At 32.8% G+C, this 57671-nt stretch carries 36 protein-coding genes, 2 tRNA genes and 3 rRNA genes (1 of these 41 cut by a window edge); 19 read left to right on the top strand and 22 right to left on the bottom strand.

The genetic code is table 11. From position 1 onward, the window contains the following. The 8 genes from QWY99_RS14930 to QWY99_RS14895 all read right to left on the bottom strand — a co-directional run. Positions 1-499: the 5' portion of a hypothetical protein gene (locus QWY99_RS14930; protein WP_290266398.1), read on the bottom strand. Its footprint begins 200 nt before the window's first position; 499 of the gene's 699 nt are visible here — the first part of the coding sequence; its start codon is at positions 497-499; the stop codon falls past the left edge of the window. Positions 500-841: 342 nt separating this feature from the next. Next, entirely contained in the window at positions 842-1153 is a 312-nt protein-coding gene (locus QWY99_RS14925) for a hypothetical protein (protein ID WP_290266396.1), read from the bottom strand. A 299-nt stretch (positions 1154-1452) separates the two neighbouring features. Continuing rightward, complete coding sequence (locus tag QWY99_RS14920) at positions 1453-3918, bottom strand: ATP-binding protein (RefSeq protein WP_290266395.1); 2466 nt, start codon at positions 3916-3918, stop codon at positions 1453-1455. A gap of 367 nt (positions 3919-4285) precedes the next feature. After that, positions 4286-4417, bottom strand: a complete 132-nt coding sequence (locus QWY99_RS14915; protein ID WP_290266394.1) for a hypothetical protein — start codon at positions 4415-4417, stop codon at positions 4286-4288. Between the two features lie 56 nt (positions 4418-4473). Next, positions 4474-5574 (bottom strand): Fic family protein, encoded by a 1101-nt coding sequence (locus QWY99_RS14910; protein ID WP_290266393.1) that lies wholly within the window; start codon positions 5572-5574, stop codon positions 4474-4476. A gap of 316 nt (positions 5575-5890) precedes the next feature. Next, complete coding sequence (locus QWY99_RS14905; RefSeq protein ID WP_290266392.1) at positions 5891-6484, bottom strand: hypothetical protein; 594 nt, start codon at positions 6482-6484, stop codon at positions 5891-5893. A 170-nt stretch (positions 6485-6654) separates the two neighbouring features. Next, complete coding sequence (locus QWY99_RS14900) at positions 6655-7242, bottom strand: super-infection exclusion protein B (RefSeq protein WP_290266391.1); 588 nt, start codon at positions 7240-7242, stop codon at positions 6655-6657. A 184-nt stretch (positions 7243-7426) separates the two neighbouring features. Beyond that, positions 7427-8530 carry an RES family NAD+ phosphorylase gene (locus QWY99_RS14895; RefSeq protein ID WP_290266390.1) on the bottom strand — a complete coding sequence of 368 codons (1104 nt, stop codon included), beginning with the start codon at positions 8528-8530 and terminating at the stop codon, positions 7427-7429. 544 nt (positions 8531-9074) lie between these two features. Here QWY99_RS14895 and QWY99_RS14890 point away from each other — a divergent pair. Continuing rightward, on the top strand, positions 9075-9545 hold the full coding sequence (locus QWY99_RS14890; RefSeq protein WP_290266389.1) for a hypothetical protein: 471 nt from the start codon (positions 9075-9077) through the stop codon (positions 9543-9545). 86 nt (positions 9546-9631) lie between these two features. On the opposite strand, the gene mnmE is transcribed toward QWY99_RS14890, so the two are convergent. Next, entirely contained in the window at positions 9632-11032 is a 1401-nt protein-coding gene (gene mnmE, locus QWY99_RS14885) for a tRNA uridine-5-carboxymethylaminomethyl(34) synthesis GTPase MnmE (protein WP_290266388.1), read from the bottom strand. Positions 11033-11584: 552 nt separating this feature from the next. On the opposite strand from mnmE, the gene QWY99_RS14880 reads away from it, so the two are divergent. Beyond that, positions 11585-12418: a universal stress protein gene (locus QWY99_RS14880; protein ID WP_290266387.1), complete on the top strand. Its 834-nt coding sequence runs from the start codon at positions 11585-11587 to the stop codon at positions 12416-12418. A 132-nt stretch (positions 12419-12550) separates the two neighbouring features. Beyond that, complete coding sequence (locus QWY99_RS14875) at positions 12551-14323, top strand: MutS-related protein (protein ID WP_290266386.1); 1773 nt, start codon at positions 12551-12553, stop codon at positions 14321-14323. A gap of 268 nt (positions 14324-14591) precedes the next feature. Here the strand turns inward: QWY99_RS14875 and dnaN are convergent, their stop codons facing one another. From dnaN to QWY99_RS14850, 5 genes are all read right to left on the bottom strand, one after another. Continuing rightward, a complete protein-coding gene (dnaN, locus tag QWY99_RS14870) occupies positions 14592-15710 on the bottom strand; it encodes a DNA polymerase III subunit beta (RefSeq protein ID WP_035627362.1) in 1119 nt (372 codons plus the stop codon). Between the two features lie 104 nt (positions 15711-15814). Continuing rightward, a complete protein-coding gene (gene gldG, locus QWY99_RS14865; RefSeq protein WP_290266383.1) occupies positions 15815-17500 on the bottom strand; it encodes a gliding motility-associated ABC transporter substrate-binding protein GldG in 1686 nt (561 codons plus the stop codon). Further along, complete coding sequence (gene gldF, locus QWY99_RS14860; RefSeq protein WP_290266382.1) at positions 17500-18225, bottom strand: gliding motility-associated ABC transporter permease subunit GldF; 726 nt, start codon at positions 18223-18225, stop codon at positions 17500-17502. The genes gldG and gldF overlap by 1 nt, the downstream gene beginning before the upstream one ends. A gap of 86 nt (positions 18226-18311) precedes the next feature. Continuing rightward, complete coding sequence (locus QWY99_RS14855) at positions 18312-18608, bottom strand: putative quinol monooxygenase (protein WP_290266381.1); 297 nt, start codon at positions 18606-18608, stop codon at positions 18312-18314. Positions 18609-18788: 180 nt separating this feature from the next. Further along, complete coding sequence (locus QWY99_RS14850) at positions 18789-19616, bottom strand: SAM hydrolase/SAM-dependent halogenase family protein (RefSeq protein WP_290268233.1); 828 nt, start codon at positions 19614-19616, stop codon at positions 18789-18791. Between the two features lie 534 nt (positions 19617-20150). Here QWY99_RS14850 and QWY99_RS14845 point away from each other — a divergent pair. The 4 genes from QWY99_RS14845 to QWY99_RS14830 all read left to right on the top strand — a co-directional run bounded on the left by QWY99_RS14845 (position 20151) and on the right by QWY99_RS14830 (position 26222). Beyond that, positions 20151-21101: a PhoH family protein gene (locus QWY99_RS14845; RefSeq protein ID WP_290266379.1), complete on the top strand. Its 951-nt coding sequence runs from the start codon at positions 20151-20153 to the stop codon at positions 21099-21101. Positions 21102-21342: 241 nt separating this feature from the next. Then, positions 21343-22176: a Cof-type HAD-IIB family hydrolase gene (locus tag QWY99_RS14840; RefSeq protein ID WP_290266378.1), complete on the top strand. Its 834-nt coding sequence runs from the start codon at positions 21343-21345 to the stop codon at positions 22174-22176. Positions 22177-22769: 593 nt separating this feature from the next. Then, positions 22770-25121 carry a S9 family peptidase gene (locus QWY99_RS14835; protein ID WP_290266377.1) on the top strand — a complete coding sequence of 784 codons (2352 nt, stop codon included), beginning with the start codon at positions 22770-22772 and terminating at the stop codon, positions 25119-25121. Between the two features lie 150 nt (positions 25122-25271). Further along, complete coding sequence (locus QWY99_RS14830) at positions 25272-26222, top strand: phosphoribosylaminoimidazolesuccinocarboxamide synthase (RefSeq protein ID WP_290266375.1); 951 nt, start codon at positions 25272-25274, stop codon at positions 26220-26222. A 63-nt stretch (positions 26223-26285) separates the two neighbouring features. Here QWY99_RS14830 and QWY99_RS14825 read toward each other — a convergent pair whose 3' ends face one another. Continuing rightward, positions 26286-26831 carry an SRPBCC family protein gene (locus QWY99_RS14825; RefSeq protein WP_290266373.1) on the bottom strand — a complete coding sequence of 182 codons (546 nt, stop codon included), beginning with the start codon at positions 26829-26831 and terminating at the stop codon, positions 26286-26288. Positions 26832-26856: 25 nt separating this feature from the next. After that, the gene (locus tag QWY99_RS14820) at positions 26857-27312 is read right to left on the bottom strand and encodes a DUF1801 domain-containing protein (protein WP_290266372.1); all 456 of its coding nucleotides are present in this window, start codon (positions 27310-27312) and stop codon (positions 26857-26859) included. Between the two features lie 218 nt (positions 27313-27530). Here QWY99_RS14820 and QWY99_RS14815 point away from each other — a divergent pair, with 218 nt between their 5' ends. The 3 genes from QWY99_RS14815 to QWY99_RS14805 all read left to right on the top strand — a co-directional run bounded on the left by QWY99_RS14815 (position 27531) and on the right by QWY99_RS14805 (position 29250). After that, complete coding sequence (locus tag QWY99_RS14815) at positions 27531-27923, top strand: ankyrin repeat domain-containing protein (protein WP_290266371.1); 393 nt, start codon at positions 27531-27533, stop codon at positions 27921-27923. A gap of 225 nt (positions 27924-28148) precedes the next feature. Continuing rightward, positions 28149-28520, top strand: a complete 372-nt coding sequence (locus QWY99_RS14810) for an ankyrin repeat domain-containing protein (RefSeq protein ID WP_290266370.1) — start codon at positions 28149-28151, stop codon at positions 28518-28520. A 346-nt stretch (positions 28521-28866) separates the two neighbouring features. After that, positions 28867-29250: an ankyrin repeat domain-containing protein gene (locus QWY99_RS14805; protein ID WP_290266369.1), complete on the top strand. Its 384-nt coding sequence runs from the start codon at positions 28867-28869 to the stop codon at positions 29248-29250. A 78-nt stretch (positions 29251-29328) separates the two neighbouring features. Here QWY99_RS14805 and QWY99_RS14800 read toward each other — a convergent pair whose 3' ends face one another. The 5 genes from QWY99_RS14800 to QWY99_RS14780 all read right to left on the bottom strand — a co-directional run bounded on the left by QWY99_RS14800 (position 29329) and on the right by QWY99_RS14780 (position 36439). Continuing rightward, entirely contained in the window at positions 29329-30417 is a 1089-nt protein-coding gene (locus QWY99_RS14800; RefSeq protein WP_290266368.1) for a M42 family metallopeptidase, read from the bottom strand. Positions 30418-31143: 726 nt separating this feature from the next. Continuing rightward, positions 31144-32157 carry an FAD:protein FMN transferase gene (locus tag QWY99_RS14795; RefSeq protein ID WP_290266367.1) on the bottom strand — a complete coding sequence of 338 codons (1014 nt, stop codon included), beginning with the start codon at positions 32155-32157 and terminating at the stop codon, positions 31144-31146. Between the two features lie 22 nt (positions 32158-32179). Beyond that, complete coding sequence (locus QWY99_RS14790; protein WP_290266366.1) at positions 32180-34369, bottom strand: PepSY domain-containing protein; 2190 nt, start codon at positions 34367-34369, stop codon at positions 32180-32182. A gap of 9 nt (positions 34370-34378) precedes the next feature. Continuing rightward, positions 34379-34864: a DUF2271 domain-containing protein gene (locus QWY99_RS14785; RefSeq protein WP_290266365.1), complete on the bottom strand. Its 486-nt coding sequence runs from the start codon at positions 34862-34864 to the stop codon at positions 34379-34381. A gap of 78 nt (positions 34865-34942) precedes the next feature. Beyond that, entirely contained in the window at positions 34943-36439 is a 1497-nt protein-coding gene (locus QWY99_RS14780; RefSeq protein ID WP_290266364.1) for an ankyrin repeat domain-containing protein, read from the bottom strand. 519 nt (positions 36440-36958) lie between these two features. Here QWY99_RS14780 and QWY99_RS14775 point away from each other — a divergent pair. The 9 genes from QWY99_RS14775 to QWY99_RS14735 all read left to right on the top strand — a co-directional run bounded on the left by QWY99_RS14775 (position 36959) and on the right by QWY99_RS14735 (position 55248). After that, the gene (locus tag QWY99_RS14775; protein WP_290266363.1) at positions 36959-37642 is read left to right on the top strand and encodes a DUF4294 domain-containing protein; all 684 of its coding nucleotides are present in this window, start codon (positions 36959-36961) and stop codon (positions 37640-37642) included. 189 nt (positions 37643-37831) lie between these two features. Then, positions 37832-40114, top strand: a complete 2283-nt coding sequence (locus QWY99_RS14770; protein ID WP_290266362.1) for a LamG-like jellyroll fold domain-containing protein — start codon at positions 37832-37834, stop codon at positions 40112-40114. A gap of 364 nt (positions 40115-40478) precedes the next feature. Beyond that, positions 40479-47363 (top strand): S8 family serine peptidase, encoded by a 6885-nt coding sequence (locus tag QWY99_RS14765; protein WP_290266361.1) that lies wholly within the window; start codon positions 40479-40481, stop codon positions 47361-47363. An 855-nt stretch (positions 47364-48218) separates the two neighbouring features. Continuing rightward, positions 48219-49732, top strand: a 16S ribosomal RNA gene (locus QWY99_RS14760). A 120-nt stretch (positions 49733-49852) separates the two neighbouring features. Then, positions 49853-49926: transfer RNA gene (locus QWY99_RS14755), tRNA-Ile, on the top strand. A gap of 88 nt (positions 49927-50014) precedes the next feature. Further along, positions 50015-50088: transfer RNA gene (locus QWY99_RS14750), tRNA-Ala, on the top strand. A gap of 201 nt (positions 50089-50289) precedes the next feature. Beyond that, positions 50290-53175 (top strand): 23S ribosomal RNA (locus tag QWY99_RS14745). 153 nt (positions 53176-53328) lie between these two features. After that, positions 53329-53438, top strand: a 5S ribosomal RNA gene (gene rrf / locus QWY99_RS14740). The 16S, 23S and 5S rRNA genes sit together here with 2 tRNA genes alongside, the layout of an rRNA operon. A gap of 205 nt (positions 53439-53643) precedes the next feature. Continuing rightward, positions 53644-55248 (top strand): Na+/H+ antiporter, encoded by a 1605-nt coding sequence (locus tag QWY99_RS14735; RefSeq protein WP_290266360.1) that lies wholly within the window; start codon positions 53644-53646, stop codon positions 55246-55248. A 190-nt stretch (positions 55249-55438) separates the two neighbouring features. On the opposite strand, the gene QWY99_RS14730 is transcribed toward QWY99_RS14735, so the two are convergent. Continuing rightward, positions 55439-57028: a peptide chain release factor 3 gene (locus tag QWY99_RS14730; RefSeq protein ID WP_290266359.1), complete on the bottom strand. Its 1590-nt coding sequence runs from the start codon at positions 57026-57028 to the stop codon at positions 55439-55441. Positions 57029-57671 lie beyond the last annotated feature (643 nt).

Below are 57671 nucleotides of genomic sequence, written 5' to 3'. Positions count from 1 at the left end.
GTAAAACGCTATATCCAATTGTGTCATTATCTGTATTTTCCGCTATCAATGCAAATGGTTCTGTTTTTGAAGAATGAGCTATTTCAGAAAACATTCCATACATGTTTTTTAAGTTCTCACTTACATTTCCATTTCCAATATTTGGTGTTTTACCTTTTAATTTATGTAGACCTTCTTTGTTGTTAGTCTTCTTATCGATTTCGGATAATCTCGCAATCAATTCTATTTGTTTTCTTTCTAAAATAGTAACTTCAATTAACTCACTATTGAGAATATGTTCACTAATAATTAATTGCGTTCTAATGAATGAGACAATCAAAGCTAATTTGTAATTGTCAATTTCTCCCATTCCACTTACACTTTCAAAACGGTTTATTAATGATACGATATATTCATCCATTAATTTTAATAGTTCCAAAACATTAGGATATTCTTTTTCAATCGCTTGCTGTGAAATTTGTCTTGCCTTTAGAACTTCTTCTGTGTAGTTTTCAACCATTAATTAAAATTGTGTTAGTTTTTTTTGAGTGTCGCGCGATGCTTGCCACTAACGTTCCCTTGCTACAAGAGGTTTGGGGATTAAAAATGACTAATCTTTCGGATTTGCCTAAACATCCCAAATACAAGACCATTTTTAAATTAAGCCAAATGCCCAAATCTCTTGTAGCAAGTGTTAGCGGTTCGGTTGTGTATTTAATCTGTATTTATATTCCAATTTTTAAATCTATTTTTCTTTTCATTAATTTAATTGATAACTTTATATATAGATTTTTTAGTACAATTCTAAATTACAAGAAATGAAAATACATACAAAATTAAAATTAATTAGGGTTAATCTTTTTTAGTTTTCCTCCATTAATCTTTTTATAGTTTCTGGAGTTTCTTTGACATAAATATTTCTCCCTCCTACTATTTCTAAATAAGTGATAGGTTCTAAATTTATATTTATTGGATTTTCAGGGTAGCTAATACTATTAAAAAAACCTACTTCTTCGTTTTTTGGGTTGATTCTAGAAAAACTGCTAATTTTTTTTACATCCACAAAAATTTCAATTTCTCCAACTTTATACCTTGTAGGAGGATTAAAAAATGCCCACCCTAGATCTACTTTTAATAAAATTTCAGTTAATTTAATTATTCTATCTTTTTTCATTTGTTATTAATTAAATTTTATATTAGCACCCACCTGGACATTTACAAAACTTCGCAACTTCTCCACATTTAGGACATATAAATTTATCCCACCAAGATTTTATTTTTCTTACTATTTTCATCGTATTTCATTGTTTTTTATCCCGTTCTGCTGTCAACTGACCGCTAACGTTCCCTTGCTAGAAGAGGTTTGGGATTAAATTAAGCCTTATTTTCGGATTTGCCTAAACTTCCCAAATACAAGACCATTTTTAAATTCAGCCTAATGCCCAAATCACTTTTAGCAAGTGTTAGGCGTTGTTATTTTTCTCTGACAATTACTTTCTGAATTTTTTCAATATCTTTTTTTAATGAATTGAATATTTTTCCAGAAACATTAAACATTATTTCTTTGTCTTCAAAATTCGCTAAAAACTTCTTATCATTTAATTCTTGTGAAGATAAATAATCTACAAATTTTTCTACTGATAATTTTCTTTGACTTAAATTTCGATTCCCATTTTCTTCAGAATCTGGAAATACTTTTGCTAAATCATTATAAAAGTCATCATCATATATTGGTGTATCTTGAAGTATCAAATCTATATAATGAAACCTTCCAATTAGAGATTTGAGGTAATAAACGCCAGTTGATGTTATTGAAATCATTGAATTTAAGTCAATTGTTGTTTCCTCTTCAATATCTTCTGAATATTCAGATGTGGAAATAAGCTTATAATCAAATAATTCTTGTAATTCTTCTTCAATGATGTCAATAGTATAACCAGCTTTTATAAATTCATTTGTTATTTCAGAAATTAAAAAATATTCTTTTCGTTTAGAAGAATTTTTTAGTTTTAAATGCAATAAATTTAAAATTCTAATTTTTGTAAAATGATTTCGATTAGACTTACTTGGATAAAATAAATTTACTATTTTACTTTTATTTGTTTCGTAATAGAAATTAGAATCTAAGGCGATAGATTTGAAAAATTCCCAAATTGGAATTCCTTCTCCTATACCGTATGCAAAAGACATATATTCTGTAATTTTTGAGTGACCTGATAATAAAAAACTTTTAAAAATTTCTAATCCTAATCTGGTATTTGGATATGATGTTTCTTCTAAAAATTCCATTACATCAGAATTTTTAGAATTAAAAAGAGTTTCATATAGATTTTTGAATAAATGTTCTAAACTACCATTTTGAAAAGTTACCAATTTGTTTTCTGCTCTCAAACTTAACTCTTGAAAATTAAATTGTGTCATTACATACTTAATTCTTTTCTCAATAACATCGCTATACGGCGGAGCCGTAATGTGATAAACTATCGATTGATAAGCATTGAAAGGGGGTTTGTTTTTCCATTTATAAAAATAACCTTCTCTTAATGATATTATTACAATGGATTTTAAACTTCTGTTTATACTATTACCTAATAAAAAAACTTCTTTTTGGTCGGCATCATCAAGTTGGTCAGCATTATCGAATACAATACACATTCTTTTTCTACAAGTATGTAAAAGGTATTCAGAAATTTTCATTAAATGTTTTAGAGAATCACTTTGGTTTTCATCTATTAGTTTTGAAATGGCTTCATTTAGTTTATCTTCGTCGTTAAGTAAATATGACCAAGTTCCTTGTTTTTTTTTATCAATTTCATTCTTATATATAATTTTGAGTATATTATATTTTGTAAGATTTAATTCAGGATATTCGTTTTCAATTTGTTCAATTATTGAATTATAAATAAATTTGGTATCTCTAACTATTTGACTTGTAAAAAGTCTAAAATCTATATAAATAAACGGACGATTTGATTTATTTTTATTGTTCAGTAAAACTTCTGTAAAATATTTTATAAAAGTAGTCTTTCCTGCTCCAGCAGTGCCAATCAAAATAATTGGGTCAGGTAAAAAACCAACATCATTGAAAATTTGTTCTTTAATTTGATTCTGCGTGTTTTCTGTATTTTGAACAGGAACAATTCTACTATCAAAAGTTGGAGGCTCATCTGAAAAGATATAGCCTAATTCTGAATTGTATTTTTTAACATCTTTATTTTGAACATAGCATTTAGTTAGAATTTTTTTTCCTTCTAAAGATTCTGTATTATAAATTTCCACAAAAACTTGATTAATAATAGGAACTAATTGTTTACTAATTTGATTCCTTACTAATTCAACTTTTTTCCTTTTTAAAGGAAAATCTTTGACAATTGTTTTACCAATATTTGATGTTTTATTTATTTTAATTTTTCCATATCTACAAATAGATTGTCTATGTAGTAAATCATAAAATTTATCAAAATTTCTTTTTATATCATCTAAATCTTTAAAGAAAATACATTTTTGATTTTTCCAATCTATTCCTAATGTGTTCGCAAATTGACCAACAATGAATTGTGTGCCATTTGTAATAACACCAAAACTTAAACTTCTTTCTACAACATATGAGCGAATTTGGTCTATAACTTCTTTATTTCCTGCGTAAATTGATTTGATATTTACTTCATTTCCTTTTTCTGGAAGTTTAAATTCTACAAAATTCTTTTTTGCTTCAATTACGTATTGAAAAGAGGATGTATTAATTTCATAATCAAAATAACCAACCCTAATCCAACCTTCTCTTTCAATATCATATTCAGTCCAACCAAGTACATCAATTAACATTTTATCAAGAATCTTACTTCTTGTGTCTGTTTCTGATAAATCCATTTTTTTAAATTCATCATATGATTTCTCGAACTCTAATAAATTTTGAAAGGATTTGTCGTATTCATTCATTTTAATTAATTTTTGGGTGTTGGTTTTACTGTCATTTCGGCATAATATCGCCTAACTTATTTATTAGAGCTATACAATGACTCAAGTAACACCATTTTTAAATGGCTTTATGCTATAAGTTAGTATTTCTTTTAGACGAATATAGAAAATATCTTTATCAATTTATTACTGTTGTTAATATAAATTATACTAATTATTTATATACTATATTTTTAAATTAAACTGCATTTTTTTAGATGGGATATAGGTAGAATCAAGGAGGAAATGGAAAACCAAATATTTATAAAAAAGTCTGAAAAAGAGTTGCTTTAAAAATTAGACAACAAAAAATCCTACCATAGTAGGATTTAAAATATAGTTACTTAAATTATAACCCTATAATCATTAATGCTAGCGCAAAAAATAACCCAAAAAGCCATTTAATCATATCTGTTTTTGCATCTGATAAACCTTTTGCTAAGTGTTCTTTTGATGCTAAAAGTTTAGTATTGTTTTTCAATTTCTATTCATTTTAGAGTTGATTTAGATATTTCAAATTGTAGTTTTTTTTATTATTTAAAATTTATCTTTCAAAATATAATGCGTACTTCTTCCACCAGAATCTGCTTTAATCAAAATGCCTTTATTGACTAAATCTGTTATATCTCTAAGAGCTGTGTCTGGAGAAGTTTTAGCTATTTTAGCCCATTTGCTAGTATTTAAATTCCCTTCAAAATTATCCATTAATAGATTTAGCATTTTTTGCTGACGCTCATTACTTATTTTGCCTACATTGTTAATCCAAAAGTGATGTTTTTTAACTACTTTATCAACTATTGTATTAGAGTGAAGGATGCTGTTTTTTAAGCACTCTAAAAACCAAATGATCCATTCGGTAATATCTAAATCACCTCTCTGAGTTCGTTCTAAAATTGTGTAGTAACTTTTCTTCTGTTTGTTTATCTCCGTTGACATACTGTAAAACCTTTGATTTACACCATCAGATTTCGAAAGTTGCATATCTGTTATTGCTCTGGCTATTCTTCCATTACCATCATCAAATGGGTGTATGGTTATAAACCAAAGATGAGCAACAGCAGCTTTAAGCAATGATTCTAGATTTAGGTCGTTATTGTACCAATGTATGAAATCTTTCATTTCCGACGCTAGCTGTTCTGCTTTTGGAGCTTCATAATGTATAATTTCGCGCCCCATACCACCTGAAACTACTTGCATAGCACCTGAACGCCAATTGGCTACTTCAATTTTATGCATACCGCTTCTTCCCGTTGGGAATAGTGCTGCATGCCAACCAAACAAACGCTCATTTGTTAATGTTTTGTTGTCATTTTGTGTGGCATCTAACATTAATTCTACGATTCCATCAACGTGTCTATCTGAGTGTTCTAAGCCTGAATATTCTAGTCCAAGTCTTGTTGCTATTGAAGAACGAACCAGTTCGGGATTTAATATTTCGCCTTCTATTTCTGATGTTTGTAATACATCTTGTATAAGAGTTTCTAAGTTGGCTTCGTCTTTTAACTCAAAACCAAGCAACTCCACTTTTCCCATGAGCTTACCTTGCAAGTTTCTAACATCGCTTAATAACGAAATAAATTCTTGCTCATTCCACTCTAAATTAGGCCAATTTTTAAGTTGATGGATATAGATTGCCATTTGTTTTTAGTTTATGCGGTAAATATAGTAATTATTCTCCGCAAAAAACGCGGTGATTAAGTTGTTTTTTCACCGTATTATGAGGTTAAAGTTTTTATTATCATGTGAATAGATTTATTTTATCCGATGCAATATTTAACTTCTCTTTGTTTGTAGGAGCTTAGCAAGGTAAAGATGTAGTTGTTTGATAAAGAAAACGTAATTGATGATAGTAAAAATAATTCGTTACTTATTTAATTTTAAAAAAACCAAAATAATCATAACCCAAATCTTGTGAAACTAAAGTTGGCGGTAATACTTTTTTCTGTTTATTAGTTTATTCGCCATTTGGGTCAAAATCGTCTGCCCATTTTACAATGTCAGTGTTATGAGTTGAAAAAATTATAGTAGCACTGTCTCCAACACTATAATTTTTGGGATTTAAGTTGTTGGTTAATTTTTTGCCATTCAAATAAAAATCAAAAAAAGCGTATGGAGTTCCTTTGCCTTTGTAATGAATATCATTAATTCTCACTTTTTGTATTTGACCAAAATTTTTCAGTTGGTCTTTCTCATACTTGTTTAGAGATGTTACCAAGTAATACGCTGTTCCTCCAAATATAATTACAGTTAATGAACAGTAAATTGTATTTATAACTTTTACTTTAGAAGAACCAATTGTTTCTTTTAGAATGTCATATTTAATTTTGTTTGAAAGCGTTGTGAAATCAAAGTCCGTTTTAGTAGAAATAAAAATTCTTGTCAATGAAATGCTTAAAAGAAGAGAACCAAAACCAATTAAAAAATATCCAATTAGACCTAAAAATTTTGCGCCATCATTTGTCCACCAAACTTTATAAAGAATAAAAGCACCAACTAAAATTAGTATGGTATTAAGTAGTGAATATTTTATTGCTTGTTTTTTATTCATTATCTTGTTTCTGTCTGTTTTGGTAGGGTTACCGCTAACGTTCCCGCGCTTGGCGTCAGTTGCCAACTACGGAACTGATTATTTTCCACTAAGATAATATTTCTTGCGAAACGTTAACGTCAACTCACCACAAAATTCGCAATTGCGCCAAACGTGTGTTGTGCGACGTTTTAATAATGCCAAGATCGTTTTTCGCTCCAAGATGGTCTATTTGATTTTATAAAGTTAATTTCTTCTTCTGTTGGATTATCTGATATATCAATATCGCTAGCCTTCAAATTTTTGTCTACAAATTTACTTAGGGAAACCGAGGCATCCATTCCGTTTAGTATGAAAGCATTCCCAAATTGTTTATTTATGAATAAGATTTTCTTTCTGATTAAACCAGAAATTGTCGGATCGTCAATTGGGACATCAAGTGAAGTTTTTTGATTGATTAAAAACTCTCTTAAAACAGATTTTTCATGATAATCTAAGTTTCTTAAACTGTCAATATATTCCTTTTTTAGTTTAAAAAATTTTATCTTATAGGTAATTTTATTGAACATCCAAATTGTTAGATTAACAACCATCAATCCCGATGTTGATATAAAGACTAATCCGATAATCCATCCATAGTTTTCATTCATTTTTTCTAAATGAATTCTTTTTAGTAAAGTTTGGTCGGCAAACAAAATAAAACCTGATAAGACTGCAAATAAAAAGAAGAATTTTGCAGGTAATTTTGTTAAGTCAAATAATGCTTTGAAATTTTCCATTTATAAAGTGTTTTCTATTGTAAACTGATTCTCAAAAATGTCGCATAAGGTTCCCTTGCTACAAGAGGTTTGTGGTTAAATTAAGCCTTGTTTTCGGATTTGTCAAAACTTCCCAAATACAAAACCATTTTTAAATTAAGCCAATTGCCCAAATCTATTGTAGCAAGTGTTAGCCGTAGTAATTTTATACGTTAATATTTTCTTCTTCACTAAATGCTTTATGATAAGCTGGTCCAAATGAAGTTTCGTAAATTACTTTATTAATTAAAACTTTGTTTACACATTCTACTTCTACTTTATTCTCTTCTATAGGTCGACCGAATAATGCTAAATTCGGTATAATTTGAGAAGCAACATAATTTCTATATTGTGGAATTCTGCGAATAGAAATGCCATAAACTGTATCAAATGGAATTGTCCCTGTTCTCAAATAACTAAAATATGAAGGATAAATAATTCCATCAAAACCTTTTTTATGAGCTTGTTTAGCTATATTTCTACAAATTTCATAAGAATGCTTTCCAGCTAAAAACAAGAAATGTATTGCCATATCTAAACTTTCAAATTCAGTTACATTTTCTTCTTCAATATGTTCAGTTAAGTCTAAAAGTTTTAAATTTTGTTTTGGCTTTAACTTACCCACAAAAATATTATCTTCAACTGTTGTTCTACATTCGTGAATACAAATTTCTAAATCTTGAGAGCCATATAAAATTGGAAAATTAGGAATATCAAACCGACCATCACCAATAAATTGTTCTGGTGGTGTGTCGTATTCAGAAAAATTGTGTGGTACTTTAGGGTCTTTTCTTAATCTATAAAAATACTTATCAGGGTTTAAATATTTTACGGGATATTTATTTAATATTGTTTCAATTATTTCATCTCTTTCCTCTTTATTTTGGAGTGATTTTAGCGGTTCAATTTCCCCAAACATCCAAAATCTAGGGCCATAGTAAAACAAGCCTATTTCTCCTGCTTTTTCAATTACTTTAACATCATCAATCAACCAAGGCGAAACATCAATATCTGACCGGTTATAATGTTGTTCATTCATCTCAATCAGTGGAAAGCCACCATATTCACATTTTTCAATAGTCCCTCTAACGAAAAAACGATAACATAAATCTCTGGTTAAATCTTTAGTTAGTTTAGCGCCTTCTTCAGATTTACATTTTTTACAAGGTTCATCATTTTCGATTCCAATTTGTTTTGCGTCAATTTTAAGTCCTTCATCTTTAAAACAATTTGAGCAGATTAGAAATTCTTCTTTTCTATTGTCGTCCATTTTTCGTTTTTTTTTTTTGAATTATTATCGCTAACTTATTTATTAGGGCTATACAATTACTCAAGTAACACCATTTTTAACTGGCTTTATGTCATAACTTAGCATTTATTTCAAGCGAATATAGGAAATATCTTTATTAATTTATTACTGTAGAAAATATAAATTATACTAATTATTTATACAGTATATTTTTAAATTAAGCTTCATTTCTTAGATGGGGTATAGGTTGAACTAACAAGTAGGCGGTAAAGAAAATATTTATAAAAGAGTCCGAAAAAGAGTTGCTTTAATAATCAGAAAGTATATAAAAGAACAGCCTATACGATACGTTATAATTGAGAAAAGTGAGATTTGTAATGGGATATAGTTCTAATCTTCTCTGCTTAGATTTGTATCAAATATTTTTATTATAATATTTGAGTTATTTGCTCTTAATCTTGGTTACAATAGAAAAAACACTGATCTTTATTCACTTAAATTTACAAGTGTAGAATATTGGCATCAATTTCACTAAAATAAAGCGTACAACACCTAAATTCACCAAATGAATATTAAAACAAAATTTGCTTTTCTTCCAATTATTATTTGCTTTATTGTGACAATGTCAGCATTTGGAATATTCTTTCTAACTTTAAGTTCTTCTAAACCTGATATTCTTGGACCTATGTTTTTTTTGATAGTAGCAATTTATCTTTGGCTTACTGAATTTAGGACAAGAGCTCATAAAATAGAAATTCTAAACGATAAGGTTATTGTTAGAGAATATTTTGGGTTAGGAAAACAGAAAATTTTTGAATTGAAGAATTTGGAAGGGTTCAATTTATCAATTCAACCAAGTAAAAGTGGTCCTTATGAATACATTTTTATAATTCAACAAGGAAAAAGAATCGGATCAATTTCAGAATTCTATCATAGGAATTATGGAGAAATGAAAACTGCAATTGAGGAAAGAGTTAAAAATCTGGGACTTATAGAATACCGATTCAAAAGCGAACTCAGAGAAATGTTTAAATAACAAAAACAGATAACTACATCTGTTTTTGTTATTTCTTTACTTAATTTTTGTAACAACTACTAATAAAAACAGGTAGTTATAATATGTTATTTTCCGATGCAGAAATTAGCGAAGATATTACCTAATAATTCATCATTAGAAACCTGCCCTGTAATCAACCCGAATTGGTATAAAGCCTCACGAATATCGAGCGCCATTAAATCACTCGAAAGATTAGTTTCTAGTCCGTATTTGACTTTTTGTATTTCGTCTAGTGCTTTTAGTAAAGAGTCGTAATGTCTTGTATTGGTTACAATAGTTTCATTATTTCGTAAAGCACCCGTATTTACAAAAGATAATAATTCATTCTTTAAATCTTCAACCCCAATTTTCTGTTTTGCAGAAATCAATAGGAGTTTGGCATTTAAATTTTCAAGCTGATTTGTAATATTTGAAACTTCATCTTCAGATAATATATCTCTTTTATTAACTACAATCAATAAAGGTTTTAACGGGTATTTATTTTTGATTTGTTCAATTTCAGTGATGAATTCGGTACCAGATACTTGAAACTTTAAACCATCAAACAAATAAACGACAACCTGAGCTTGTTCTATTTTTTCGAAAGTTTTCTTGATTCCAATGCTCTCAACGTAATCAACAGTTTCGCGAATACCAGCAGTATCTATAAATCTAAAACCGATTCCGCCAATAACCAATTCGTCTTCGATAGTATCACGCGTAGTTCCAGCAATTTCAGATACGATAGCGCGTTCTTCGTTTAATAAAGCATTTAGTAACGTAGATTTTCCAACATTTGGTTCTCCAACAATGGCTACTGGAATTCCGTTTTTGATTACATTTCCAACAGCAAAAGAATCGATTAAACGTTTTAATACAAATTCAATACGATTCAATAATTCATGAAACTGAGTTCTGTCGGCAAATTCAACATCTTCTTCAGCAAAGTCCAATTCGAGTTCGATAAGCGAAGCGAAATTTAGTAATTCTTCACGTAGTTTAGCAATTTCGTTACTAAAACCACCGCGCATTTGTTGCATGGCAATTTGGTGGGAAGCCTCATTATCAGATGAGATTAAATCGGCTACAGCTTCAGCTTGCGATAAGTCAAGTTTTCCGTTTAAGAAAGCACGGAGTGTAAATTCACCAGGGTCAGCCATTCTACAGCCTTTTCGAAGCAATAATTGAATGATTTGTTGTTGAATATAAGTAGAACCATGACAAGAAATTTCGATAGTATTTTCGCCAGTATATGAGTTTGGACCTTTAAAAACAGAAACTAAAACTTCGTCTAGTGTTTTAGAATCATCTACAATATGTCCTAAGTGTAAAGTATGCGTTTTTTGCTTAGTTAAATCTTTGTTTTTAATAGAACGAAAAACACCATTACCAATAGTAATGGCTTCGCTACCCGAAATTCGGATTATGGCAATCGCTCCAGCTCCCGAAGGTGTAGCTAATGCTACTATAGAATCTTGATTTATCATTTGGCAAAGGTATAAAAAAAGCCTAGAATTTCCGATTGAATGTGAATTAGTGAATTAGTGAGATGTGAAATGTGAGAAGAAAGAAGAAAGAAGTAAAATGTGAGAAGAAAGATGTGAGATTTGAAATGTGAGATGTGAAAAGTGAGAAGAAAGAAAAAAGAAGAAAGATATGAGATGTGACTGCAAACTGAATACTAAGAGTAAACCCAATCTTGTCTTCCTGACGAAGGAAGGAACTCATTAAGTGGCTCCACAACAATGAGCAAAGGTTTAAGAAAGTGAGTACTGACAACTACGACTGAGCACTGCGACTGAACACTGCGACTGAATACTGAGACTGAACACTGCGACTGAACACTGCGACTGAATACTGCGACTGAATACTGCGACTGAATACCGAGACTGAATACCGAGACTGAACATTGCGACTGTAAACTAAAGCTAAACATTACTTTAAGAAATTGTAAAATGTTAAATAACTGATAATTGTCATGTCGAACAGATTGATTTATGGCTAAATTTGAGAAACTAACATTTAATCTAAACAATGCGATGAAAAGAATATTATTCCCCACCGATTTCTCTGAAGTAGCTACAAATGCATTTGTGCATGCTTTAGAATTTGCAAAACAGGTTAAAGGCGAACTCATTTTACTACATACATTTGAGATTCCGGTTTATGACAGCCAATTTTTTCCAGAGAATTTTGCAATCATATATAATTCATTAGAGTTAGCTAAATTCGAAATGTTCAAGGATGAAATTCCTAAACTTCGTGAGATAGCAGCTGAACGCAAACTCGATGATATTGTAATGAACCACCGATTGATGGATGGTGATTTGGTTTACAATATGAAAAAAGCCATCAAAGAAGACAAAATAGATTTTGTAGTCATGGGAACTTCAGGAGTTGCGGGTTGGAACACATTTTTCTTAGGAACCAATACCGATGCCGTAATCTCAGGAGTTGAAGTGCCAATTTTATGTGTTCCTGTAGAATCTAAATTTAAAAAAGTAAAAACCATCGGATTCACAACTCGTTACCGCGAGAAAGACAAAAATGAGCTTCGTAAAGTTTTGGCTATTGCCAAAAAAATGAATGCTAAAATTAAATGTTTGTATGTGAAAACCCAGAATTCAGATGTAACAGATTCAACAATAAAAGAATGGGAAAATGAATTCAAAGGAGAACCAATTCAGTTTTTAGTGCTTCCGTGTGAAGAAGTAAAAGAAACGATTCTTGATTTTGTATTGTTTAAAGACATTGATATATTGGCTATGATTGCTTATAAACGAAGCTTCTTTGAAAGTTTGTTTAGCCCAAGTTTTACAAAGAAACTTACAAAGGATATAGCAATTCCAGTTTTGATAATGCATGAGCAATAATTTTAGTATTGAATTTCTATATTCACTTTACTAAATAGTAATATTCCTAGTATTTAAAGTAGTTATTTCGTTACTGTAAACTTATATTTGTATTTCAATATAATTTCTAAAAGGAATAATTACTTTAAATCAATGGAGCAATATCAAAAAAACACCAGCAGTTATTCAGATGCTTTAAATACAATCAATAAAAAATACAATAGCATTAGTTTATTGCGACTTTTGAGTGTTGTTCTATGCTTTGTTTTTGGGTATTATTATATAAAAACAGCAGATTCTGTGTATAGTATTACTGCGGTTTTATCCTTCCTTGGTTTTGTAGTTTTAATGCGTATTCATTCGCGCTTGTCTTTCCAAAAGAAACTTACAGAGGCGCTTTTGAAAATAAATAAAAACGAGATTACTTTCTTAAAAAGAGAAAAACTACCTTTTGAAAACGGACAAGAGTTTATTGATTTTCACCACCCATATGCATACGACTTAGATATTTTTGGAGACCATTCTTTATTCCAAAGTCTTAATAGAACTGGAACCTTTGTTGGGAAAAAGACATTAGCAAATCAGTTGCTATATACATTAGAAACTAATGAGATCAACAAAAATCAAGAGGCAATTCGAGAATTAGCACCTAAGTTAGATTGGCGACAAGAATTTCTTGCACTTGCAATAGTTGGTCAGGATACTAAAGAAGCCTATGAGGCATTGTTAAAGTGGAAGGATAGCAAAAGTGCTCCATTCTCAAAAGTAATGTCTATATTGATGTATGCTTTACCAGCCCTTTTTGGTGGATTGTTAATCGCTTATTTAATAACATCGAATATAGTGTTTTTATCTTACCTGTCTTTTACTTTTGTTTTGAATACAGTTGTTTTAGGAATGTTTTTTAAAAGAATTCAAACTGAAATTGCTAAAGCAGAAAATATAGATAAAATTATAAAGCAATATAGCTTGTTGGTGAAAGAGATTGAAAACGAATCGTTTAAATCGGAAAAATTAATAGCATTGCAAAATAAATTAATTTATAAAAACGCTAAAGCCAGTACGCACCTAAAGCAATTGTCTGAATTGTTCTCTAACATGGATACAATCAATAATTTCGTAACCGCTTTATTGTTTAATGGTGTTTTTTTATTCAATATTCATGTTTTGAAAAATCTTTTAAATTGGAAAACTAATCATGCCGCAGTTTTAGGAGAATGGCTAGATGTTATAGGTGAATTTGAAATGCTAAATAGCTTAGCTAATTTTTCATATAATAATGAAGATTTTGTTTTCCCGGAGCTAAATACCGAATTTAAAATTGGCTTTTCAAATTTAAGTCATCCTTTATTAAATCCTGCAACTAGGGTAGGGAATGAAGTGAAATTTTTTCCAGAATCATTTATGATATTAACGGGATCAAATATGTCAGGGAAAAGCACCTTTTTACGCAGTTTAGGAATCAATATGGTTTTAGGGGGAATAGGTTCTGTTGTATGTGCAAACAAGGCTACAATACATCCGTTACCTGTTTTAGTTTCTATGCGACTATCGGATTCCTTATCAGATAGTGAATCTTACTTTTTTGCTGAAATAAAGCGTTTAAAACAAATTATGGATGCACTAGAGGAGAAACCTGCTTTTGTGCTCTTAGATGAGATATTAAGAGGGACAAATTCTGATGATAAACGTAACGGAACTATCGAAGTAGTAAAAAAGATAATTGCTAAAAAAGCTATTGGAGCAATCGCAACCCACGATATTGAAGTATGCTTGACTACAAACGAATATCCTGATGTTTTAACCAATCAGTGTTTTGAAGTTGAAATTAAAAATAATGAATTGCATTTCGATTATACTCTTCGTGAAGGAATTTGTAAAAATAAAAGTGCTACTTTCTTAATGCAAAAAATGGGAGTGATTTAGAATAAAGAATAAAGAATAAAGAATAAAGAATAAAGAAGATAGAATATAGATGCTAACTGTGACTGAACACTGAGACTGAGCACTGAGACTGTGACTGAAGACTGATACTGCAAACTAGTCGAGACAAAACATAAAAAAACCGCAATTTCGAAATGAAGTTACGGTTTTTTAAGTATAAAAATGGTTGGTTAATAGCGTAATTGTTATGCAATAATAAGTATTATATTTGAAAATCAAAAATCTTATATAACAAAAACATAATTAAATGTTAACTGTTTAGCATTACTGGCATAACCAACATGGTTACTGTTTCTCCATCTTCTAAACCATCTACAGGAGTCAGGATTCCAGCTCTGTTTGGTAAAGACATTTCAAGCATGATCATATCAGATTGTAGGTTAGTCAACATTTCAGTAAGGAAACGTGAGTTAAACCCAATTTGCAAGTCATCACCTTGGTAATCACAAGTCAATCTTTCTTCGGCTTTGTTTGAGTAATCGATATCTTCGGCAGAAACGTTTAATTCGGCTCCAGCAATTTTCAAACGAATTTGGTGTGTAGTTTTATTAGAGAAAATCGCAACACGACGTACTGAACTTAAAAATAAAGAACGGTCAATCATTAATTTGTTTGGATTCTCTTTTGGAATTACTGCTTCGTAATTTGGATATTTCCCATCGATTAAACGACACATTAAAATGTAGTTATCGAATGAAAAAGTGGCATTAGAATCGTTGTATTCGATTTTTACTTCAGCATCAGAAGATCCTAAGATACTTTTTAAAATATTCAAAGGTTTCTTTGGCATAATAAAATCAGCAACCTGAGATGCTTTTACATCTGTACGAGCATATTTTACTAATTTGTGAGCATCTGTAGCTACAAATATTAATCCTTCTGGTGAGAACTGAAAAAACACTCCTGACATTACAGGACGTAAATCATCATTTCCAGCAGCGAATATAGTTTTGCTAATAGCTGTTGCCAAAACGTCCGAAGGAACTAAAGTAACCGATGGTTCTTCTAAGTTTACAGATTTTGGAAATTCTTCTCCAGCTGCATATGCCAAAGCATATTTTCCTGAGTTAGAACTAATTTCTACAGTATTATTGTCTTCAACAGTAAAAGTTAAAGGTTGTTCTGGAAATGTTTTAAGGATTTCGAGTAATAATTTTGCAGGTATTGCAACACTTCCTTTACTTGTAGAATCAATCGCTAAAGTCGCAGACATCGTCGTTTCAAGATCCGATGAAGAAACTGTTAATTCATTATTGTCTAATTCAAATAGAAAGTTGTCTAAAATAGGTAACGTATTGTTACTATTGATTACACTACCTAAAACTTGTAATTGTTTTAATAAGTACGAACTCGATACTATAAATTTCATCTCTTTTGTTTTATTTTGTGGTATATATTAGTTCAATTAAAAACTAGAATACATTTTACAAATATATCGTAAACAATCCTAGTATTGCAAATTTTTTATTAACATCATTTGCTGTATTTTCTTCTTCTTAAGAAAGTAAAGGCGATACCAAACACTAATAAAATTAGAATTGGTAGTCCGATAGTTATGAATTGCGTCATGCTGTACTCCAGGTAAACTTTTTCTTTATCCAATAATGGTAGGGTAAGATCCTTGCTTCTAATGTTAATAAGTCCTGTGTCATCTAGTAAATAATTAACGCAATTCATCAAGAAATCTTTGTTGTCATACAAATTTCCTGAACGTTGATCGTAACCTAATTCTACTGGAGCTAAATTTTTATCCAATTGGTTGCGGACTAAATCCCCATCAGAAATCACAATCATTTTGGTTGCTTTTCCTTTAGTTAAAAATGTCTTTTGCTCAAAAGGTAGAACACGATTTTCATACATCGAATGAAAGTCTCCTTCAAGTAAAACCGATAAAGGAAAATTCCCTTTGTTGATATAGTCGTTTGGAGTAGTTTCTTCGGTTACAATATTCAAATTGATTTCGGCAGGAGTTCCAATTTTTTTAGAGTAAGGAGAAGATTGCAAAAGCACCGTTTTTTTAATACCATTTTTTAAGGTATCGATTGGGTTTGCAAAGTCAAATTTAACACCGCCTAAATTTTTTACAATCGGGTGTTTACTTTTAGGATAAACCTGTGGAGCATATTTCCAATTAAATTGTTGGTATTGCGTTGCGCTTCCTTGTTCTCCAGAAGCTAATTTGATTGGACTACCTTGCTCATCTTTTACTAAATCAGGATTAATTCTGAAACCGTATTTAAAGAACATATCATTAAGATTCAAATCTCTAGGAAAAGCCAGCGTTGCACCAGATTGGTTGTATAAACTATCCATTTCGGCATTTACTTGATCGATTAGCCATAATGTTTTACCACCGTTGATAATAAATTGATCCAAAACTTGTTTCTCGCTATCAGTAAAAGCTTCGGTAGGCTTAGCGATAATAGCTAAATCATACTTTTTTAAAGCGTCTAAAGTACCAATAGGATTTGTAGCAACCGAGTCTAAAGTAAATGGTCCAATATGATAGCTTTCGCGAATTTGCATCAGGAATTTCGCCATGAAAATCTCTTTCATTTCACCATTTCCTTTTATGATTGCAACCTTTTTTTGTTTTTCTTTTATGATTTTATTTAATGCATCAGCAATCGAATATTCTAAATGTTGTACAGAGCCAATTACTTTTTGAGTAGTAGAAGCTCCCATTTGATTTTTCAACAAAGGAATATTTACCTCCTTATTGTCATAAGTAGCAATTGCCCAAGGAAAAACCATAGCTTGTGATTGTTTTCCTTTATCATCAACAGTTATATTTATAGGAGTAAGTCCTTTACGATACAATTCTTTGATCATATCCATACTTTCGTCTTCGTTCTCTAAAGGATTAACGAATTCAAAATAGATGTTTTTGTTATAGGCTTGAAACTCTTCAAGGAGTTGTAGTGTTTCTTGCTGTAAGCGCTTAAATTCAGGAGGTAAATCGCCTTCCATATAAATTTTTATGGACAGCGGATTATGAACCTGTTTGATGATGTTTAACGAAGTAGGTGATAAGGTATATCGTTTGTCATTAGTTAAATCAAAACGATGAAATATAAAAGTACTAGCAAAGTTCAATGCAATTAAAATCGCAATTGTAATCAGTAACGTTTTTATGTTTTTTTGAGAAGAGATTTTCATTACGATTTAAAAGATTTTAGTTGATATACAGTAAACGAAAGAAAAAGCACCGTTATACTTAAAAAATAAATTACATCGCGTGTATCAATTACACCTCGGCTCATGCTTTTAAAATGATTTTGCATTCCTAATGATGAAATAAAACTCATAGAGCCAGGAACAAGAGAAGATAACCCTTCAAAACCAAAATAGAAGAAGAAGCATAAAAATACTGCTATAATAAAAGCTACGATTTGATTTTCGGATAATGTAGATGTAAAAACGCCAATAGCTGTATAAGCTCCAATTAAGAATAATAAACCAAAGTAAGAACCAATAGTACTTCCCATATCGATATTACCTTCGGGTAATCCTAAACTTGAAATTACTTTTACATATATGAATGTTGGAATAATTGCCATTATGATTAAAAGCAACGAACCAATAAATTTTCCGTTTACAATTTGCCAAATAGTTAAAGGCTTTGTAAGTAATAATTCGATAGTACCTTGTTTTTTCTCGTCAGAGAAACTACGCATGGTAACAGCAGGAATTAAGAAAGTTAAAATCCATGGAGCCAAAGTAAAGAATGGAGTAAGATCGGCAAAACCAGTATTAAGAATATTGTATTCTCCTTGAAAAACCCATAAAAATAAGCCATTACTAATCAAGAAAATGGCAATGACTAAATAGCCAATGGGAGATCCAAAAAAAGATTTTATTTCTCGTAAAACAATTGATTTCATTTATTTTTTGTTTAATCGTTGATTTGTTTTTTATTTTAGTTTCAAGTTGCAAACTGCGACTGCAAACTGTGACTGCAAACTAAATACTAGCCCAAGCTAACAAGTTTGTCTACGCTCCATGCTTCGGGTTTTGCATTGAATAATTTTTTTGTGAAACTCCAAACGGTATTAAAAAGTTCAGACTGACGGTAATTTTCCAAGTCGGCTTCGGTTTCCCAATAGCTATAAGTGAAAAATATACTTTTATTTTCTTTGTCTTGATATAATTCTAAAAAACGATTTCCGGGAGCATTTCGTATTTTGTCTTTCACGCCGTCAAAATTTTCCATGAAAGCGGGGATTTTATCTTCATGGAAACTCATTTTTACTATTCGAACAAACATTTTTATAATTTTAGATTCCTTAATTTAAATTTTATATTAAGAAATGGCTTATGTGCGCGCAAAAATACCAAATTAGATTGTTCTTTTTATTATAAAAGAAATAATGCTTTCTTAAATTTTATTTTGAGGGATGAGGTATCTTACCTGTAGTTATAATGCGCTACGAGTAGAGATAATTTGTTAATGGAATTTTATAGTGATAACATCTCTATAATTTAAGCCTAAAAGACTATTTGCAGAACCTACTTTTGAAGGATTGCTTCTAAAAATAGCAATTTCTAGAAAACCAGCCTCGTTAAAAATCGCTAGTTTTTCCCCTTCATAGGTTTTAATAGGATATTTTTCTGAGCTTGCTATCGCCGAATAATTAGGTAGTATAGTTTTGATGCTTTTTGGTTTCATCACAATTTCATACGGACGGCCCCTTGCTATTTTTAAAAAATGCTTTTTAGAAATATTTGTTACTACGTTTCCAAAATGGTCTATATAAATTACATATCCCTTAATCGAGTTTCCATCGCTGGCAACTACAGCCTGTAGCTCGGTTACCTCTTTAATCGCTGGGATTTCTTTGCCAATAACATTTAGTAAACCGCCTTTGGCTATATGGCAAGCAACTTGAATGAAAATATCCAAATCGGTTGATTCCTCAGGAAAACGATCATGAATATTGATAGCAACAATTTTTTGAGGAACTATCTTTTGCGTAAGCATGCTTAAGATACCATTATCGGCACAAATAAAGTAATGATCGTTCCATTGCATTGCAATATGTTGGTTTTCTTTATTGCGTTCTATATCAACTCCAATAAGGTGTACAGTTCCTTTTGGAAAGCTAAAGTAAGAAGAACCAATAATATAACTTGCTTCGGTAGTATTAAACGGATCGATGTCATGCGAAATATCTACAATTGTAGCTTCGGAATATTCCGATAAGATTTTCCCTTTCAGCGCGCCTACAAAGTGGTCTTTCAAGCCGTAATCGGTAGTAAGGGTAATTATTGACATCATTTTGTTTATAACTATTGATAGTATTTAAATCTAATTTTTATTAAATTTGAGATATGCAAAGCTAATAATAGTAAACGCAAAAAAGAAAGAAGAAAAGATAAAATATATTTTTAAATAATTTAAAAGTTACGATAGTCTTGGTTTTTAGTTCTTAGTAGTGATTTTAAGTTTTCAGTCGCAGTTTTCAGTCTCAGGTTACAGCTCTCCGTGTTCAGTTTGTAAATTGAGTATTCAGATTTTAAAAAAATAAGTGAGATTTCGTAGAAATCGTAAATTCGTTCTGCGACTGAAAACCGGATGATCTAACTCAATATCCTTCGACTCCGCTCAGGATGACATTGGATACTGAACACTGCGACTGAAAACCGCGAAATTGAGAATCCGTTAAGGGTGGCACTGAGAACTGCGACTGTAAACTGAAACTCTGTTCATGATGAGACTGAGTACTGCAAACTGAGACTGAACACTAAAAAAAAAGACCCGACAGCCATTTGATTTATAAAAATTAAATTTAATTTAAAACTACCTCATTTGAACGAAAGAATAATCGAGCTAATAGACATCGCTCCAAAAGACTTTTGGGGCGCTCAAGACACTCATCTTGAAATAATCAAAAAGTACTACCCAAAGCTTAAAATAGTAGCAAGAGGGACTACTTTAAAAGCGTTCGGCGAAAAAGAAGTCTTGGATGAATTCGAAAAAAGATTTCAACGATTAATGGTTCATTTTACCCGTTACAATAATATTGACGATAACGTAATTGAACGAGTAATTATGAGTGATGGTCAGGATGAAAAAAAAGCATACGATCATGACAAAATATTAGTTCACGGCGTTGCAGGTAAAATTATCAGGGCTATGACACCCAACCAGCAACTGTTGGTAGATACCATTAAAAAGAATGACATGGTATTTGCTGTTGGTCCTGCCGGAACCGGAAAAACGTACACAGGTGTTGCAATGGCTGTAAAAGCACTTAAAGACAAAGAAGTAAAAAGGATCATACTTACGCGACCAGCAGTAGAAGCAGGGGAGAACCTTGGTTTTTTACCCGGCGATATGAAAGAAAAATTAGATCCATACATGCAACCTCTTTATGATGCTTTACGCGATATGTTGCCAAATGAAAAACTCGAAGATTATATCTTAAAAGGAATTATTCAGATTGCGCCATTAGCATTTATGCGTGGACGTACACTTGATAATGCTTTTGTGATTTTGGATGAAGCGCAAAACACGACACATTCTCAAATGAAAATGTTCTTGACCCGTATGGGGAAAAATGCCAAATTCATGATTACTGGGGATCCTGGTCAAGTCGATTTGCCAAGAAGAACTATTTCTGGGCTTAAAGAAGCAATATTGGTACTTAAAGATGTTGATGGCATCGGAATTATTTATCTTGATGATAAAGACATTGTACGCCATCGATTGGTGAAAAAAGTAATTGATGCTTATAAACAAATAGAAAACAACGATTAATGTTGTGAGATGATTTTTGTAAAATGTGAAATGATTTTCACATGGAGCAGTTTTTAAGAAATATTCGTTTTATACAAATCTTTTAGAGAGTTGTGTAAAACGAATATTTTTTTAGTGGCTTAGTTAATTTTTGTTAAAGAAATAGTAAAGTTTAACTCATTTGCTTCACATTGTTTAATTTTCTTTGCTTGTCAATTTTCAAAGCGATATTTTTGTAAATCATAAATATTTGATACTTCATATGAATTCAGAATCTAAAAAAGTTAAAGTAATCATTACCGATTTAGATGGTACATTACTTAATCCAGAACATAAAATTTCTTCTTATACAAAATCAGTTTTTCATGAACTGTATAATCAAAACTATCTTATAATTGTTGCTACTGGGCGTCATCATCTTGATGCATTAGGGATTATTGATACTTTAGATATTCCAGTTTATTTGGTAAGTTCTAATGGAGCACGTATTCATTCACCAGATAAGAAAGAGCTTTTTGCTTTTAATATTGAGAATGATGTCGTAAAATCGGCTTTGAGTGTTGATATAGACCCAGAAATTACCACAGTTTTATTTAAAGAAGATGTTTGGCTTACCAATAGATTGAGTGAAAAATTAAATAGTTTTCAAGCCGATTTAGTGTATCATCCAGAATTAGTTGATTATTCAAAATTGGAGGATTATAGTGCTATAAAAATATTCTTCACGCATGAGGATCATGAAAAATTAGTTGCATTAAAAGATGTGATCTTAAGCACAAATTCAGATACATTGCACCATGCTTTTAGTTTGCCAAATTGCCTTGAGTTTATGGATAAATCTGTAGATAAAAGTGTTGCAATTGCTAAAGTTTTGGAGAAAGAGAATCTAACTTTTGAAGAAGCAATTTCTTTTGGAGATGGTTTTAATGATGTGAAAATGTTATTGTCTACAGGAAAAGGACTGATTATGGGTAACGCTCCTCAAAACTTAAAAAACGAGTTATCACATATGGAAGTAATTAATACCAATAAAGAAGACGGTGTAGCGAAATATTTATCTGAAAAGATTTTAGGTAAAATTCCAGCATCAATTTAGAAAGCAAAGAGATTTCTTTTTTTAATCATATTCAAAGCGTTTCAATCATTTTGGCAAGTACTAAAAAGGTTGAAACGTTTTGTCATTCTAGTATAAACAGTTGTTAGTCTTCAGTCTTCAGTCTTCAGTCTCAGTCTTCAGTCTTCAGTCTTCAGTCTCGGTCTCAGTCTCAGTCTCGGTCTCAGTTCTCAGTCTTTAGTTTCAGTTTACGGTCAAATCTTTTCTCTTTTCTCTTTTCTCTGACTTCTCACATCTTCACAACTCAATATTTTCATCATTAGGAACGAAGAACCGTGCGATAGCGAATAGAAGAAGTAATCTCGTGAAGAGACTAACGAAAAACTTTCTTACAATTGTGGAGTTACTTTAAGAGTTCCTTCCTTCGTCAGGAAGACAAGATTAGGTTGTTCTCTGTATTCAGTTTTCAGTCTCAGTTTGCGGTCACATCTTTTCTCTTTTCTCTTTTCTCTTTCCTCTTTCCTCTGACTTCTTCACATCTCACTTTTATCTGCATAAAATAATTTCAACAAACAGTTATTTTTATCATTATTAATTTTCAAAGTGTATTTTTGTGTCAATCAAATAACATAAAAATGACTAAAAATATCATTGCAGTTGCCTTATTGGTTTTTTCAATATCGGGTAAAAGTCAGAACCTAAAGTTGGAAGAAATCATGAAAGGCGATTCATTTGTAGGGGTGCAGCCAACAAATCAACATTGGAGTTTAGACGGTAAAAAGGTTTACTTCGATTGGAATCCGAATAACGACTTAGGATTAAGTACTTATTTCTGGGAAAAAGGAATGACAAAACCATTACTTGCCCAACCAAAAGAAGCCGCTTTCTCTCAATTGGATTTTAAAAGAAACCCCACATCCGATATTGCTTATTATATCGACAACGGAAGTTTGTATTCGTACACTATATCAAATAAGCTTACAAAAAAGTTATTCCAGCAATCCAATCCGATTTCTAATTTAGAATTGGGTTTTGAAGCTGGAATTTTATTTTTTCAGCAAAATGATAATTTATTTAAATACAATACCAAAGAAGGTACAATTGTACAAATCTCAAACTTTAATAGCGGAGATAAAGCAGAGAAAGAATCAAGCAAAGATTCGTTTTTGAAAACACAGCAAAAAGAGTTGTTTCAGTTTATTAGAGACAAAGAAGCTAAAAAAGAATGGAATACTGCTAAAAAGAATAGCGTTAAATCAGATTTTCCAAAAGGATATTATTATGGAAAAAAAGAGGAGTTTCAAAGTCTTAAAGTTAATCCAAATGGAAATTTTGCAACATTTAGTCTGATTGAAAAATCGGATGTTAGAAAAGAAAAAATGGAAGTTTTTATTACTGCCGATGGATATAATCAATCTCCAGATACTAAAGAAAAAGTTTCTGTTGACAATTTTGTAAAGACCAGATTTGGAATTTATTCGGTTGCTAAAGATTCTGTTTATTTCGTGAACTTTTCAACATTAAGTCATATTCAGGATGTGCCTAAATATTATGATTCGTATGAAAATTTGAAGAATAAAGAGAAGTCAGATAAACTAATTGTTGTTCAAGCACCAGTTTATAATTCAAATGGAACATTGGCTATAGCCGAAATAAGAAGTCAAGATAATAAAGACAGATGGTTGATTAGTTTGGATTTGAATAAAGGAACTTTTCAGGAAATCGAACATCAACATGACGAAGCTTGGATTGGAGGACCTGGGATTCCATCGTATGCTTTTGATTCAGGAACTTTAGGATTCCTTTCAGACAACGAAACGATTTATTTTCAATCAGAAGCTACAGGATATTCGCATTTGTATACTTACAATTTAAAGTCAAAAAAGAAATCACAGCTGACTAGTGGAAATTGGGAAGTAAGAGATTTGACTTTGTCAAAAGATAAAAAGACATTTTATTTAACTACAAATACAACGCATCCAGGAAATAGAAATTTCTATAAATTGGCAGTTGCCAATGGTGTTTTAGAGCCAGTTTTAACTAAAGATGGTGCATATGAAGTAAGTTTGTCACCAGATGAAAAAACGTTGTTGGTGCGTTATTCTTATAAAAATAAGCCATGGGAATTGTATATTGGTGAGAATAAAAAGAATACAGCGTTACAGCAAATAACATCTTCGACTACAGAAGAGTTTAAAAAATACCAATGGAGAGAACCAGAGGTAATTACATATAAGGCACAAGATGGGACTACCGTTTATGCGAGATTATATACTCCAAAAACCGAAAAGAAGAACCAAGCAGCCATATTATTTGTTCATGGTGCAGGATACTTACAAAACGCGCACAACTATTGGAGTAATTACCATAGAGAATATATGTTTCATAATATGTTGACTGATTTAGGTTACACTGTTTTGGATATTGATTATAGAGGTAGTGATGGATACGGACGAGATGTTAGAACTGGAATATACCGTTTTATGGGGGGAAAAGATTTATCGGATCAAATTGATGGAAAGAAATACCTAGTTGATAATTACGGAATCGACGCTAGTAGAGTAGGGATTTACGGTGGTTCTTATGGAGGGTTTATTACTTTAATGGGAATGCTTACTACTCCGGGGGAATTTGCTTCGGGAGCTGCATTGCGTTCAGTTACTGATTGGGCACACTACAATCACGGTTATACAGGAAATATTCTAAATTTTCCTGAAACAGATCCAGATGCATACAAAAAAAGTTCTCCAATTTATTTTGCAAATAACCTAAAAGGAAACTTATTGATGCTTCACGGGATGGTTGATGATAACGTTGAATACAAAGATATTGTGCGTATGTCTCAGCGTTTTATCGAATTAGGAAAGAAGAATTGGAGTCTTTCGTCATTCCCAGTTGAAGCACACGGATTTAAAGAAACGTACTCTTGGATTGATGAATATGACAGAATATTGAATTTATTTAATGACACGCTTTTAAAAAAGTAATTATTTAGTCTCCATTTTCAGTCTCAGTATGTAAATTCTTAACTTTGATTGAAACTGAATACTTCTTTTTTTCTTTGCGTGCTCTTTTAAATAGTTTTAAATTTGCATCTATAAAACACGAAACAACACAACACAACACAACAAATAATAATGAGCAATACAATTACAACTACTAATTTTAATTTTCCAAATCAGAAATCGGTTTATCGCGGAAAAGTTAGAGAGGTTTATAATATCAACGATGAACTTTTGGTGATGGTTGCTACCGACAGGCTTTCGGCTTTTGATGTAGTTCTACCGAAGGGAATTCCATATAAAGGACAAATCTTAAACCAGATTGCAACTAAATTCATGGAACTTACTAAAGATATTGTTCCGAATTGGTTAATTGCAACGCCAGATCCAAATGTTGCTGTAGGTCATTTATGTGATCCATTCAAGGTAGAAATGGTAATTAGAGGTTATGTTTCTGGTCATGCAGCACGTGAATACGCTGCAGGAAAAAGAGAAATTTGTGGTGTTGCTATGCCAGAAGGATTAAAGGAAAACGATAAATTTCCAACTCCTATCATTACACCAACTACCAAGGCTGATAATGGAGAGCATGATGCTGATATTTCGCGTGAAGCGATTCTTTCTAGAGGTATAGTTACTGAAGAAGATTACCTAGTTTTAGAAAAATATACAAGAGCTTTATTTCAAAGAGGAACTGAAATTGCAGCAAGTCGTGGCTTAATTTTAGTAGATACTAAATATGAGTTTGGAAAAACTAAAGACGGAGTTATTGTTTTAATTGATGAAATTCATACTCCAGATTCTTCTCGTTATTTTTATGCAGATGGATACCAAGAGAGACAAGATAGAGGAGAAGAGCAAAAACAATTATCAAAAGAATTTGTACGTCGTTGGTTAATCGAAAATGGATTTCAAGGACAAGAAGGACAACAGATCCCAGATATGAATGATGCTTATATCGAATCTGTATCTGAGCGTTATATCGAGTTATATGAAAATATACTAGGAGAAAAATTTGTTAAAGCCGATATTGATAATATCGACCAACGTATTGAGAAGAATGTACTCGCTTATTTGAGTAAATAAGATTTACTTAAAATAAAAAATAATGAAACCCCACAACTTTAAATTGTGGGGTTATTTTTTTTGTCATTGTTGTTCTTCTAGAATAATTTTTAAATTTTGAAGCCCCGTTTCTAGTTGCTCTCCAAGCATTTGATCTATATTCATAAAGGCAAGCATTAAGTTCATAGGATAAGGTGAACTACCATCAAATGCCCATTTAACTTCAGTTTGTGTTGGAGTAATTTCTACGGTTGTAATATTGGCCTTTGCTGTTGATTCCATTGGTGTTTTAAAACGTAATTCATATTCTATTCGTTCGTTAGGAATAATTATTTTTATTTCTTGTTCTCCTTTGCCTACATTTTTATTGGTACTATCCCAACCAGATATGGCCCCCACAGTTCCGTCAGTTCCAGAAAATGTTTTTTTCATAGCAGGGTCTAATCTTGCCCATACACTAAAATTGTTTTGATTCTTTAGATACTTCACATAGTTAAAGACACTATCAATTGGTTTCTTGATTGTGACCTCCCTTTCTACATGGTATTCTTTTGGCAAAAACAAGGCCACTATTAATGCTAATATTACAATACTTAAAAGCCCGAGAATAATTTTTTTGATAACATTCATAGTTGTATAATTAAGTGGTTTATAATTATTTTTTAAACTGTGTTTCATAACAATTAATCCAATCTGCAACAGACATTTTTTGTACAAGGGTTGCTATTAGATCATAAGGAATGGTATCCATTTTTTTAAAACGAATGCAACTTTTCCCCATATCTAGTTTTTGCTTGCAGTATTTAGGATATTCGGAGACAAACCATTGTAGTAATTCGGGTTTAGCATAAATTCCCATGTGGTATAATGCTATAAAGTTTTTTTGTGATGCTATATTTATAAATGGTAAAGGTAATTTAGGATTGCAATGATAACCAGCTGGATAAATTGAATGTGGCACCAGATAACCGATCATTCCATAGCTTATTTCTTCAGTAAATCCCTTGGGGATATTATTAAGTATTGTTTCATGAAGTTTTATAAAAGGAAGTTTTCTATCCTCAGGGAGTGATGCTAAATATTCTTTGATTGTTTTGGCCTCTGACTGCATTTTATGGTTTTTATTGTAAAGTTAAATAAAATTTAGTGTACTGAATTGCAATTAGTTATAAAAGTAAATACTTCTTTTTTAGTTTTTATTATTTATAATGCAACCTTTTTGTTTTTTTATACGTCTCATTGATATACGTGGCTTCTTTGTGTTTGTAAAAAAAAATCAAGAAGTTAATCTTGTAAAAATCATCAAAAATCAATCAAAAAACTATCATCATGAAAAAATCAATCGTTTATTTCGGAATTGCTTTAGTTCCTTTCCTTTCTATTGCACATGCATCTGGTTCAGAGTTTAGCTTTCATAGTAATTATAATGTTGTTGCCCAGAGCTATGACAGAAGTCCTTTGAATGTTGCTATTAGTCAAGGCGATATTGAAACGGTCAATAGATTTATTAATTACGGGGCTGATTTAAATAAAATAGTAAACGGAATGTCTCCATTGATGACGGCTGCTCGTTACAATAAAGTAGAAATTATTAAACTATTAATTTCTAAAGGTGCTGTTTTAAGTATCGAAAACAAAAGAGGATATACAGCATTGAAATATGCCGAAGTTTCTAAAGCAAAAGAGGCAGTGGTACTTTTAAAAAGGATTCTTGAAAAATAACTGTTGCTTTAAATTTATTTTGAGGAACATTAATCTCTTTTTTTTTTATCAAAGTATGTTCAACAAATAATTTTATTCCAATAGATAAGAAAGAAGTTAAAATTGTACGATAATTATGTAACATTTAGTTTGTTTGTATGACTTATAATTATAACTATGTCTTTTTATGAAAGACATTTTTTTTATAATAAATCATCAATCAAATCATCAATCAAATCAATCATCATGAAAAAATCAATTATCTATTTAGGAGTAGCTTTAGTTACTTTTACAAATGTTGCACTAGCTTCGGATCATAAATCATTAAATCGAGATACGTATGTTAGTGTTGAGGTTAATCCTTTAAATACTGCCATTTGTAAAGGAGACATAGAAACCGTTAAAAAACTTTTAGAAAGCGGTGCTAGAATAAATAAGTTCTCAGGAGGTTTAACTCCATTAATGACAGCAGCTCGTTATAATAAAGTTGAAATTATTCATCTCTTACTTTCCAAAGGAGCCAATCCTCATATCACTGCCGATAATGGTTACAATGCTTTAAAATTTGCTGAAGTTTCAAAAGCTTTAGATGCTGTAGCAATTTTAAAAAAATATTAATCGATATTATTTCTATAAATCAAAGCTTCAAATCGCACTCTTAGATTTGAGGCTTTTTTAAATTTAATAGTATTGATAGTTTTAATTTAACGATATTTAAATACCTGATATATAATGTTTTATTTGTTCTGAAATAGTGTAACATTTTATTTATTTATTCGTCTATATAGTATAGTTCTTTTTTTTGAAAACAATTATTTAAAACTGAGCTTCTAATTTTAAGCGAATGTTAATTATTAGTTAAAACAAAGTACCTTGCAAAGCATAATACTAATTTTAAATATATATTTGTATAAGAATTAATAAAGATTCTAAATCATCAATCATCAATCAAAAAACAATCACCATGAAAAATTCAATCGTTTATTTAGGAATAGCTTTAGTAGCTTTTGTTAATGTTTCTTTAGCTTCAAATCCAGTTCAAAATTCATTTATCAATAGCAAAACTATTGTTTCAGACTTTGATCCGGCACCTTTAAATACAGCTATAAGAAAAGGAGATATTGAAACCGTTAAGAAGTTTATTGAATATGGAGCAGATGTTAATACTGTTTCAGAAGATTTGACCCCATTAATGACTGCAGCGCGCTATAACAAAGCAGAGATTATAAAATTTTTACTAACGAATGGAGCGGATAGTAAAATTAAAAATGATAAAGGTTATACTGCATTAAAATATGCTGAATTATCTAATGCAACAGATGCAATTGCGCTTTTAAAAAGAGACTAATTGGTTATTATAGTAAGTAAAAATCCCCGCAAATCTGATTACGATTTGCGGGGATTTTAATTATAGCTAGTTTAAATTTTATTTGAAATAAGAAAAAGTTTCTTCGTTTTCAATTTTAAGTAATGATTGGTAAATCAATTTGATTACATTTTCAACGTCATCACGGTGAACCATTTCTACAGTAGTATGCATGTATCTTAAAGGAAGCGAAATTAAAGCAGATGCTACACCACCATTGCTGTATGCAAATGCATCAGTATCTGTACCAGTAACACGAGATGATGCTAAACGTTGAAACGGAATTTTGTTAGCTTCTGCTGCATCAATTATTAGTTCACGTAGATTATTTTGAACTGCAGGTGCATAAGTAATAACTGGTCCCAAACCAATTTTAGTGTCTCCTTCAATTTTCTTTTCAATCATTGGAGTTGTCGAATCGTGGCAAACATCAGTAACAATAGCTACATTAGGTTTGATTGTTTTGGTAATCATTTCAGCACCACGTAAACCAACTTCTTCTTGAACTGAGTTTGTAATGTACAATCCAAACGGAAGTTTTACTTTATTTTCATGTAGCAAACGAGCTACTTCGGCGATCATAAAACCTCCCATACGGTTGTCAATAGCACGACAAACAAATTTGTTTTCGTTTAAGATCATAAACTCATCAGGATAGGTAATAACACAACCTACATGCACTCCCATTTTTTCTACTTGCTCTTTGGTTTCGCAACCTAAATCAATAAAAATATTACTGATTTTTGGAGTTTCTTCTTTATCGCGTAATCTGGTGTGAATTGCAGGCCATCCAAAAACACCTTTAACGATTCCGTTTTTGGTATGGATATTTACTCTTTTTGAAGGAGCAATTTGGTGATCAGATCCACCATTTCTTATTACATATATTAATCCGTCTTCTGTAATGTAGTTTACATACCATGAAATTTCATCAGCATGTCCCTCAATAACTACTTTATATGGAGCGTCTGGGTTTATAACTCCTACAGCTGTTCCGTATGTATCGGTAATAAAAGTATCAACATAAGGTTTTAAATAATCCATCCAAATCTTTTGACCTTCGCTTTCGTAGCCAGTTGGGGATGCATTATTAAGATAGCTTTCTAAAAAAGTAATCGAACTATCATTTAAGATTGATTTTGTGCTCATAAAATATTTTTTTGCTTATTTATAAATTTGTATTTGATATACTTTACCAACGTATTTTAAAAGATTATGTAAGTGAATAATCTTTTCTTTGGTTTGAAATTTAGACAAAAGAGAGTAATAAGTTAGCTCGTAATTTATTATACATTTATAGTGCCTAAATACAAAGTATGTTGAAACAAAAGTAAACTTAATTTTCAGGAATGACAAACAAGGGGGTTTTAGATTTCAGTCTCAGTGCTCAGTCTCGGTTTGCAGTCTCAGTTTGCAGTCTCAGTTTGCAGTCTCAGTGTACAGTCTCAGTGTTCAGTCTCAGTTTACGGTCACATCTTTTCTCTTTCATCTTTCATCTTTCACTCAGTCTCAGTCTCGGTTTGCAGTCTCAGTGCTCAGTTAAAAATAAACCTTTGTCTTTAAGTACCTAGTCACAGTGCTCAGTATTCACTTAAAGACAGCTTTGCGTCCTTTGCGTAAAACGTTGCGTTCTTAGCGGTTAATTTCCCAGTCTCAGTTTGCAGTCTCAGTTTGCAGTCTCGGTTTGCAGTCTCGGTTTGCAGTCTCAGTTTACGGTCACATCTTTTCTCTTTCCTCTTTCATCTTTCACTCAGTCTCAGTCTCGGTTTCAGTCACAGTGCTCAGTTAAACACTTCTTTACATCCTTTGCGTAAAACGTTGCGTTCTTTGCGGTTAAGTGAGTTGAGATATTGTGTTTTAGGAATAGCTAGTGAATTAGAGTTTGGCTTTAATTTTTTTGATTCGAAAGTTCTCTGATTTTATAACTTTTCCCTTATCAGTAATAAGCAAAGAACTATAATCTGGAAATTTTTTAAGTAAAAGCAAGCCCTCTTTTTTTCCGAGTACCATAATAGAAGTACTTAAGCCATTTGCCATTTCAGCATTTGGGCCAAAAATTGTTACACTGCATAAGCCCGTTGCTGGGTATCCAGTTGCAGGATTTATGATGTGTGAATAGCGTTTGCCATTAAGAACGACAAATTTCTCATAGCTTCCTGAAGTCGTTACTGCTTCTTGCTCAAGTGACACAGCTGCTAAAAGTTTTTCTGGATTAAACGGATTGGTGATACCTATTTTCCAAGGAGCTCCATTAGGTTGTTTTCCCCAGGTACTCATATCTCCTGATCCATTTATGATTCCAGCTTTGATACCTTTTGCTAACATCATATCACGACATTTATCGGCAGCATAACCTTCTCCAAGAGCACCAAATCCTATTTTCATCCCTTTTAATTTTAGGAATATAGTAGAATTTACAGAATCTAAAATGATATTTTTATAGCCTACTTTCTCTACGGATTTTTTGATGTTTTCTTCCGATGGCATTTCGGTCATTGATCCATCAAATTTCCAGATTCTATCCATTGCGGCAAAACTGATATCAAACCCACCATTTGTTATTTCAGATAAACGGATAGCTCTTTGTGTTAATTCAAAAACTTCACGATCTACTTTTATAGGTTTAATTCCGGAATTTTGACTTACTTCAGAAACTTGTGAATCAGATTTCCAATCAGAAATTAAATTTTCAATACGAGTAATTTCGGCAATACAGGCATCAATATTTTGTACAGCAGTAAGAGAGTCTTTTGCAACAATTGTAATATCAAAACGACTTCCCATGAGGAGAGTAGTTTTTTTACGTAAAACTTGTGCATTGCCATAAAAGCTACAGCTTATTACAAAAAGGAATAATAGTTTTTTTATAAAATTTTTATTAGTTGGCATGAATAGTGTCTTTTAAATAGGACTAATAACAATCAGTCAATATTTGTCCATTATTTTTAAAGTCTAAGATGCTTTTTCTTTGCTTAGCAAGGCATAATGCATCAAGAGCCAATTCTACATCCTTTTGCATAGCCAATGAGCCACAAATCATAATAGTACCACCTTGGAGTAATAATTCTACAAAGAAAGTAGCATCACGGTTTATAAGATCCATTACATAAATATGTTCTGCTTCACGTGATAGTGCCAAGTGGAAACTACCAAGTTGCTGTTTTTCAATCATGGTTGCAGCGAACTTTTTATATCCAGTAACCGTTTCTGTTTCCATTCTGAAACCACAATACAAATGAGTTTCTGTTTTTATTTTATTTTGTTCAATCATTCCAAGGAAAGGCGCAATACCTGTACCGTTTGAAATAAAAGCAACTTTTGGTGATTTTTTAGGAAAGTGAAAAGCTTCGTTCTTAAGAATTCTTGCTTTTATGGTAGAACCAATTTCAAGATTATTTAAATAACCAGAACCTAAACCTGGTGAATGGAGTTTTACAACTAATTGTACATTGCCTGAATGGTTACCGATAGAGTAGAGACGTTCTCTATTATCATTTGCAGGATAAACAGCTAATAAATCACCCGAAACAAATTTGGTTCTACTTCCTGTACGCAAAGTAAGTAGGAAAGTATGTTCTGAATCAGAAACAAGAGTTTTATCTATTACGACTAACTTTTCTAATCCTTTCGGTATTTCATTATATAAAGAAGGAGTAGGGGATAATGGGATTCCAGTTTTATCGCTCCATAATCTAACCCAGTTTACAAATTCTTCAGCAGATTTATCGTTTACAGTTTGAACATCTATTAAACGAGTAGCCCAGTTTTGTTCTTCTAAAACTGTATCAATTTCATAAGCAAAACCACAATAACTTGGATAAATTTTAGAACCAAATCCAACAACAGAAAAATGAACTTGATGTTCTTGGCTGTGTTTTTTTAGAATAGATGTAAATTTATCCCCATTAGAAGGAGCATCTCCTAATCCGTGTGTTGAGGTGAAAACTATGATATGTTCTGCTTTCGGAAAAGTTTTAAAATTATTCAATTCGGTTAAGAATACTTTTTCACCGTTTGCGATCAATTGTTTTTGAATTGCACTTGCAAATCGCAATGAGCTTCCATTTTCTGAACCAGCCAATAAAATAAATTTACTTTCGTCGGCTTTGAATTTATTTTTAATTCGGTTTGCTCTTCTCTTTAAGGTCATTACAAAACCAGAATAGATAAAAAACAAAATGTTTATACAAGCAATTGCTAGAACTATTGCCCATAAAGCATTAGTTTTTCCAGTATGGAGATTTAGACTCAAAAGAGCTAATTGCGTTCGCATTGGAGATAGCTTCTCTGTTACTACAGCTCCAGTTACTTGATTAACTTCAATCTCTCGGTCATTCAATTGAATGATATAATATTCTTCAGGATCATCTGAGAAAGGAAATTCAATTTTTTTAACATCAGACAAAAGAGTTTGTTTGAATATAGAAGGAGCGTCTTTTTTTTGTTCTGCAACCGTAATTGATTTTTCTTGCTTATTATTTTCTTTATCCATGAAAAAGTTAAACCTTTCCAATGTTAAATAAGTTCCCGTAAGCGCAATAATCAAAATTGGAATTAAACTCCATCTCCCCAATACAATGTGATAATATTGAGAAAAATAATCTTTGGTTACTTTTGAAAAGAATTTACGAACTCCCAGTTGTCTTTTAACAACAAGAACAAAGCCCGAAATCGAAATCAGAAAAAGTAAAAAAGAGATAAATCCAACAAAAAAACGTCCTGTTTCTTTCAAAAATAAAGAACGATGAAAAGCAGTAACCCATTGAACGAATTCTGTCTTTTTTAAAGGTGTTCCTAACTCTTTGGCACTTAAAGGATCAATATAAGCATTTACATCATTGCCATCTTGATCAATAGCTTGTAGCGTTACAAACTGATTGTGATCTACAGTTAACTCGGTAATTTCAGGATATACCTTTTTTAAAATAGGTAAAGTCTGTTCTAAAGTTATTGTATCAAAATTTGTAGCTCGGTAAGGAAGCGTTTTTTCTTGTACAGCATCGACTGCCAAAACTATTCCTGTAACAGATGCGACTAATAAGAACAAAGAAGAAAACAAAGCCAAAGCCAAGTGAGAGTAACGCCAAAAAGAAAGAATCATTATATGCTATTATATTTTATTTAATCTTACGTAACGAATATATCCCTTACCTTCTGTCTTAGCCGCCAATCCTTCAGTTGTAAGAGGGATTTCTAAATCGTTTACATAATATTTTTGATCTTCAACAGCGCTTTCAAATCTTAATTTGTATCCCGAATTGATTTTAGAATTTTCAATTTCTATTGTAGTAATACTTCTGTCTCCACCTGTTACAGATGCACCTGTTTTAGCACTAATATTATCAGACGAATTTTTAGAATGAAATTTATCCCATTCTTTTAGCGTATTGTACCATTTTTTATCATCTCCCATTACATAAAGAGTTTTCTCGTATGCTCCTTTAGGATTGATTAGAGAAACTACAATATAAGCACCTTCGCCCATATAGTTTGACATTTGAAGCATGCATTTGTATTTAGAAGCTTGTGCAGAAGCTTGAAAAGAAATAAGGCAGATAAGTGCTCCAGTAAGAGCTATTTTAAATATTGATTTCATAATGTAATTACATTTGTATTATTGATTTCTAGTAATGCGATTGTTTTTGTCGTTTCAAAGAGTCACAAATAGAATCTATTATTTTAAAAATTCAAGAGAGACATTCTTTTTTGTCAATGTTTCATTTTCCTTTGCTAATGCGTAGGCGCTTTCGTCAAATTCAGTTTGAATATCTTTTTTTGCACCAATAGATAATAAATATTTCAGGATTGAATCATCATTAGAAACCATTGCAGCTTTATGAAGAGCAGTTAAGCCATCTTTATTTTTAACATTTACGTCAATGTTTAGTGTAGCTAATTTCTTTAGCAATGTTAAATCATTTTTAGTCATTGCAATATGATATAAAGTACTTCCGTCTTTCTGAGCAGTAGCTAAGTTCAATCCTTTATCTTGAAGTAATTTTATTTTAGCTTCAAAAGGATCTTTTGCTGGAGCTGCTTCACGACCATTTTGCGGACGATATGATTGCACTAAATAAAAGCCTAAATTGTTACCGTCTTTATCTTTAACCGTAACGTCAGCACCTTTAGCTAAAAGTATGGCAACAGCTTCGGGAGTTCCAGATTTAATAGCAAATGTTAATGCAGATTCTCCTTTACCATTTTGTGCATTTATGTTTTTTACTACCGGAAGTAATTGCTCTAAAACGGCAGTATCTCTAGCCGAAGCAGCAATCATTAATGGTGTATTTCCGTCTTTATCTGCTTTGTTTGCATCTACACCTTTAACTAAGAAATATTTTACGATTTCTGTTTGATTAGGTTTAGCTACTAAAAAGTGAAAAACATTTTCTCCTGATTTAGTTGTTACAGTTGGTTTAATCTTAACTTCTTCAACTAGATATTTAAAAGTTTCAAGTGGAGTTGCATCTCTACGTGATCCTTGTGCTGCAAAAATAAGTGCGTTATCATTAAATTTCACTCCTTTTTCTAAAAGTTTCTTTAGTAGAGCAACGTTTCCAGATCTAGCAGCGTAATTAAAAGCCGTGTTTCCTTCGCTATCAATGTCTTTTAATGACATTCCTTTAGATGTAAAATAAGTTGAAAGTACTAAGTCTTTATCATTAGGAATTGCCATCAATAATAAATTAGCACCTCCTCTGTATTTTTTCTTTGGATCAATTCCTGCTTTAAAAAAAGTATCGTACAAAGCGGTATTAGACTGTCCGTTGCTAGCTGCGAAAACAACTGGAGTAGCCCCTTTACTGTCTTCAAGATTAATATCTGAACCTTTTGCAATAAGATATTCTACAAGTTCAATATTACCTTTATTTGCCGCCCAATGTAAATAAATACGACTGTCATGAGTTAATTTATTGACTGGATTACCTGGCTGTTCTAAAAGAAATTTTATAGTTGCTATTGGAGCATCAGTGTTAATAGCCAAAACAACTGGATCAAAAGCATTTTGATTTGGTTGAGCAGGGTTGCTTCCTTTTTCTATTTCGGCTTTAACAGCACTTACATCTGGTGAAGTTTTCCAAAAAGATTGTTCTAGTAAGGTGTTTTTTTGCTGTGCATTAACAAATAAAGTAGCAGCTAATGCTAGAGAAATAAAAAGATTCTTCTTCATATTTATGTATTTATTGTTTATTGATTTTTTGACAAGATTTGTTTTTCTTAGTTTGAGACAACCTATCTATTTAGAATAAATAAGAATAGAGCAAATGTAAATATTAATATCTTTAAATCAAGTTTAATTTGTCAAAAAATAAAAATAATTGGTTACCTGATATCTAAACTTTTTTTAATGACTTCACTGTTTTATTGCATTCTTTTAAGAATTAGTTTATTTAATAATGGAGTTAAGTATTAGTTTATGTTGTTTACATGCTTATTTTTAATTAATCAAATTACTACAGTTACTATGGTAAACTTTGTACTGTCGTGATTTTAGCTGTTTATTAAATAATTGCAAGTATCTATATTTGGAAGCATCTATATAGCGAGTAATTATTAGGTAGTATTAAATTTGAAATACATGTTTAAGTTATAGAAAAACAGATATTTAGAATATATTATTTCTAATTTATAAATTTGGTATTACAATTGTATATATAATGTATAATTTTACATTCAAATTAATAACTCAATGAAGTTTAGAACCTATTTATTTTGCTTTTTTTTAGTCTCTTTTATTGGTCATTCCCAAATCGAAAAAAATAATCCTTTGCAAATGGGGTATGTATTGACCGAAAAGGATTCTATTTTAAATGATACAATTCAATTGCCTGAGATTATTATTTCAAAGGAAAAGCTAGATCCTGAAGCGCAAAAGCAGTTTTTAATTCTACAAAATAGAGTTTATAAAACGTATCCATTTGCCAGATTAGCTTCGGATAGGTTAGTGGCACTTAATAAAGGAATGGCTCGTTTATCTTCAAATAGAGAAAAAAAGAAATACTTTAAAATTGTAGAGGACTATCTTAATAATGAGTTTGAAGGCAAACTGAAGAAGTTATCTCGTAAACAAGGTCAAATATTAGTCAAGCTAATTCACAGACAAACAGGAACTACGACATTTGAGCTGGTAAAAACTTTAAAAAGTGGATGGAAAGCCTTTTGGGCAAACACAACGGCCAATGTTTTTGATATTAGTCTAAAAACTGAATACGCTCCGTATGAAGTTAATGAAGACTATTTAATAGAAACTATTCTACTACGTGCCTTTGAATCAGGTAGACTGCAATATCAAGCACCAGCTCATCCAGTAGATTATAATGATCTTAGCGAACGTTGGCAAGAAAAAGCGAAAGAATTGAAGCAGAAAAAATAAAAAAACTTCTAGTAAAAATACTAATAAGACCTGTCAAAATTTATTTGGCAGGTCTTTTTTTATGGGTATTTTTTAATTATTCGTTTGATTTTATCTTTTTATTTGTAAAATCTGAGAATAAAACTTATTAAATGATTTTTTATAAATTACAATTTGTAAGTTTAATCTTTAAATTAAATACATTTTAAAATGAAGAGAAATTTACTTAACCTAATTGTAATGTTTTTGACTATTTTGGGATGGTCCCAAAATAGTTCTGAGGCTGATTCTATTATTACTATAAATGAAAATAAAATTTCAACTAAAACAGATTTAAATGTTCCAGGAGAATATGGCACTGAAGTATATAATCAATTAGCAGGTGACACAGACGCAATAAATGATTCTAAATCAATTACAATAAAAGATATTCCTAATCATACTACAAATGTAATGGGAACTTTTGATGGATTAGATGACTTTATGTTGATTGATCATAATTCAGCTTTGAATCTGACCAATAATTATACATTCGAAGCATGGGTTAATCAGGAAGAATCCACTGGTTTTGGAGGGATTATTGATAAAGGTTCGGTTCAGCTTTTTATACATAACAAAACAAACTTAACATCTTATAATGAAAATAGTTTAGTACTTTCAATAGCTACCGCAAAGGGGGCGTATGTTATAAACACAAAAAAGAATTCAATTAAGCAAAATAGTTGGCATCATATAGTTTATAGAGTAAGTACAACTAATATTTATAAAATATATATAGATGGAGTTTCAGTTCCTTTTACGACTACTGGAACTGCTGGAGCAGCGACATCAAATGTAACTTCTCCTGCTTATATAGGTAATAATCCTGTGTTAACAGGTGGTTTAAAAGGTGCTATCGATGAAATACGTATTTGGACAGGAGTTCGTAGTCAAGCAGTAATAAAAGCTAATGCAATGACTAAATATATTGGAAATGAATTGAAGTTAAAAGCTTATTATCCCTTTTCAGAAGGAGATAATAAGTATGTTCATGATTATTCAATAAATGATAATACGGCTGTTGTGACAAATGCTGATACAGATGGTATAGGAGAGGATAAATTTTGGAATGTTCCTGTTTTATTGCAAAAAATTGAATTTGTAAATCAACTTTCATCATCATATGACGCAACTACCAAAACGTATACAATTCTATTAAAGAAAGGAACAGATATAACTACTGCTGTTGCTAAATTCTCCTTAAATATGCAAAGCATTGCAAAAATAAACAGTGTAACTCAAAAAAGTGGTAATACAAAAAATGACTATACCAACCCCGTCACCTTTACTGTAGAAGGAGTAGGTTTTAATACTGGAATTATAGAGGCTTATACGTTAAATATTATAGGTAATTTAAATACAAAAAGTAAGTTGCTATCTTATGATTTTAAAACGGCATCTAATCCTGAGTTAACAGAGGATATAAATGCAAAAATTGTTGGCAATACGGGGACTATAAAGTTATCATATGAAGTTAATCTATCAAATTTAATTGCAGATTTTACAGTTTCACCAGGTGCGGAACTATATATTGATGGTTTACAACAATTAAATTCGAAAACTAATTCGTTTGATTATGCAGAGAGTTTTCAGGTAACTGTAATTTCAGAAGATAAGTTATCTCAAACCAACTATACCATAATTTTAGATACAAAGCCCCTAGAACCATTAGATACAAAAAGTTCTGAAACAAATATTATAGCATATTCGGTTGTAAATCAGTTAGGCACAAGTGTAATAAATCAGGATTTAAAGACAATACAAGTGTTTGTTGACAACAATGCCAATTTAAGCGCATTAATTCCAAGTTTTCAAATATCGGATTTTGCAACCTTACGTATGGGTACTCATGTTCAAAACAGTGGTGTCACAACATTGAATTATATTCTACCTGTAGTATATAATGTAACGGCACAAAATGGTACAATCGAAAATTGGACAGTAATAATTGAGAAGGTCAAACCAATAATTACTCTTGTAGGAAATTCTGTTGTTTATTTAAATAAAGGATGTCCATATTTTGAAGCTGGCTACACTACCAAAGATAATTTAGATGTAGATATAAGCACAGAAGTATTAATTTCAGGTACAGTTGATGTTGACGTACCAGGCGAGTATACCTTGAGCTATAGTATAAAAGATGCATTAAATAAGGATCCTTTAGTAACTCGTACAATAAAAGTATTAACATCTGTATGCGCTCTAAGTATAAATAAAAATGAAATTAAAGGATTTGTTGTTTATCCAAATCCCGTAAAAGATGGAAAACTTTACATAGAAGCAGCATCGACTAATATAAAGAATGTTATGATATTTGATTTAACAGGTAAAATGGTTTTTAGAATTGAAACCGAACACAAAGAGTTGAATATTCTGAGGCTTTCCGCTGGTGCTTATATAATCAAGGTAGAACAAGATGGGAATACATATACCAAAAAACTGCTTATTGAATAAAAGCATTATATAATTTGATTTATTCACTAGAGGCTACTTCACGGTAGTCTCTTTTTTTGTACCTATGGAGTAGAAAATTCACTTTTTTATAATTACTAATAAATGATAGCGATTTAACAATATTGAGATGTTATAGTGAATATTAATTTTGTTACGAATATTTTTAGTTTTATTGTTATAAGAAATGTTTTTTTTTATTCCGTTGTGAAGTGCTGATATTGTTAGTTTTTTTAGATTTTAGTGTTTTTTTGTGAGTTTATTTAACATAAAAGATTCAATAAAAACATTTTTTTTGCTTTTTTTTTGTAGGTTTACCCTTGATTAAGAGGTCTGTAAAGAAAAATAATAATTAAATTTTTTATAAATGGAAAAAAAAATACTAAGCTTAATTATGGTGCTTTTTATTGTTTTAGGATGGGCACAGAATGCTTCTGAGAAGGATTATTCTGTTTCTATAAATGGAAATAAAATCTCAACTACAGCAAATTTTAAGCAGCAAGTTAAAGAGATTAAAAACAGTACTAGCAAAAAGCAAATTCCTAAAAGGGAATATACTTTGGTACAGTTTACAAAAATGCCTTCGATACAGGAACAGCAAAAATTAAAAAAACAAGGAGTAAATTTGCTTAGCTATTTATCTAATAATGCTTATTATGTAGCAATTGATTCTGAGTTTTATAGCAAAGGGGCTGCTTCTGATAATATAAGAGCGATAATTACAATTGATCCAAAATATAAATTAGATCAAATGCTTGCAAACAGCGTTATTCCTGATTACGCTTTAGAAGGAAACAATATTAAAGTTGTAATCAGTTATTTTAAAGGAGTTAATCCAAATGATATTTCAAAGGATTTAACAAATATATTTGTTAAGGGAATCAAAATCGAAGAACCGTTTAGTCAAATTTATTTGCAGGTTTCTAAAGAGAAATTAGATGAAATTGCAAAATTTAATTGGGTTCAAAACATAGATTTGATTCCTCCACCGGTTGAAAGTGATAACAAACCAGGGGTAACTTCGCATAAAGCAAACGTATTAGGATCTACTATTCCAGGATTAGGGTATGGACTAACAGGAAAAGGAGTCAAAGTTGGTATTTGGGATGGAAATCTAGAAGAACACAAAGATCACACAGGTAGAGTAACCATCAAAGAATATGAATCAAATTCATCACACGGAGAACATGTGTCTGGAACTATCGGAGGAGCAGGGTTATTAGACCCAATAGCAAAAGGGATGGCGCCAGAGGTGAAGATGTATGGCTGGAATTTTAATACTCAGTCCAATGGTTTATCTGTAGCAAGTGAAAGATTAAAATCAATTGCAGAAGATGGAATCGAAATCACATCGAATTCTTACGGAATACTTATCAGTTCTGGTTATAATACTTATAGATATAACGGGAATGATTATGGAGATGATTATGTTACGGCAATGAATCCTTATCTTTTAAATATATACTCTAATGGAAATGCGCAAACGGCAAATCTACCAAGCGGATTTAATACTTCTACAAAAAATTCAAAAAACTCATTACATGTTGCTGCTAATGATCCAAATGATTTAATTAGTAATTATAGTAGTTTTGGACCTACAATTGATGGTCGTTTAGTACCTCAAATCGCTGCAGTTGGTACCGATGTGTATTCATTAGATTATAGTAATTCGTACCAAGTAATGAGTGGAACCTCTATGGCTACACCAGGAACTACAGGAACGGTAGCCTTACTATATGAAAGGTATAAAAATATTTATGGTGAAAAACCATTGGCTTCATTAATGAAAGCTTTGGTTACTAACACAGCAAAAGATGTAGGTAATCCGGGTCCTGATTATAAATATGGTTTTGGAAATTTAAATGGCTTAAGAGCAGTTAAAGTTTTAGATAAAAAAATGTTCTATACAGGTACTGTTTCAAACGGAGCGTCTGTAGAAAAACAAATTACAGTTCCTGCAGGATTGGTTTCTTTAAAAGTAATGCTTGCATATTCAGATCTTCCTGGAACACTAGGGGCAGGTTTAATTCAGGTTAATGATTTAGATATTAAGGTGGTAAAGGATGGGGTGACTATTCTGCCATGGGTTTTAAATCCAACAACTCCAGGTGCAAATGCAGTAAGAGGTGTGGATACTAAGAATAATATAGAACAAGTAACTTTAGATAATCCAGCACCAGGAACTTACAAAATCATTGTTACAGGTACAGAAATTCCGTTAGATAGCCAAGAATTTTCAGTTGTATATGATTTTGTAGCTCCAGAATTAATCCTTACCTATCCTATGGGAGGAGAAAAATTTAATCCAGACACAACCGAATATATTCGTTGGGATTATGAAGGGGAACCTAAAACGTTTACTGTCGAATATTCTGTAGATGGTGGAATTAATTACGCAACAATTGCAAAAGATGTACCAGCAACTGCAAGAAATTTTGAGTGGAAAGTTCCTTCTAGTATAGTAGCAAATGCTAAGATAAGAGTAAGTGCGGGTTCGAAAGTTTCCACTTCAAAAGAAATATTTAACATTATTGCTGAGCCTAAAAATTTAGTTATTGCACCTTCAGTATGTGGTACATCATCTTATAAAATGGATTGGGATCCTATTGTTGGAGCAAAATACGAGGTTTTAAAATTGAATGGATATAAATTTGATGTTGTAGCTACGGTTACAGATCCTACTTATACATTTAATAATCTAACAGTAAGCGAGGATAATTGGTTCTCTGTTCGTACAGTAGATATTGCTACAGGAATAGTTTCAGAACGAGTTAGAGCTGTAAATGTAGAGCCAGTTTCTCAGCCTGTTTTAAATGCTTTAAGCTTGCCATTTGTTGAGGATTTTAATAATAGAAAAGCAACTAATTATGTTTTCTCTAAAGGATCAACAGGAGATATTAAATACGAGTATATCAATGCACAATTATTGGATGGTGTAAAAATGCAAGGATCAAATGCTGTAGCTGTATCTCCTTGGGTTGCAAGCACTGAGACAAATGCATTTATTAATAATTTGGATTATATTAAAAAGGTTTCTTTTTGCGATATAGATGCGACAAGTCTTACGGGTAAGAATATCAAAATGACATTTAATTTATTATGGAATAGTGTTGGCTCAGTTAATAAAAACTTTTTTAGAGTTTTGGTAAACGGAAGCCCAATAAGTAGTCATTTAAATAAAAGTGTATATGGCGGAACACAATTAACTGGTAATGCAGAATTGACATATGATTTATCTGCTTATGCGGGTACAACGTTTAGCGTTGTATTTGAAGCTGTAAGCGATAATGATGTAATTATAGCAAATAATGATTATGTTTTCAATTCAGTTTCTATTGATAATATTAATTTCTTTGAAGCTTCGGGAACTGATTTAAAATTAACTTCTTTAATTCCAAATGCTGGATTTACAGCAACTGAGGTAGTAAAAATTAAAGTTTTTAATAATTCACCAGTGGCTATAAGTGATATACCTGTTTCTTATAAAATTAATGGAGGTGCAGAAGTAATTGAGACAATTGCTGGGCCAGTTAATCCGTTAAGTGAGATATCTTATGATTTTGTACAAACAGCAAATTTCTTAACCCTAGGTAAATATACCGTAGTAGCTAATGTAAATTATACAGGAGATCAAGTAACGGAGAATAATACAATGACTAAAGTTGTTTATAATTCAGGTACCGATGTTTTGATGGGATCGGTTGCGAGTATAACGACTTGTTCATCAGTATTTACAGATTCAGGTACACGTTATGATAACTATGGAGACGGGGTTACTCAAACGATAACATTTATTCCTTTAACAGCTGGTAATAGTATAAATGTGAACTTTAGCAATTTTGATCTTGAGGCTGATTATGATTTTATGTACGTTTACAATGGTGCAAACACAAGCGCTCCATTATTAGGAAAGTATACAGGAAATACTTTACCTCCATCATTGACTTCTACCGCCGCTGGTGGGGAATTAACATTTAGGTTTGTTTCTGATGAAGCTGTAAATGAAAAAGGTTGGATTGCAGATATTACTTGTGTTGCAAAACCAGTTGTAAATGACGTAAGTGTAGTTGCTATTGTAAAACCAGAGATTATCGGGAAAAAATCAAATGAAAGTATTGTCTCTATTAGAGTTAGTAATTTAGGGTCAGTTGCATTGATAGATTACCCTGTGTTTTATCAAGTGAATGAGGGAGAGAAAGTTACAGGCGTTGTACCTTCTATTCCTGGTAATGGAACTGTAAATTTTACTTTCCCTACCAAAGCAGATTTATCTATTGTTGGAAAAAAGTATGTCATTAAAAGTGGTACTGATATGACTGATAATAGCATTGAAAAAACGGTCTATAATGATAATGAATTGCCAACACATACTAATACTAATGGATATGCAATTTCTAAATTTAAATGGGATGAGTTTGTAAATACTTCTGGTACTACCCCTTATTCGGATTTTAAGAATTTAAAAATCCCAGTATATGCAGGATTTACTTATCAGCCCGAGGCAACGATTACGATAACAGGAGTTCCACTTGCAAAAGATATATCAGCAACAAACGTAGGTGTTTTTACAATGATTGTTATTGATTTAAATGGCGATGGTGACTTAACAGACGAGTTTTATGCAGGTAATTTCTGGATAAATACTGTAGCAACATCACCTTCTCCGGCAATTAAGTCAACATTAAGTGCACATTATTTCAGAAATAATTTAACGTTGACAGGAGGATTAACAATTCCTGCTAATACGGCACCAGGTGAAAAATTAATGAGAGTGATACAAATGTATCGTTCACCAAATGAATATTATAATGTGAACCTTGGACCTACATTTGATGGGGTAACAACTTCAAATAATAATTTTGAAATAGAAGAATACACGATTGATGTATTGCCGTTTACAGCTATTAATGCAAGTGTAGAGAAAATCGTAGCGCCCATTAAGCCAGGTAATAAGCCAGTTACTGTAACGGCTGTGATACGTAATCTATCCAATGTTCCAATCTCAAATTTTCCAATAGCATATAAAGTTAATGGAGAAAATGAGGTAGTGCAAAATGTTGTAGGGCCTATCGCAGCCTCAGGAACAGCTACGGTTTCATTTGTAACCAAAGCAGATTTAAGTGCTCTTGGGGATTATGTAGTTGATGTGTATACTAAATTAGTAGGTGATACAGATCCTGCAAATGATCTAAAATCGGTAACATTAACACATGTTCAAAATAGTGCTACAAATGTAGTAGGAACATTTGACGGGATAGATGATTTTGTAAAGAGTGATGTTACTCCAGCTTTAAATATTAGTAACAATTATACATTCGAAGCATGGATTAACCAAAAGGAATCAGGTATTTATGGGAGAATTTTAGATAAAGGTACTATATCAGTATTTGTGCATAATGCTAATCAGTTAGGTACTTACAAAGAAAATAGCTTAGTGCTTTCTATAGCCACAGCGACGGGATTTTATTATATAAACACACTAACTAATTCTATTAAGCAGAATACTTGGCATCATATCGCTTTTACTGTGAGTATAACCAATGTTTATACTGTTTATATAGATGGGGTTTCAGTTCCATTTACAAGCACTGGTGTAGCCGGGCCTGCGAGTACAAATGCCACATCGCCTGCATATATAGGTAATAATGCTGGTTTGGCACGAGGTTTTAATGGTAATATAGATGAAGTTCGTATTTGGACAGGTGTTCGTAGTCAGCTGACGATTAGAGCAAATGCATTGACAAAGTATCCAGTAGACGTACCAAGTTTACTAGCTTATTATCCATTTTCTGAAGGAAATAAGCAATTTGTTTTTGATGGCTCATTAAATGATAATACAGGAGTAGTAACAAATGCAGATACAGATGGTATAGGGGAAGGCAAATTCTGGAACGTTCCAGTTTTGTTACAAAAAATTGATTTTGTTGATCAGATTTCATCGTCTTATGATAAAGCAACAAGAACCTTTACGGTCCTATTAAAAGATGGGGCTGATATAACTAAAGCAGTTGCTAATTTCACCGTAGGTATGCAAAGTGTAGTAATAATAAAAGAAAATATGCAAATGAGTGGAGTTACACCTAATGACTATACAACCCCGCTTATTTTAACGGTCGAAGGAGTTGGGTTTAACACTGGAATTACAGAAAGGTACACTATAAAAATGGCTGTTGGTTTAAATAAGGAAAGCAAATTGATTTCTTATGATTTTAAAACAGCTTCTAATCCTGGGTTAACTCAAGAAATTAATACAGATATAGTAGGTCATAATGTTACTAAAACAGTACCGTTTGGAGTTGATGTATCAAATCTAATTGCAGACTTTACTGTTTCGCTAGGGGCAGAATTACATATAGATGGAGAAAAACAATTAAACTCAAAATCGGTTAATTCAGATTACAAAGATAGTTTCTTTGTAACAGTAATTTCTGAGGATAAGCTTTCAAAAACTAATTATACAGTAACGTTGAATGCTAGTAACTCCGAAGCAAGTCTTCTATCGTACTCAGTAGCAAACCAAGTAGGGGTAACTGTAATAGATCCAGTTTCAAAAACTGTAAGAGTGTACGTTAACAATGATGCTAATTTAAGTGCATTGATTCCAAATTTTCAAGTATCTAGTTTTGCAACATTGCGTATAGGTACCTATATACAAAATAGCGGAGTTACTATACTAAACTACACTTTGCCTGTATTATATAATGTAATGGCGCAAAATGGAACTATCGAAAATTGGACAGTTATAATTGAGAGAGCTAAACCTACAATTACTCTTACTGGTAATACACTAGTTTCTTTGGATAAAGGATGTCCATATGTAGAAGCTGGTTATGTTGCCAAAGATAATTTAGATGTAGACATTTCTTCAGAAGTATTGGTTTCAGGAATAGTTGACGTTAATACACCAGGGCAATACATTTTGATTTATACTGCCAAAGATGCATTGCAAAATACATCTGTAGCAATTCGTACAATAAATGTATCGTCAACAGTTTGTACGTTAGGTATAGATACAAATGAAATTGATGGGTTTGTCATTTATCCAAATCCTGTAAAAGACGGAAAGGTATATGTGCAAACAACATCTCCTAGTCCTAAGAATATTGTAATAGCTGATATGGCTGGAAAAATAGTTTTCACAACCAAAACAGAACATAAAGAATTAGATATTCGTAAACTGCCAACAGGAGTTTATATTATAAAAGTTGAGCAAGAAGGTAAAACAGCTACTCAAAAGCTTATTGTCGAATAATAACATTACATAATTTAGTTAATCCAAAAGTGGCTACCATATAAGGTAGCCACTTTTTTTTGATACCTATATATTGGAGGCGCTAATCAAAAGAAGCGATCATACCGATTTCCAGGAGCTTTTACCTGCTATGCGCTTCAATCTTGTCCTTTTTAAAGAAAAAAGGGCAAGGATTTCCGCTTCTATCAGGGCTAGGAGGGGTAAAATAGAGGATAAACGACATATTTAACGACAATATAATAAGCTTTGCGTCTTTGCGTCTTTGCGAGAATCCCACTAAAAATGGGCATCACCAAGAAACAGCTACCGAAAATACTCACGAAACGCAAAACACTCAAATATTAAAATCAATGCAATCAGTGTATTAAGAAATATTCTAAAAATAAACGCAAAAACACAAGCGGAAAGTATTGTTTATCTAGAAAAAGGTGGTAGTTTTGCACCCGCAACAAACAAGACGTTCACTGAAATACTGACAGGCAAATAATCAAAATTAGAAACGAAAGTTTTAAAAATAAAGATTAAAAAAAGCTTGTGAGTTTGGAAAACGAAAGTTACATTTGCACCCCGCAAAAGAAGCGAAGTTCCTTGAAATACTGCTAAGATAAGAAGTGAAATTAGAAATAAAAATTTCTAAAAAAAACTTCAAAAATATCTTGCCAGTTAAAAAGGAGTTCATTACTTTTGCACCCGCTTTGAGAAACAAGCGACACAAAAGTAAAGAGAAAGTTCTTAGACATATTGAATTGACAGCCGTTTCGAAAGAGATTTCGAAACAAATAATAAAGAGTAATAGAATCGCAAGATTTGAATATAACCGATAGCATCTTAGTCGCAATATAATATAAAAAATATACGATGAAGAGTTTGATCCTGGCTCAGGATGAACGCTAGCGGCAGGCTTAACACATGCAAGTCGAGGGGTATGCTTCTTCGGGAGCAGAGACCGGCGCACGGGTGCGTAACGCGTATGCAATCTACCTTTTACAGAGGGATAGCCCAGAGAAATTTGGATTAATACCTCATAGCATTGCAGAATGGCATCATTCAGCAATTAAAGTCACAACGGTAAAAGATGAGCATGCGTCCCATTAGCTAGTTGGTAAGGTAACGGCTTACCAAGGCTACGATGGGTAGGGGTCCTGAGAGGGAGATCCCCCACACTGGTACTGAGACACGGACCAGACTCCTACGGGAGGCAGCAGTGAGGAATATTGGACAATGGGCGCAAGCCTGATCCAGCCATGCCGCGTGCAGGATGACGGTCCTATGGATTGTAAACTGCTTTTATACAGGAAGAAACCCTGGTTCGTGAACCAGCTTGACGGTACTGTAAGAATAAGGATCGGCTAACTCCGTGCCAGCAGCCGCGGTAATACGGAGGATCCAAGCGTTATCCGGAATCATTGGGTTTAAAGGGTCCGTAGGCGGTTTAGTAAGTCAGTGGTGAAAGCCCATCGCTCAACGGTGGAACGGCCATTGATACTGCTAAACTTGAATTATTAGGAAGTAACTAGAATATGTAGTGTAGCGGTGAAATGCTTAGAGATTACATGGAATACCAATTGCGAAGGCAGGTTACTACTAATTGATTGACGCTGATGGACGAAAGCGTGGGTAGCGAACAGGATTAGATACCCTGGTAGTCCACGCCGTAAACGATGGATACTAGCTGTTGGGAGCAATCTCAGTGGCTAAGCGAAAGTGATAAGTATCCCACCTGGGGAGTACGTTCGCAAGAATGAAACTCAAAGGAATTGACGGGGGCCCGCACAAGCGGTGGAGCATGTGGTTTAATTCGATGATACGCGAGGAACCTTACCAAGGCTTAAATGTAGTTTGACCGATTTGGAAACAGATTTTTCGCAAGACAAATTACAAGGTGCTGCATGGTTGTCGTCAGCTCGTGCCGTGAGGTGTCAGGTTAAGTCCTATAACGAGCGCAACCCCTGTTGTTAGTTGCCAGCGAGTCATGTCGGGAACTCTAACAAGACTGCCAGTGCAAACTGTGAGGAAGGTGGGGATGACGTCAAATCATCACGGCCCTTACGCCTTGGGCTACACACGTGCTACAATGGCCGGTACAGAGAGCAGCCACTGGGCGACCAGGAGCGAATCTATAAAACCGGTCACAGTTCGGATCGGAGTCTGCAACTCGACTCCGTGAAGCTGGAATCGCTAGTAATCGGATATCAGCCATGATCCGGTGAATACGTTCCCGGGCCTTGTACACACCGCCCGTCAAGCCATGGAAGCTGGGGGTGCCTGAAGTCGGTGACCGCAAGGAGCTGCCTAGGGTAAAACTGGTAACTAGGGCTAAGTCGTAACAAGGTAGCCGTACCGGAAGGTGCGGCTGGAACACCTCCTTTCTAGAGCCTTAGTGTTAGCTTTATGCACGCTAGGGAAAGAAGACGAAAGATACTAAAGGTTCATCTCTAAAGATTATATTACTCTGCTGTTAGTTCAAATAATAAATTTAAGTAAAACAGAGTCTCGTAGCTCAGCTGGTTAGAGTACTACACTGATAATGTAGGGGTCGGCAGTTCGAGTCTGCCCGGGACTACTATTTAAAACTTAAATAAAAGGAAATTTTAGAAGTTGAGCATTTATGAGTGAATTCATAACTCATAATTCATCATCATTTTAAAAATGGGGGATTAGCTCAGCTGGCTAGAGCGCCTGCCTTGCACGCAGGAGGTCAACGGTTCGACTCCGTTATTCTCCACTATCTTTAAGAAGATAGAATATAGAAAAAAAGAATATAGATTAAGTCTATACTCTAATCTCTATTTTCTTTATTCTAAAAAGAAAAAGTTCATTGACATATTGAGATAAGAAAATAATAAAAAGTAGAAAGCGTTTTTATTGAGTAGTAATACAAAAGATAAAAACAAAAAAAAACGGTCATATTAAATTATGATTGGTACAATAAGCAAAATAAGGGCGTATGGGGGATGCCTTGGCTCTCAGAGGCGATGAAAGGCGTGATAAGCTGCGAAAAGCTACGGGGATCGGCACACACGAATTGATCCGTAGATACCTGAATGGGGCAACCCACTATGTTGAAGACATAGTACACCGATAGGTGGGCAAACCCGCTGAACTGAAACATCTAAGTAGGCGGAGGAGAAGAAAACAAAAGTGATTCCGTAAGTAGTGGCGAGCGAACGCGGATTAGCCCAAACCAACCATGTTACGGCATGATTGGGGTTGTAGGACCACGAGATTTCTTGCACAAAGAATTAGAATCTACTGGAAAGTAGAACCATAGAGGGTGATAGTCCCGTATAGGTAATGAGTGTAAAGGATAGTGGTATCCTGAGTAGGGCGGGGCACGTGAAACCCTGTCTGAATTTGGCGGGACCATCCGCTAAGGCTAAATACTCCTGAGAGACCGATAGTGAACCAGTACCGTGAGGGAAAGGTGAAAAGAACCGTGAATAACGGAGTGAAATAGATCCTGAAACCATACGCTTACAAGCGGTCGGAGCCCTTTCGTGGGGTGACGGCGTGCCTTTTGCATAATGAGCCTACGAGTTAACGTTGCTGGCAAGGATAAGTGGTTAAGCCATGGATCCGTAGCGAAAGCGAGTCTGAATAGGGCGCTTTAGTCAGTAGTGTTAGACGCGAAACCGTGTGATCTACCCATGGGCAGGTTGAAGCTGTGGTAACACACAGTGGAGGACCGAACCGGTTGACGTTGAAAAGTCTTCGGATGACCTGTGGGTAGGGGTGAAAGGCCAATCAAACTCGGAAATAGCTCGTACTCCCCGAAATGCATTTAGGTGCAGCGTTGTGCATAAAGTTATATAGAGGTAGAGCTACTGATTGGATGCGGGGGCTTCACCGCCTACCAATTCCTGACAAACTCCGAATGCTATATAATGTTTCACAACAGTGAGGGCTTGGGTGCTAAGGTCCAAGTCCGAGAGGGAAAGAACCCAGACCATCAGCTAAGGTCCCCAAATATATGTTAAGTTGAAAGAACGAGGTTTGTCTGCCCAGACAGCTAGGATGTTGGCTTGGAAGCAGCCATTCATTTAAAGAGTGCGTAACAGCTCACTAGTCGAGCGGACGAGCATGGATAATAATCGGGCATAAACATATTACCGAAGCTATGGATTTACAGCTATGCTGTAAGTGGTAGGGGAGCATTCTAACAGGGTTGAAGGTGTATCGTAAGGTATGCTGGACTGGTTAGAAAAGAAAATGTAGGCATAAGTAACGATAATGCGGGCGAGAAACCCGCACACCGAAAAACTAAGGTTTCCACAGCTATGCTAATCAGCTGTGGGTTAGTCTGGTCCTAAGGCGAACCCGAAAGGGACAGTCGATGGCTAACGGGTTAATATTCCCGTACTACTAATTACTGTGATGGGGTGACGGAGTGATGAAAGCGCCGCGAACTGACGGAATAGTTCGTTGAAGTACCTACCTATAAGCTGTGCAGGCAAATCCACACGGCTTGGGGAAATACGATAGTACTCGGAGACTTCGGTTGAAGAGATAGTGCGCCTAAGGGCTTCCAAGAAAAACCTCTAAACTTCAGGTAATTAGTACCAGTACCGTAAACCGACACAGGTAGTTGAGGAGAGAATCCTAAGGTGCTCGAGAGATTCATGGCTAAGGAATTAGGCAAAATAGACCTGTAACTTCGGGAGAAAGGTCGCCAGCAGCAATGCTGGCCGCAGTGAAGAGGTCCAGGCGACTGTTTATCAAAAACACAGGGCTCTGCAAAATCGTAAGATGAAGTATAGGGCCTGACACCTGCCCGGTGCTGGAAGGTTAAGAGGAGATGTTATCTTCGGAGAAGCATTGAATTGAAGCCCCAGTAAACGGCGGCCGTAACTATAACGGTCCTAAGGTAGCGAAATTCCTTGTCGGGTAAGTTCCGACCTGCACGAATGGTGTAACGATCTGGACACTGTCTCAGCCATGAGCTCGGTGAAATTGTAGTAGCGGTGAAGATGCCGCTTACCCGCAGTGGGACGAAAAGACCCTGTGCACCTTTACTATAGCTTAGTATTGACCTTGGATAAATGATGTGTAGGATAGGTTGGAGACTGTGAAGTGGCGTCGCTAGGCGTTGTGGAGTCATTGTTGAAATACAACCCTTTGTTTATCTGAGGCCTAACCCCGTGATTGCGGGGGACATTGCTTGGTGGGTAGTTTGACTGGGGTGGTCGCCTCCAAAAGAGTAACGGAGGCTTCTAAAGGTTCCCTCAGTACGCTTGGTAACCGTGCGTAGAGTGCAATGGCATAAGGGAGCTTGACTGAGAGACATACAGGTCGATCAGGTACGAAAGTAGAGCATAGTGATCCGGTGGTTCCGCATGGAAGGGCCATCGCTCAAAGGATAAAAGGTACGCCGGGGATAACAGGCTGATCTCCCCCAAGAGCTCATATCGACGGGGGGGTTTGGCACCTCGATGTCGGCTCGTCACATCCTGGGGCTGGAGAAGGTCCCAAGGGTTGGGCTGTTCGCCCATTAAAGTGGCACGCGAGCTGGGTTCAGAACGTCGTGAGACAGTTCGGTCTCTATCTACTGTGGGCGCAAGAAATTTGAGTGGATCTGATTCTAGTACGAGAGGACCGAATTGGACAAACCTCTAGTGTATCTGTTGTTCCGCCAGGAGCACCGCAGAGTAGCTACGTTTGGAAGGGATAAGCGCTGAAAGCATATAAGCGCGAAACCCACCACAAGATGAGATTTCTTTTAAGGATCGTGGGAGATGACCACGTTGATAGGCTATAGATGTAAAGGCAGTAATGTCATAGTCGAGTAGTACTAATAATCCGTAAGCTTATGTACACCTTTTCCCCACACTACGGTGTGGGGGAGAAACTTTCTAAATAAATTATATTTTTTTTTATCTCAGTGTGTTAAGATATTGTTCACTTGATAATTAATAATCAACAATTAATAATTAACAATTGATAAGTTGTCCAAAGCAACTAACGACCTTAAGGTGGTTATTGCGGCGGGGCTCACCTCTTCCCATCCCGAACAGAGTAGTTAAGCCCGCCTGCGCAGATGGTACTGCAGTTATGTGGGAGAGTATGTCGTCGCCTTTCTTTAAAACCCTGTTTCTAACGAAACAGGGTTTTTTTTTTGACCAATTTTGTCCTTCTGAGGTACGAAAAATCAAAACGATCGTTTCAAAAGCATGGAATTGTTTAATAATTCTTATAAATCTCATCTGCTGCATAAAATTTATTATTTTTATAGGACTAGTGTTTTTTTTGGATTTTTATCAAAGTTTGTCAAAGCAATATAAATATGATACATCAAAATATACTCCTTATTATCACATTATTTTTCGCGATGGCTCTTTTATATGTATTGAGTCAAAAGTTAAAAATTTCATATCCAATTTTTTTAGTAATTGGTGGTTTGGTTATTTCTTTTATACCTGGTGCTCCTGATATTAGTCTTGATCCAGATATGGTTTTTTTATTGTTTCTCCCTCCATTACTTTTTGAGGCCGCATGGAATACATCTTGGAATAACTTCTGGAAATGGAAAAGATCGGTTTTGCTCATGGGTTTTGGTCTCGTTTTCTTTACTTCGATTGCAATTGCCTTTTTTTCAACTACTATAATACCTGGATTTACTTTAGCTTTAGGATTTTTATTAGGAGGAATCATTTCTCCGCCAGATGCTGTGGCAGCAACCTCTGTTTTGAAAGATTTAAAGATTCCTAGACGTGGACTCACTATTTTAGAAGGAGAAAGTTTAGTAAATGATGCTGCTTCTCTTACAGTGTTTAGATTTGCACTTCTTTCAATACTTACAGGTCAATTTGGTATACAAACAGCTACTAAATTTTTTGTTGTATCTTCAGTGATGGGGGTTTTTGTAGGACTTGTTATTGCTCATTTATTATATCTCATTTTGCGTTATTGGGCTAAGTCATCCAGAATAACGACTCCTATAACTATTATAGCTCCCTACCTAATGTATATGATGGCAGAGCAATTTCATTATTCTGGTGTTTTAGCTGTAGTAAGTGGTGGTTTATTTATGTCTTTTCGTTCTAAGGATTTTTTAAATTATCATACACGAATACAAACTGCGGATGTTTGGGAAACATTAACATTCTTACTTAATGGATTTGTATTTATTCTTATTGGGTTAGAACTTCCAGCTATTGTAGAGGGACTTGGTGATTACTCTCTCAAAGAAGCAATGCAATATGGTATAATTATAGCTGTTATCGTTATTATAGTGCGTATTATTTTGGTTTATGCAGTAGAATTTCTGCCTAGATTAATCAGCGCTAGAATTCGAAATAATGAAGCAAGCCCTAAACTAAAGTTGCCTTTTATTATTGGATGGGCTGGTATGCGGGGAATAGTTTCCTTGGCTTCTGCACTTGCAATACCGCTAACACTTGATAATGGCGAAGAATTTCCACACCGTAATCTTATTTTATTTATAACCTTCGTAGTGATTTTAGTTACTCTTGTATTTCAGGGGCTCACGTTACCACTTTTTGTTAAATTTATGAAAGTAGAAGAGGTTGATTATTATGTTCCCGCTGAGGAACAAATTGAAGATATCAGATATCAATTAGCTTCAAGTTCTTTAGAATATTTAGATAAACACTATCAAAAAGAAATGGAAAAATATGAAAGTATTGCAAGAATAAAAGAGCAGATTAAAAGAACTATGCTTATTACAGAACATTATAGGACTCAAGAGAATACAAGAAATGAAATTGGGTCGGTTCGTAAAATATATACTAAAATCATGCTTGATTTGATTAATTTGCGCAGAGCTTATCTCCATAAATTAAGTAAGGAAAAGAAATATGATGATTATGTAATTCGTGATATGGTAAATAATCTTGATCTTGAAGAAGCACGTTTAAACAAAAAATAATACTGGAAATACTGTTGTTGAATTAGGTAATGTATTCAAAGAAGTTTTGTGCTAAAAGGAATGAATGAGTATAACCAATTTATAATAGTTAAATTAGATAGGTATTAAAGTTTCTTTTTATTATTTATTTAGGGTATGAGATTAAATGTAAAAACGCCAATTTTTAAATTGGCGTTTTGTTTTGATACCTTTATTCAAATTCAGAAGTGAAGAATAATTTCACGCTTGGATATTTGTTTTGAGTCATTTGTATTGTAAAGTCTGAATCAGCTAAAAATACTAATTGACCGTATTTATCTTTTGCTAAGAATTTTTGTTTAATACGTTTAAATTCTTTGAATTCATCATTTTTGGCATCGTCAGGTTTAACCCAGCACGCTTTATGAACAGGGAAATTTTCATACGTACATTTTGCACCGTATTCATGTTCCAAACGGTATTGAATTACCTCATATTGAAGGGCTCCTACAGTTCCGATAACTTTACGGTTATTCATTTCTAACGTGAACAATTGCGCAACACCTTCGTCCATTAATTGGTCTACTCCTTTGTCTAATTGCTTAGCTTTCATAGGATCGGCATTATTAATGTATCTAAAGTGCTCAGGAGAGAAACTTGGAATTCCTTTAAAGCTCATTATTTCACCTTCAGTTAATGTATCTCCAATTTTAAAGTTTCCTGTATCATGTAGACCAACAATATCACCTGGATATGAAATATCTACAATTTCTTTCTTCTCTGCAAAGAATGCATTTGGACTTGAAAATTTTAAATTCTTTTTCTGACGTACATGGTAATACGGTTTATTTCTTTCAAAAGTACCAGAAACGATTTTTATAAAAGCCAAACGGTCTCTGTGTTTAGGGTCCATATTGGCATGTATTTTAAATACAAAACCAGTCATTTTTTCTTCGGTTGGATCAACCAAACGTGTTTCAGATTCTTTTGGTCTTGGAGAAGGAGCAATTGTAACAAAACAATCTAATAATTCACGTACTCCAAAGTTATTTAAGGCCGAACCGAAAAATACAGGTTGTAATTTTCCGTCTAAATAATCTTGACGATCAAATTTAGGATATACTTCGTCTATTAATTCTAATTCTTCACGTAGCCTATCAGCAGGTTTTTGACCAATTATTTTTTCTAGTTCAGGATTTTGTACATCAGAAAAAGCGATAGTTTCCTCAATGTTTTTACGACTGTCTCCACTAAATAAATTGATGTTTTGTTCCCAAAGGTTATAGATTCCTTGAAAATCATATCCCATTCCGATAGGAAAACTTAATGGAGTAACAGTTAAGCCTAATTTTTGCTCAACTTCATCCATTAAATCGAATGCATCTTTACCTTCACGATCTAATTTGTTGATGAAAACAATAATCGGAATTTTACGCATTCTACATACAGCAACTAATTTCTCAGTTTGTTCCTCAACCCCTTTAGCAACGTCAATTACTACAATTACGCTATCTACGGCTGTTAAAGTTCTGAAAGTATCTTCGGCAAAATCCTTGTGACCAGGAGTATCAAGGATGTTGATTTTTTTATCTTTATAATTAAAGGCCAAAACAGATGTAGAAACCGAAATTCCTCTCTGACGTTCGATTTCCATGAAATCACTCGTAGCTCCTTTTTTTATTTTATTGTTTTTTACTGCACCTGCTTCCTGAATAGCACCACCAAATAACAAAAGTTTTTCCGTTAATGTTGTTTTTCCAGCATCGGGATGCGAGATAATTCCAAATGTTCTTCTACGTTGTATTTCTTTTAAAAAGCTCATATTTTAATATCAATAGTTTGCAAAAGTACTATTTATTACGGCTTAAAAAAAATAGTAGCTTCAATTTTAAGTTCGTTTATACTAGATAATTTATTGTAATTATTGACTTATTTATGGATTGATTAAGAAATAGCTCGCTTATTTAAAGAAACCAATTTCTTTGTTTTGAGTTTAAAGTCTCAAGTTTCTATTTTTTTTTTTTTTTTTTTTTTGGAAAATAATTATATCACACCTAAATATCCTTTTTGTAGAACATTGAATTTAGATTTGCTTGTTTCAATTTTAGATTCTGTATTTTCATTTGAACTGTAAGAATAAAAAAGAGTTGTTAGAGGGATAAATAAATAAAGCTTTGTGATTTGTGTTTTTAAAATTATTATTTGTTGGGTATTTGTTTAAAATATTTAGATTATTTATATATTTTTGGCGCAAAAAATAGTAATAACATATCGAATATAAACGTAAACTTGTTTGCGTAGCGTTTTGCAAAGTGTTGTTCTAAAGTTTATACTTTACAGGACATTGAGAATTTTTTATTATTTACCTGAATTTGATTGTATTATGTTTTGTTTTTGATGGAATTTTTTACTTTTTAGAAAAAAAACGTAAGCGCTATTCTGGAAAGTTTTAAATATTTGGGCAG

The organism is Flavobacterium branchiarum, from assembly GCF_030409845.1.
Lineage (GTDB): Bacteria > Bacteroidota > Bacteroidia > Flavobacteriales > Flavobacteriaceae > Flavobacterium > Flavobacterium branchiarum.
This window is presented reverse-complemented; position numbering and strand designations above follow the sequence as displayed.

Bases quoted from the DNA above. Each gene is read 5' to 3' on its own strand.
- QWY99_RS14925 (WP_290266396.1), bottom strand. From the start codon at position 1,153: ATGAAAAAAGATAGAATAATTAAATTAACTGAAATTTTATTAAAAGTA.
- QWY99_RS14920 (WP_290266395.1), bottom strand. From the start codon at position 3,918: ATGAATGAATACGACAAATCCTTTCAAAATTTATTAGAGTTCGAGAAA.
- QWY99_RS14910 (WP_290266393.1), bottom strand. From the start codon at position 5,574: ATGGCAATCTATATCCATCAACTTAAAAATTGGCCTAATTTAGAGTGG.
- QWY99_RS14905 (WP_290266392.1), bottom strand. From the start codon at position 6,484: ATGAATAAAAAACAAGCAATAAAATATTCACTACTTAATACCATACTA.
- QWY99_RS14900 (WP_290266391.1), bottom strand. From the start codon at position 7,242: ATGGAAAATTTCAAAGCATTATTTGACTTAACAAAATTACCTGCAAAA.
- QWY99_RS14895 (WP_290266390.1), bottom strand. From the start codon at position 8,530: ATGGACGACAATAGAAAAGAAGAATTTCTAATCTGCTCAAATTGTTTT.
- QWY99_RS14890 (WP_290266389.1), top strand. From the start codon at position 9,075: ATGAATATTAAAACAAAATTTGCTTTTCTTCCAATTATTATTTGCTTT.
- mnmE (WP_290266388.1), bottom strand. From the start codon at position 11,032: ATGATAAATCAAGATTCTATAGTAGCATTAGCTACACCTTCGGGAGCT.
- QWY99_RS14880 (WP_290266387.1), top strand. From the start codon at position 11,585: ATGAAAAGAATATTATTCCCCACCGATTTCTCTGAAGTAGCTACAAAT.
- QWY99_RS14875 (WP_290266386.1), top strand. From the start codon at position 12,551: ATGGAGCAATATCAAAAAAACACCAGCAGTTATTCAGATGCTTTAAAT.
- dnaN (WP_035627362.1), bottom strand. From the start codon at position 15,710: ATGAAATTTATAGTATCGAGTTCGTACTTATTAAAACAATTACAAGTT.
- gldG (WP_290266383.1), bottom strand. From the start codon at position 17,500: ATGAAAATCTCTTCTCAAAAAAACATAAAAACGTTACTGATTACAATT.
- gldF (WP_290266382.1), bottom strand. From the start codon at position 18,225: ATGAAATCAATTGTTTTACGAGAAATAAAATCTTTTTTTGGATCTCCC.
- QWY99_RS14855 (WP_290266381.1), bottom strand. From the start codon at position 18,608: ATGTTTGTTCGAATAGTAAAAATGAGTTTCCATGAAGATAAAATCCCC.
- QWY99_RS14850 (WP_290268233.1), bottom strand. From the start codon at position 19,616: ATGTCAATAATTACCCTTACTACCGATTACGGCTTGAAAGACCACTTT.
- QWY99_RS14840 (WP_290266378.1), top strand. From the start codon at position 21,343: ATGAATTCAGAATCTAAAAAAGTTAAAGTAATCATTACCGATTTAGAT.
- QWY99_RS14835 (WP_290266377.1), top strand. From the start codon at position 22,770: ATGACTAAAAATATCATTGCAGTTGCCTTATTGGTTTTTTCAATATCG.
- QWY99_RS14830 (WP_290266375.1), top strand. From the start codon at position 25,272: ATGAGCAATACAATTACAACTACTAATTTTAATTTTCCAAATCAGAAA.
- QWY99_RS14825 (WP_290266373.1), bottom strand. From the start codon at position 26,831: ATGAATGTTATCAAAAAAATTATTCTCGGGCTTTTAAGTATTGTAATA.
- QWY99_RS14820 (WP_290266372.1), bottom strand. From the start codon at position 27,312: ATGCAGTCAGAGGCCAAAACAATCAAAGAATATTTAGCATCACTCCCT.
- QWY99_RS14815 (WP_290266371.1), top strand. From the start codon at position 27,531: ATGAAAAAATCAATCGTTTATTTCGGAATTGCTTTAGTTCCTTTCCTT.
- QWY99_RS14810 (WP_290266370.1), top strand. From the start codon at position 28,149: ATGAAAAAATCAATTATCTATTTAGGAGTAGCTTTAGTTACTTTTACA.
- QWY99_RS14805 (WP_290266369.1), top strand. From the start codon at position 28,867: ATGAAAAATTCAATCGTTTATTTAGGAATAGCTTTAGTAGCTTTTGTT.
- QWY99_RS14800 (WP_290266368.1), bottom strand. From the start codon at position 30,417: ATGAGCACAAAATCAATCTTAAATGATAGTTCGATTACTTTTTTAGAA.
- QWY99_RS14795 (WP_290266367.1), bottom strand. From the start codon at position 32,157: ATGCCAACTAATAAAAATTTTATAAAAAAACTATTATTCCTTTTTGTA.
- QWY99_RS14790 (WP_290266366.1), bottom strand. From the start codon at position 34,369: ATGATTCTTTCTTTTTGGCGTTACTCTCACTTGGCTTTGGCTTTGTTT.
- QWY99_RS14785 (WP_290266365.1), bottom strand. From the start codon at position 34,864: ATGAAATCAATATTTAAAATAGCTCTTACTGGAGCACTTATCTGCCTT.
- QWY99_RS14780 (WP_290266364.1), bottom strand. From the start codon at position 36,439: ATGAAGAAGAATCTTTTTATTTCTCTAGCATTAGCTGCTACTTTATTT.
- QWY99_RS14775 (WP_290266363.1), top strand. From the start codon at position 36,959: ATGAAGTTTAGAACCTATTTATTTTGCTTTTTTTTAGTCTCTTTTATT.
- QWY99_RS14770 (WP_290266362.1), top strand. From the start codon at position 37,832: ATGAAGAGAAATTTACTTAACCTAATTGTAATGTTTTTGACTATTTTG.
- QWY99_RS14765 (WP_290266361.1), top strand. From the start codon at position 40,479: ATGGAAAAAAAAATACTAAGCTTAATTATGGTGCTTTTTATTGTTTTA.
- QWY99_RS14735 (WP_290266360.1), top strand. From the start codon at position 53,644: ATGATACATCAAAATATACTCCTTATTATCACATTATTTTTCGCGATG.
- QWY99_RS14730 (WP_290266359.1), bottom strand. From the start codon at position 57,028: ATGAGCTTTTTAAAAGAAATACAACGTAGAAGAACATTTGGAATTATC.